The sequence below is a fragment of the Peribacillus sp. FSL E2-0218 genome (assembly GCF_037992945.1).
GTDB lineage: Bacteria > Bacillota > Bacilli > Bacillales > DSM-1321 > Peribacillus > Peribacillus simplex_B.
The window spans coordinates 4,355,536-4,413,206 of record NZ_CP150304.1 but is presented as its reverse complement, the minus strand read 5'-3'; the positions used below and the strand labels follow the sequence as shown (position 1 = coordinate 4,413,206).

Sequence of the window (57,671 nt, the reverse complement as noted above, 5' to 3'; positions counted from 1 at the left end):
GCCACCATATTGACGCGGATCCCTTTCTTTGCCACATTCTGGGCAAGACTGCGTGTGAAGCCGACGATTGCCCCTTTTGTCGCCGTATAATCCATCAATGTAGCGTGTCCTCTGTACGGGTTGATGGAGGTCGTGTTAATGACGGAATTACCTTGCTTCATATGCGGGACGGCATGCTTGCTCATGTAGAATACGGAATATATATTGGTGCGGAACGTCTTGTCCCATTGCTCGTCCGTGATATCCTCAATATTTTCCGTCGGGTATTGCACCGCAGCGTTATTGACAAGGATATCCAGCTTGCCGAATTCGTCGACTGTTTTTTTGATCAATTCCTTGCAGGTCGCTTCCTCCGATACATCTCCTGGCAGCAAGAGGCAGCGAACGCCTTCCGCTTCAATCAGCTGCTTCGTTTCCTCTGCATCACTGTGCTCATCCAAATAATTCACCACGACATGGGCCCCTTCTTTTGCATACGCCATCGCAACCGCACGCCCGATGCCGCTATCGCCGCCAGTAATCAGTGCGACGCGGTCCTTCAGTTTATCGCTTCCTTTGTAATCTTTCGGCTGAATCGGCAGTGGATCCATCTTTGATTCGATGCCGGGCTGCCTTGGCTGTGTTTGTCCGGGCTGTCCATTTTTTTGCTGTTCATATATATTCAAGAAAATCTCCCCTTATATGATTTGATGTATGGATACTTTAGCCGTTAAGAAGGGCAGATAAACATCATGGTTGTGTAAGGGTCCCGTTTAAGGGCATACCAAACCAAGCATGAGAGGGAATGGTGCAATCATGAAAGTTTCGCCAAATCACCCCGAATTTCCGTAACAAAGAAAAATAAAGCTTAATATGATATCACGAAGGAAGGGGCGGAAAAATGGCAGCTATTAACGGAAATCAGTATATTGATCGGATTGACCGGCTAAAAGCGACTGTATGGATCGATGGAGATCTTGTGACGGGAAAGATTTCGGAGCATCCTGCATTTAAGGGTGTCATGAAAAGCCAAGGAAAATTATATGATTTCCAGCTTGAAGACCGAGTCAAACAAAAAATGACTTATCTATCCCCCTTAACGGGAAAACCGGTGGGAATGTCCTACTTACAGCCAAAGACAATCGATGATCTAGTCAACAGGCGCACCATGATTCAAGATTGGGCGAAGCTGAACAATGGGATGATGGGCAGAAGTCCGGATTATATGAATACGGTCATCATGGCATTTGCTTCTTCTGTAGGCTTATTGGCAGGCAAAGCGAATTGTTATCCAGAACATATAACGAATTTCTATGAATATGCACGCGAAAATGATTTATCGATCACTCATACTTTTATTGATCCGCAGGTAAACCGGGCCCACTATCATTTTGAAAATGCGGAGGAGCCGATTGCAGCAAAAATCGTCGAAAGAAATGCTGAGGGAATCGTGATCAACGGTGCGAAGGTATTGGCGACACAGGGCGGGATAACGGATGAAATATTAGTATTGTCAGCAGCAGGATTCGGGGGGAAGGATCAAGGTTTTTCATTCAGCATTCCCAGCAACAGCAAGGGCTTGAAATTCATCTGCAGGGATTCCTTTGTTGGCGGGGAATCTGCATTCGATCATCCTTTGAGTTCGAGATTTGAAGAAATGGATACGATTGTTGTTTTTGACCATGTATTGGTCCCCTGGGATCGGGTATTTTATTTTGATAATCGTGAAATCTCCAATACCTTCATGAATTCCAGTTCATTTTCCGCTTTCACCATGCATCAGGTTGTAGCCAGACGGATCGTTAAAACTGAATTCATTCTAGGCATTGTGCAATCCATCGTCGAGACGATAAATATTGGCGCCTATCAGCATGTCCAAGAAAAAGCGACCGAAATCATCGTTGCCCTGGAGACGATGAAAGCCTTGCTGTTTAAAGCGGAAATGGAAGCGCAAGTAGATGAATGGGGTTACATGAGGCCAGATCAATTAACGCTTCAAATTGCCTGTAATTTGTTTCCCAAAATTTATCCAAGGTTTACGGAAATCATTCAATTGCTAGGTGCAAGCGGGTTAATGACGACCCCAACAGAAAATGCGTTCCGATCCGGGATCAGAAAAGATTTAGATCGATATTTGCAAGGCGCATCCAAAAATGCAGAAGATCGCACTAAGCTTTTTCGTTTGGCATGGGATATGTGCATGAGTTCATTTGGTACAAGAGAAACGTTATACGAACGGTTTTTCTTTGGTGATCCAATCAGGCTTGCAAGCCAATTGTATTCTTCCTATGATTCTACACCCTATGTAAAACGCGTGGAATCCATTTTGTCGTCCACTGACCGCTTAGCCGATGATTGATTCGGCCTTTCGTCATTTGCTTGACACTATCATCCACATCAAGTAGCCCAAAACACGCAATCGCTAAGGTGTTTGATGGACTACTTTTTTTAGTGTCTTTTACACCCCGGCCAATGGCGGCGGGCGAATCTGGCATCGGCAAACCGACTCCATTGTAACGGCATCCCTTTTTCAAAGTTGTCTGAATTTTAATTTTTGGTGTGGGAAAAACCGTTGACAACAAATAGGTCCAAGTATATATTTATTTTAAGTAAAAATTTTACTTAAAATTTTTTATCGATAGTTGAAAGCGCATTCATCAAAACGGGAGGTGTGTTGCTGATAGAAGGGGAACGATGTCTTACGATCATCCATTCCTGATTGTATTCAAGTGGATCGAAATAAACATAAGGGAGTTAACCTAGATGAAAAAGAAAAAGCTAATCGGCGCTGTCCTGGCAACAGCGCTTGCGATAGGATCTTTGGCTGCTTGTTCCAATGAAGATAAAGCTTCGACCTCCGGTGATGAAGGCAACGGTAAAAAGATCACATTTTGGACACCATTTTCTGGTGCGGATGGCCCGAGAATGAAGAATATTGTCGAGAACTATAATAAATCGCAGTCTGAATATGAAGTGAATATGCAAATCGTTCCGCAATCGGATTATTATAAAACGGTCGATGTAGCATTTTCCGGTCAAAAAAATGCTCCTGATCTATTAATCATGCATACCGATCAGTTAACGAACTATGTGGAAAAAAATCTAGTGAAAGATGTTAGCGAGACAGTGGCATCTGCAGGTATCAAACAAGAGGACTATTCCGAAACGGCCTGGGGAGCCGGGACAGTGGACGGAAAGCAATATGCGATCCCGTTGGATATCCATCCCCTGCTTCTGTATTACAACAAGGACTTGTTCAAGGCTGCTGGTTTGGATCCTGAAAAGGCCCCGGTGAATCGGGAGGAGTTCCTCCGTTTTGCGAAAAAGTTAACGGACAAGTCAAAGGGACAATATGGCTATGTCGTGCCGACTCTTTGGCCGAATCAGTTCATTTACCCGACGATCTTCTATCAAAATGGCGGGGAATTTTTAAAGGATGGCAAGCCTGATTACAATAGCCCGGCTGGTGTTGAAGCATTGACCTTCCTGGCGGATCTTATCCACAAGCAGAAGGTGTCCCCGGCCAATGTTCAGCAAGATGGAGAAGTGAACCTTTTCCTTCAAGGCAAAAATGCGATGCAGTTCAATGGACCGTGGATGATGGAGCAGTGGGACAAGGCAGGCATTAATTATGGGGTTGCCGAAGTGCCGCAATTGGGAACGGAAAAACAAGCGGTATATGCAAATGGTCATAATTTTGTCATACCCGCTACTGTTAAAGATAAAGAAAAGTTGGCCGCCATCAATGATTTCCTGAAATTCGCTGCCAAGAACACATTGGAATGGGCAAAATCAGGTCAAGCCCCTGCTTCCAAGGCAATCTATGAGCAAAATGAAGAATTTAAAAGCATGGTTCAACAGCCTAAGGTTGCCGCTTCGTTTGAATACGCCAAGTTTGCCCCAAGAATTGCAAACTGGGGCCAGATCTCAGATCCATTATGGGCTGAAGTGAATCTGGCGTTATTAGGGAAAAAAGATCCAAAACAGGCGTTGGATGATGCAACGAAAAAAGCCGACCAGATCTTGAATAAATGACTTGAAGGGGGCGGCAGGTGAATATCACTTGCTTCCTCCTATTATTATATCGACCGCAGAGATTAATAAGGAGAGAAACCTATGCAGCGAACATCGTGGAAATCGAAAGCCACTTCCAGTTTATTTGTCTTACCGTACTTGATCTTGTTTACTGTTTTTCTCATAGCACCGATTGGATATGGGGTCTGGATCAGTTTGCACGATTGGGATTTGCTGAATCCGGTCAAAGAGTTCGTCGGGCTTAAAAACTACCTGAATATTTTTGACTCTGAATCCTATCTGCACAATTTATTTTTTGAGGGACTGAAAAATACGTTCTTGTTCGTCCTCTTCAGTGTGCCATTACTTGTCGCCGTCGGGCTTGGTTTAGCGCTGCTGCTGAATGCCCTGCCAAAGAAACTGACAGGTCTATTCCGAACTGCTTATTTCATCCCCTACTCTGTATCCGTTTCCATCGTTGCCATCATCTGGCTTTGGATATTTGATACGAACAGTGGCTTAATCAATCAATATCTCCAGAAGGTAGGGCTTTCGGCAATCCCTTGGCTGACGGATATCCCTTGGGCCTGGGTTTCCATCATCATCGCGACGCTTTGGTGGACGATAGGATTCAATATGGTGATCTTCACCAATGCCTTGAATGAGGTATCGGAGGAGTTATATGAAGCCGGTTCATTGGATGGCGCCAACAGATGGCAGACCTTCTTTCACATTACGCTGCCGACCATCAAGCCAACGATGCTATTCGTCACCCTTACCTCGACGATCGCATCCTTCAATATCTATGGCCAGCCTTATTTGATGACCAGGGGCGGTCCAGGCACATCAACGCAGGTCCTCCTGATGAATATTGTCGAGGAGGGCTTCAATCAGCGGCAATTGGGAAATGCCGCAGCGATGTCGATATTGATGGCCCTGATCATGATCATCATCTCACTCGTTCAATTTAGACTGACTAGGGAAAAGAAGGAGGCAATGAAGTAAATGAGAAATAAAGGGTTCAAGATATTTATAGTCACGATAGCGATTGTCGTTTCCATCTTCTTTATCGCTCCTCTTTTTTGGATGCTGGCTACTTCCTTTAAAACGGATCAAGAAGCCTTCACCTCTGGAATTAAATGGATACCGGAAGTATTCACGCTGGAGAATTATACGTATAGCCTTAGCGGCGGCTCGGATACGCCAGTCTTTACGTGGATGTCAAATTCGCTATTTGTCGGAATTGCAGGCACGTTGATCGTGTTAATTGTCGATACCCTTGCTGCATATGGTTTGGCGAGGCTGGACGTGCCTTTCAAAAAGCTATTGTTCGCGATGTTCATTGGCTCATTGACGATTCCATGGGTGATCACGTTTTTACCTTTATATATGGGGTTCAACCAGCTAGGTTTATTGGATACATATGCCGTGCTCATTTTGCCTTATTCCGCCAACGCATTTGGCGTGTTTCTTTTATATCAATCCTTCAAGGCTTTCCCGAAGGAATTGGAGGAGGCAGCCCATCTGGATGGAGCGAACAAATGGCAGGTGTTCACCAAGATTGCCTTACCATCTGCACGCCCCATTATTTGGACATTGGCGATTTTCACCTTCATGTCGATTTACAACGATTTCCTTTGGCCATTGCTGACGACAAGCTCGCCGGAAATGCGAACCATCACGACTGGCATTGCCATCATGCAGCAAGGAAGCTTCGTTTCTTCACCAGGAAGGCTAATGGCGTTAACGGCGATTGCCACCATTCCCGTTATCCTTATCTTCATTTTGGGTCAGCGCTCGTTCATCAAGGGAGTCACCCAAACAGGCATTAAATGAAATGATTGCAGGGGAGCGGGAAATGGGCAGGTATCCCGGAATGATTTACGATTCCCTTTAGGAATAGCCCCTTTCTTTTTTATGGATAATATGAAATTATTAAGATAAGGCACATACAGAAATTATGTAAGAATGGATTGATTAGGATGGCCACGATAAAGGATATAGCTGAAAAAGCTGGCGTTTCCATTGCGACCGTTTCAAGAGTTCTGAATTATGACGATTCCCTTTCCGTTACGGATGAGACAAGGAAAAGGATATTTGAAGCAGCAGAAACGTTATCATATAAACGGCGGGCTATACGAAAGGCAGCACCTTCCAAATTTGCGATTATCCATTGGTATACAGAAAAAGAAGAGCTTGAAGACTTATACTATATGTCGATCCGCTTTGGAATCGAAAGGCGCTGTCAGCAACTGGAGGCCCAGCTCGTAAAATATTTTTATAATGACCTGGAGGAAGTGAAGCTTGAAAATATCCAAGGGATCATTGCAATAGGGAAGTTCAGTAAGGAGCAAGTCCTTGCACTTGCGGAAATTACGGAAAACATCGTCCTCGTTGATCATAGTCTTGAAGATGATTCATTTGATTCCGTCAAAATCGATTTCGAGAAAGCCACTAAAAAGATCATTAACTATCTAATTGAAAAAGGACATACCTCGATCGGCTACATAGGAGGAAAAGAGTCCTATAAAGACAAATCCGGCGATATCAGGGATTTGCGCGAACAAACCTTCAAAATCTATGGAAATGAAAAGCAAGTGCTTGAAGAAAAGTTCATCTATATGGGGACTTTTTCCGTGGAGGACGGATACCGATTAATGAAAGCGGCCATTACCGAGCATGGTGACGAACTGCCTACGGCCTTCTTTGCCGGGAATGACTTGATTGCGATCGGTTGTTTACGTGCATTGCATGAAGAAGGCATACCGGTGCCCGAACGAGTCAATATCATTGGGCTCAATGATATCAGTGTTTCGAAATATGTCTATCCAGCGCTAACGACCCTTAAGGTGCACACGGAATTGATGGGGGAAACGGCAGCCGACTTAGTGATGGAGCAAGTGATGGGTCGCAAAATCGTCAAGCAAGTCTTGATCGGTACGGAATTGATCATCAGGAGCAGCAGCTTCTGAATGAAATGATGCAGAGTGAATCGTGATTCTTCAATTTTTTTGAGGAGTGCACATAGACCGTTACATTCCACTGCAGGTGCTCCCTTTCCGCGGGCGGTCCTTGAGCCTCCTCGGCTTTCAGCCCGCGAGGTCTCACGTAGACGCGCATTTCCCGCAGGAGTGTCGCGCCTTCCGTTTCATTCCACTCTGCGTGAAAACGGAGATGGAAACTTCATTGCCCACCGAACTGATGGTTATAGAACGAACGTTACATTCCACTACAGGCGATCCTTATCCAGAGGCGGTCCTTGAGCCTCCTCGGCTTTCAAGTGGGCACTGAAAAAGTCCGTTTAAAGAGAAAACGAAGCTAATTACCTACTGCATATAGGTTGTTAGCTTCTTTTATTGTCAGTATATAGATGAAAATTTAAAAAGCGTTATTTTTCAGCAGCCTCTTACAGCCTGCGGTGTCTCACGTAGACGCGTATTTACCGCAAGCAGGAGTGTCGCGCCTTGTTTTTCATTCCCCTTTGTAAGAATTTGAAGATAGCATTCCATTGCCCATAGCTCTGGATTATCTGTTCTTAGCCCGTTTCTTTTCACTTCAACCGGAAGTCTTGCATCCATCGTTCCGGGATCACGATGTTTTAACAATTACCTTTAACTCCCATTACTTTTAGCTTGAAACTATGGAATCCTTCCATGGTTTTTTATTTTGGTAAGAAAAAGGATTGATAAAAATTTTACTAAAATTATTGACGTTATTTTACTGATTATATAAAATGGTGTTGTAGGCGCTTTCAATAATCGTAATGACTTTTTTTATAAGGAAATCAATCATCTATAGGGAGAGAATGCCATGACATATCGCCAGGAATATCCAAGACCTCAATTTGTTCGCAAGGATTGGCTGAATTTAAATGGGGCCTGGTCATTTGCTTTTGACGATCAAAAAATTGGTTCCAATCAAAAGTGGTATGCGCAGGATGCCGCGGTTTTTGACAAGGAAATCCAAGTCCCCTTCGCCTATCAAACGAAGCTGAGCGGCATTGAAGATAAAAGCCTTCACGATATCGTTTGGTATAAACGGCATTTCGAACTGTCCGATCTATGGAAGGGAAAACGGATCCACCTTCATTTTGGAGCGGTGGATTATCGATCATGGGTATACGTGAATGGACAGTTTGTGGGATTTCACGAAGGTGGTCACACAAACTTTAAGTATGACATAACGGAGTATTTAACTGGCGGGGAAGAAACGGTCGTTGTAAAGGCAGAGGATCCATCCACGGATGAAACGATCCCGCGCGGCAAGCAGTTTTGGCTCGAAAATTCGGAGTCGATCTGGTACACGAGAACGACAGGCATCTGGCAAACGGTTTGGATCGAGCCGGTCGAGCCAGTGAGTGTGGAGAACCTTAAATGGACGCCGGATATCGATCATGGAAATATCCAAATGGAATTTGAGGTATCGGGAGACTACAGCGGAAAACATGTAGACGTCGAGATCAACTTCCAAGGGGAACGGATCGTCAAGGATAGCCTGTGCATCATGGAACGATATACGAGCCGCAGCTTCAACCTCCATAATCATAAAATTTTCAGAACGAACACGCACCATGACGGCTGGAACTGGACTCCGGAGAATCCAAACCTTTTTGATGTAACGATAAAATTGAAAGATGAGAATGGCAGGTTACTAGATGAGGTTGAAACATATTTCGGGATGAGGAAGGTCCATACGGAAAATGGCATGGTTTATTTGAATAATAAACCCTATTATCAAAAGCTTGTCCTTGATCAAGGGTATTGGGAAGATGGGCTGCTGACGGCCCCCACGGATGGAGATCTGAAAAAAGACATTGAATTGGCTAAGGAAATGGGCTTCAACGGGTGCCGTAAGCATCAAAAGACAGAGGATCCCCGTTTTTTATATTGGGCGGATAAGCTAGGCTATCTTGTTTGGGGAGAGTGTGCGGCATCCGCTTCGTTCAATAACGATTCGGTTGCCCGTTTAACGAGAGAGTGGATTGAGATGGTAGCAAGAGATTATAATCATCCTTCGATCGTCGCTTGGGTGCCCTTGAACGAAAGCTGGGGCGTGCCGCATATCAAGGATAATTCCAATCAGCAGCATCATTCGTTGGCGATGTACCACCTCCTTCACTCCTTGGATGGAACGAGGCTGGTGATATCGAATGACGGCTGGGAACTTACGAAAACGGATATTTGCGCCATCCACAACTACAATCACGGTGCGAAGGATGAAGAGGGCAAATATGAAACGTACAAAGGCGAGTTGGCGACAAAAGAGGCTGTCCTTGCGTCCATGCCAGCGAAACGAAAAATTTATGCCGATGGTTTTTCCCATCAGGGAGAACCGATCCTTTTGACCGAATTCGGCGGTATCGGCTATAAGGTCGGGGAAGAAGCTGGTTGGGGATATACATCGGCCGTAAATGAAGAAGAATTTGTAGGGGACTACCGAAGAATTATGGAAGCGATCTATGCATCCAACGTTCTTCACGGATATTGTTATACCCAACTAACGGATGTAGAGCAAGAAATCAACGGGATCCTGACCTATGATCGAAAACCGAAATGTGACTTGAAAAAGATCAAGGAAATCAATGATATGTGGCATCCGGAAACGATCTCTTAACGAAAAAGGGGCCAGTGGCAGAGGATATGAAGCTTTGCGCTGGCCTTTCATTTTATCAAGGATATATAAAGGAGGGCCCATGGACAAAAACACGTTAATAACTGAGTTTCAGCATGTATTTTCAATCGAGGCAAGTCAGGGGGTGCACACCTTCTTCTCGCCAGGACGGATTAATCTTATAGGGGAGCATACCGATTACAATGGGGGATATGTGCTGCCTTGTGCAATCACATATGGTACCTATGGCGTTGTCAAGCTAAGGGAAGATCGCCGCGTTCGTGTCTACTCAAAAAATTTCGCAAACAAAGGCATCATCGAATTCTCGCTTGATCGATTGGAATTCGATGCAAAAGATAATTGGGCTAATTATCCAAAAGGCATGATTCGTTATATACAGGAAAGAGAGGGAGCACTTCCTGTTGGCTTTGATTTATATGTGTCTGGCAATCTCCCGAATGGAGCCGGTCTTTCTTCATCCGCGTCACTCGAAATGCTGATGGGGGTCATCCTGGATGAGATTTTTGCTCTCGGGGTTGACCGTATCGAGCTTGTCAAGCTTGGACAAAAGGTCGAGAACGAATTCATTGGGGTCAACAGCGGTATCATGGATCAGTTCGCTGTCGGGATGGGGAAGGTGAATTGCGGGATATTCCTGGACTGCCAAACACTTGAATATGAGTATGCCCCGCTGAATATCGAGGGCCATAAAATCATCATCATCAACTCCAACAAAAGAAGGGAACTGGCAGACTCCAAGTATAATCAGCGCCGTTCGGAATGTGAGGAGGCATTGCGGCTTTTGCAAAGTAAGCTGGATATCCAAAGCCTGGGTGATCTTACGGAAGAGGAATTTGAAGACAACCTTTCCTTGATTGAAGACGATATGCTAAAGAGGCGGGCCAAACATGCGGTGTATGAAAACAACCGGACAAAAAAAGCCTTGAAATCGCTGAAGGAAGGGGACTTAAGCACCTTTGGAAACCTCATGGATGAATCTCATCTTTCCATGCGCGATGATTATGAAATCACGGGAATTGAATTGGACACCCTAGTGGAAGCGGCGTGGGAACAAGCGGGAACCGTGGGAGCGAGAATGACCGGCGGCGGTTTTGGCGGATGTGCGATAGCATTGGTCGATGCGAATGAGGTGGATTCCTTTATCAAAGAAGTCGGTGGACGGTATAAGCAAGAAATTGGCTATGAAGCCGATTTTTATGTAGCAAGCATAGGGGACGGAGCCAAACGAATCTGAAGGTCCGCTCTCGTCTCTCGGTCCCCTGAGATTAAAGGCAAAAGATGCATGGAAATGGCATTGAACCGATCCACCAGGATAGGAAAAATAGATTAGCGAAGGAGTGTTTATATGGACATATATACAGCTATTCAAACACTTCTGAATCGGGCCGTTCAGCTCCATTTGATGGTGAAAGAGGATGAAATTTATTCCCGCAATCAAATGTTGGCCATCCTTCATTTGGAGGAATTCCCGCTTGCGGCAGAGGAACGGAAAAATGCAGCGATTCCTGATTTGCTTGAGGAAATGGCGGTTTATGCCAGCGAAAAGGGCATCATTGGTGATCTCGACATCGATAAAGAAATCCTCAGCAGTAAAATCATGAATGTTCTCATCAAAAAACCGTCGGAAGTGAATGGAACCTTTTATGAAAAGTATCAGCAAGACCCGAAAGCGGCGACAGAATATTTTTATCGATTGAGCCAGAACAGCAATTATATACAAATGAAGCATATCCATAAAAACATCAACTACAAATTGGAAAGTCCATTCGGTGAACTCGATATTACGATCAACCTCTCGAAGCCGGAAAAGGATCCAAGGCAAATCGCGTTGGAGAAAGAAAAACGGCAAGCCCTATCCTATCCCCGCTGCCTCCTCTGCGTCGAGAATGAAGGGTATAACGGGAGGATCGGCCATCCGGCACGTTCGAATCATCGGACGATCCGGCTTGAATTGACGGATGAACGCTGGCATTTTCAATTTTCTCCGTACGTTTATTATAATGAACATTGCATTGTTCTTTCGGAAGAGCACCGTGATATGAAAATAACCAAAGGAACATTTTCAAGGCTCTTGGAATTCGTGGAAAAGTTTCCCCACTATTTTATTGGTTCGAATGCAGATCTCCCGATTGTAGGAGGGTCGATATTGAATCATGATCATTACCAAGGCGGGAGATATGAATTTGCCATGGAAAACGCAGTGGAAGAATTCCGCTTCGACGTGGACGGTTTTCCGGAAGTGACAGCCCATACCTTGAAGTGGCCGATGTCAGTCATTCGTCTAAGAAGTGAAAACAAGGAAGAGTTGATGGAAGCGGCGGCGGACATCCTCGAGAAGTGGAGGCTATACTCGGATGAAGAGGCGGAAATAATCGCTTATTCAGGTGAGACGCCGCATAATACGATCACGCCGATTGCACGCTGGAAGGATGGTCATTTCGAGCTGGATCTTGTACTGAGGAACAATCGTACAAATGATGAGCATCCAGATGGAATCTTTCATCCCCACCGTGATGTGCATCATATAAAGAAGGAAAATATCGGCTTAATCGAAGTGATGGGTCTTGCCGTTCTTCCGGCAAGGCTGAAAGAGGAGCTGGAGGAGATCGAAGCCTATTTGTTGGGCGGAACGAAAAAAGTGCAGGGATATCATTCGTCATGGGCTAACGAAATCAAGGCACGCTATGAGGCAAGCATTTGTAAAGAAACCGTTCAAGGCATCCTGCGAAAAGAATTGGGTGTTAAATTCCTCAGGACATTGGAGGACGCCGGCGTATTCAAAAGGGATCTGCAGGGTCAACAGGCATTCCGCCGGTTTTGTCTGAGTCTATAGGATGGAGGAGAAGGGAAATGAAGGTATCTCAAGCTTTTTTAGGGGAACTGGATGGAAAGCGAATCGTGGAACATAAAATCGTCAATGATGCAGGGATGGAAGTAACATGCCTCAATTATGGCTGTACAATCACCAGCATCTTCGTTCCTGACCGACATGGGAAAACGGAAAATGTTGTACTCGGTTTTGACACCGTTGCCGAATATCAGAAGCATTCCCCCTATTTTGGCTCAGTGATCGGACGCCACGCTGGCCGGATTAAAAATGGGCTGCTTACAGTGGATGGAGAGACGTACAGACTTGCCCAAAACAATCTTGGCAACCATCTTCATGGCGGCATCAAAGGGTTTGATAAAGCGGTTTGGGATGTATCCATCACCGAAGAGGCCGACTCAATAAGCCTTCGCTATAGCCGTTTAAGCGACCATCTGGAGGAAGGCTATCCTGGAACGGTTGAACTGGCGGTGATTTATACGGTGACAAACGATCATGAAATCATCCTTACGCTCGAAGGCGAAAGTGATCGACCGACCATTTTGAATCTTACCAATCATACGTACTTTAATTTGAGCGGCAATCTGAAACGGTCAATCGCATTACATCGGCTGACGTTAAAAAGCGATCAATGCCTGGAGCTTGATGATTGCTTGATACCAACAGGTCAGGCCTTGGATGTGGAGGGGACTGTATTCGATTTCCGCAAAGGCCGTGTTATCCAAGACGGAATCACATCACGGCATCCGCAAAACCTCTTGGCTGGAAACGGGTATGATCATCCTTTTCTATTACGAGGGGGCGATTCAGCGGACATCGTTTTGGAAGATGAAGAAAGCGGCCGCAGACTTATCATTGAAACCAATCAGCCCTCGGTCGTTTTATACACCGGCAATTCTTTGGAAGATGATTTTCAAATTCGCGGAAAGCAATCGGGAAAATACCTGGGCCTGTGCTTGGAAACCCAAGGTATCCCGGATGCCATCAATCATCCACAGTTCCCTACTACTCTTGTGGGCGAGGGGGAGCGGTATAAGTCTGTGACCAAGTGGCGTTTTGGCACAACCGAATAAATGACTCCTCATGGAGTGTGGACCCCATGGAGGTTTTCAGACTGCAGGCAAACTCCACAGCATTGGAATTTGTCTGCTTTTTTCCATTCCTTGATGCCACTGTCCTTCTGTCCCATTAAAAATCCTAGCAAAATCAGACCATGAAGATTTGTACAAACAGATCCCGGGAGAAGATAATCCAGTAGTGCTGGAACTGAAGAGCTTAGCCATGCATGACGCATATCATATTGGGCAGATTGTATGCCTAAGTAAAATCCAAGGAGCTTGGGCAAGGAAATGAAGCTTTTAATGGAATAAGAAGGGGGAACATCCCATTCGGACGTTCCCCTTGTCTATACCTGAATGACCACTTTGACCCTTTAAGCTAAATCGCTGCTTAATCGCATAGAACGTTCTTGGAGGCTATCGCAAGACAGGGTATACGCAGCTATTTTCTTCTTGTATTGTTTAACTACATCGATGTGGTCAGGGTAGATGAAGACATGTAACTTTATATCTTTTTTACCTTGTTTCGTATCAAAGATTAATGGAGTTCCCCCGTTTTCCGGATGCAAAAACAATCGTTCGTTGCCCGGGAATATATGTTTTTTCTTTAAGAATTTCGCCTCATTATAATGATTTATAACATGCAGCTTGTCTTCGCCCTCCAAGCGTTTTCCCTGGATCGTCAAACTTGTATGAGCTTGGTTGAGTTCGAAATGAAGTTCGAATTTCTTAAGGATCCAATTCACTGTACTCGTTGGAAGACAGGAAACCAGTAGCTTAATGATACTAAAGAAAATGGTTAAAATTAAAGCGGTCGTTGTCACCTATCATCATCTCCGTAATATTTAATAATATATTATTGAATTGATGATAACATGCTAAAGCAGCTCAGGGCATAATAGCTCTCAAAGTTAATAAATTGTCCACATTTGTTACCGAGTCTTGAAAATAAAAAGTAACGGTCATCCCACCCTTCAGGTTTCCTGGAGTTTTTTTTCATGAGTAAAAAAAGCTGAGACAAAAAAAGGAGAAAGGCGAATGGATATCGTATAACCAAGTAGGACTTTTTGCGTCATTAAAGGGAGTGAAGAAAATGGAAGCGTCAATAGAGAGGATTTTCACCGCTGAAATGGTGGAGTTGGCCGGGCGTTATTTTCAAGTGAACACAGGGAATCCGGTCAAATTGGGCGATGCCGAGAACTATGTATTTGAGGTTTATCGCGACGGGACACCATATATTCTGAGGTTGACCCATCAATCACATCGTGCAAAAGCTCAAGTGCTGGCTGAGCTAAAATGGATGGAGTATCTGCACAATGACGGATGCGCGGTTCCGAAGGTTATTCCTTCAAGGGACCATAACCTGGTTGAAATGGTAAAGGGGCTTGATGGGTCGGAGTTTCATTGCTGCCTGTTTGAAAAGGCCCCTGGTGCAAGAGTGAAGCTAACGGATGTTAATCATGACGGGGATTTATTTTATGTATGGGGGAAAACGATAGGTCAGCTGCATAAAAAAACAAAAGACTACATTCCTGAAAAAGTTTATCAAAGGATGGATTGGCATGAAGAAGAATTATTGGATGCTGCACACTATCAAGCCGATGCTCCGGAACAAGTGTTGCGGCAGCAAGAAGTAATCACCAGCAAACTAAAGGCGCTTCCAGTCCACCGCGATAACTTCGGCTTGATTCATTCCGATATTCACCACGGGAATTTCCATTACCATGAAGGCAGGATTCACATCTTTGACTTTGATGACTGCTCCAATCACTGGTTCGCCAGCGACTTGGCCATCCCTTTATATTATTTGATCGGGAGCTTGGAACGCGAAGGCGTGGAAGACCTGGATGGATATGCCGCCCAATTCATGAGGGCATTCATGAAGGGCTATGAAACGGAAAATAAACTGGCACGTGAAGATTACGAGACAATTCCTTTATTTTTGAAGGTAAGGGATCTTACATTATATAATTTTTTTCATAAAAAATATGATTTGGAAAATTCGGATCGTGAATGGAACAAAACGGTTCGAACGATCGAAAAAAGAATCATCGAAAACCGTCCGATCGTTCACTTCGATTTGGACGTGGCATCACGATGACACGGGGGATCGAGCAGGCATGATATACAAGGCACTAATACCTGAATTATCCGTAACGAATATTAGTGAATCGAAAAAATTTTATCTTGATATTTTGGGATTTCATTTGGAATATGAACGTGTGGAAGATAAATTCGCCTTTCTTTCATTAGGCGAAGCGCAAATGATGATAGAAGAATTGAATGGGAGCTGGAATACAGCTGAATGGATGTATCCGCTTGGTAGAGGAGTTAACTTTCAAATTGAAATCGATGATGTTGAAGGAATGGCGGCTGCTTTAAAAGGGCATGGAATAAAATTATTCAGGGATGTAATGGTCAATCATTACGAAAGCGCTGACGGGGGTGTCACCGTGAAGGAGATCTTAGTGCAAGATCCGGATGGGTATTTACTAAGGTTTTCACAGATGATATCAGCTGGCAGCATATGAAAAATGGGGGAGGGAAGAAGGATGTCCGAGACGCTTTCATATAAAATCAGGACTGCTGAAGGGAAAGATGCAGAAGCGGTTTTGACCATACAGCAAGCCGTTATTTCCGAAGGCGAGTATTTCATTGCCGTATCGGACGAGTTCAATAAAACGGAGCAGCAGCAAAGGGAATGGATACAAGGACTATTGGAAAATGACAGGGAAACGATCATTGTCGCCGAAGTGAAGGGGGAAGTCATCGGCTGGATAGTGTTTCAATCTGAAAAACGAAAAAGGATGTCGCACAAGGGCTCATTTGGCATCATGATCAGCGACAGTTACCGTGGGTTGGGAATCGGAGAAAAGCTGCTTCGTGCATTATTGGATTGGGCAGAAGCGAACCCGCTCATCGAGAAGGTGAGTTTGGGCGTGTTCTCCACCAATCACCGGGCCATTTCCTTATACAAAAGGATGGGGTTCGTTGAAGAAGGCCGTAAAATCCAGGAATATAAGCTGAATGATCATGTATACGTGGATGACATTTTGATGTATAAGTTGGTTTGATGATCGAAAGAAAAAAGGGCAGGTATGGAAACAGTTGCCTCCATGCCTGCCCTTTCCGTTATGTAATGGATTTATATGATGAATCAGCAATCGGTCATTTGATGACCTTGACCTTCACTTGCTTTCTTCCCCATGTTAACGCATCATCTTCCTTTGGAATGAATACATCGATTCTGTTTCCTTTGATGGCGCTGCCCGTGTCTGCCGCGATGGCTTGTCCGTACCCCTCGACTTCAACGATGGAGCCTAACGGAATGACATTGGGGTCGACGGCTATCAGTTTCACATCATCATACTTTTTCAGGTCGACGCCCATTCTGGTGGTACCTGAGCATCCCTGGCAGCTCGCTGTATAAGCTGTGCTTGTGACCGTAAGCTCTTTGGCGGATGAACTCGCTACACTAGCTGTTTCCTTCAATTTACTGAAGGTCCGTGCACCGGCCATTCCATCGGCCGATAATCCCTGTTGTTTTTGAAAATTGATAACGGCTTGCTTCGTGCCTTTGCCATAGATGCCATCAATCGTCGATGTGTAGGCATCCTTTGCTTTCAATAACCTTTGCAGCTCTGCTACTGGTCGTCCCATATCCCCGCTGCGCAACACCTGTATTTTTTGATTCGTTTTCGCTCCCGCTATTCCATCGGCTTTCAATCCCGATTTCACCTGGAACTTCTTAACCGATGCTTTTGTAATCGGCCCATAATACCCTGTTTCTTCATGATAAGGGAAGACCCCTTTGGTCATTAATAATTCTTGGAGCTCTTTTACATCACTATTACTCATTCCGAATGAAAGGGTGCGATTCCCGGCTGCGGCTTCGCTGTCTGTTGGCGTGCAAACGCCTAGAATGAATACGGAAGCCGTCAGGATCGTTAATATTATCTTCTTCATGTTTATCCTCCTCGTTGTTTCCTGCAGTTAAACGATTCGTTAACCCATCCCCTTTTTTAGCGCAGGTAAGGAAAAACACCGCGAAGGCACTAAGGAACTGTTAAAACATGTAACGGCAAAGGAAAGAAATGAGGCGGAGATAGGGCTACGATATCCTTAGTCATCGCGGATTTTGCATTCGAACGATGCAAGAAGGAAAAGATAGCTTAGAATCCTTATCCTTTTTAATGGAACGAAAATGAGAGGTCGGTACAGTTGAATAAGGATAGGCATTCATGTACGTTTAGGGAAGGAGCCTGGGCTTTGTCCTCAAGCAATCCAAGGGGAGGGAATAGGATGATAAAAGCAGTTATTTTCGACTTTGACGGTTTAATTTTAGACACGGAAACGGCTTGGTATGAAGCGTATAAAGAAACGATGGTTTTTTATGAAGCGGACTTGCCTCTCGAACGTTTTGTTACATGCATCGGAACGGATAATACGGAACTGAATGCATTTTTCAAATCCCAGTTAGGTGACAGATACAATAGTGAGGAGATTGAAACGAAAGCGAAAAGCCTGCATGAAGGAAAGATGAAGACACCAAAGGCACGTGAAGGTGTAAAGGAATATTTGGAGGAAGCAAAGAATGCAGGTTATAAAATTGCCCTTGCATCAAGTTCATCGAAAGAGTGGGTCACTCTTTATTTGGAAAAACTCGGTCTGTTACACTATTTCGAGGCCATTATCACGGGTGATGATGTGGATAAGGTTAAACCAGCGCCTGATTTATATATAAAGGCAATTGAAGTGTTGAAGATTGATCCGACGGAAGCCGTCGCCTTTGAAGATTCATTAAATGGACTTCAAGCGGCCCTTAAAGCTGGATTAAAATGTGTGATCGTCCCAAATCCCGTGACGGAGGCTTTAGCGTTTGAACACCATCATTTGCGCCTGCAGTCCATGCGGGAAAAAAGCTTGGCTGATGTCATAAGGCAGATTGAGCAATGATCTGGACCGAGTGCTAACGTATTGCCCATAACCAACGCCGAAGATATAAAGTTTCTTCCTTTCCTGCAGGCGTGACCATACAAGCTGAATTTGCTTCCACAAGTAAACATCTTATCCAGATTGCCTTCAGTTTTGATAATTGTACTTAGACCGTTTTCATTGCACTGCAGGTGCTCCCTTTCCGCGGGCGGTCCTTGAGCCGCCTTGGCTTTTAGCCTGCGGGGTCTCAAGTGGACGCGCATTTCCCGCAGGAGTGTCGCCCCTTCCGTTTCATTCCACTTTGATTGAAAACGAATGTGAAATCTTGATTGCCCACAGTTTTGGAGGATCTGTACCTAGACCGTTTCATTGCACTGCAGGTGCTTAGCTTTTCAGAGGCGGTCGTTCCTCTGCCACGCGCTGCTAAGCATCTACAGCCTTGCCTCTTTATAAGCTTGGTTAACCATTGGTAGGGCGATTTTTTAACCATTTATTTATCATTACGCATTCTCCGATTAAAAAACCTCCTAGAAAACATGTAATAGCTATGAGATTATCGGGGTTTATAAATAAAATTTTAGAGAGAATTGCACCGATAAGAAAACCTGAAAAAATAATAATATAAGATTTATACCTAAATTTCAGGTAGTCAATCATAGAAAAACCCCTCCCTTTTTACTATTATTATAGGTTAATGTTTTACTCACTGAAATAAAAAACCTGATCCTTATAGTTGCAGTGTCATTCTTTTTTCAATATTTTCAAGCGGTACTTTAGCACTTTCTTCTCAGAAATAGGAAAACCCATAAGGAATAGTGCTTGAAGGAACGAGTGATGAGCTACATTTTAATAGTGTCGAGGGTGACAGATGCAGAAGGGAATCTTGTTAGTGAAGTGTTTCGGGAGAAAATGAGGAGTCAGATTTGAAACGTTCTCCGCAATTGCGGTCAACAAAATGTTTCCTTTTGTTTTTGCTTGTCCTTTGCGTTGGCTTCCCTATATTTGACTTTTTATCGAAAAACTGAAACTTAATTCTATTAGTAACGTAAGAAAAGGAGACGGATATTGGGAGATGTTACTGGAAGAATATCAATATAGTAATGATATGCATAATATGGTAATGTTGAGAATGTGTGATTTTGGAAAATACTAAAAAAGGAAGGTACTATATGTCTGATGCAGTTCTTAAGGTTCAATCCTTAACCAAAAAAATTGGCAATGCGACCATTGTAGACAATGTTAGCTTCGAGATAAAAAGCAATGAAATATTCGGTTTACTCGGTCCGAACGGAGCTGGTAAAACGACGATCATCCGGATGATCACAGGTCTTATCAACCGTACCGGCGGCTCCGTCATGATCAATGGCAGCGATCTCGATAAAGACTTCGAGGGCGCGATGAATCAATTGGGGGCCATCGTTGAAAACCCCGAGTTTTATAAGTACATGACAGGCAGGAAGAATATCCTCCATTATGCTCGTATGTCTTCCAATGACATATCGAATGAGCGAATTGAAGAGGTCATCAAGCTAGTGAAATTGGACCATGCCATCGACAAGAAGGTCAAGACCTATTCATTGGGAATGCGTCAGCGCCTTGGTGTGGCACAGGCCATCCTGCATAAACCGTCGTTATTGATCTTCGATGAACCGACGAACGGCTTGGATCCGCAAGGGATTCGCGAGTTTCGCGATTATTTGAAGGTACTGGCAAGTGAGGGCGTCGGGATATTGATATCCTCCCATTTGCTATCGGAAATGCAATTGATGTGTGATAGTTTCGCCGTCATCGAAAAAGGAAAACTGATACATACGAAAGAGCATATGATCGATGAAAAAACGGAAACGATCCATCAAGTTTCCTTTGCTGTCAATGATGGGGCGCTAGCCAATAAGATTCTTCAGGAACAGTTCGCCGAAATTTCGATTCTTACATTCGATGCGAGTACCATTTCGGTGTCCGCGACACGTGAACAAACGGCCCAGATAAACAGGCTATTTAATGGAAATGAACTGGATGTCTATGAAATTGGCATCACGAGAAAATCATTGGAAGATAAATTCTTTGAAATTACCGAGCAGGAAATGAGGGAGTCTGTATGATATCCTTAGTGAAAAATGAATGGATGAAAATCTTTTCTAAAGTATCGACTTATATATTCATCGCTTTTCTTTTGGTGGCAGCTCTCGGAACGGCAATCATCGACTTGAAGCTTAGTCCGGATGAATCCGGCAACGATTGGAAGCAAGAGGTAAAAGCAGATATACAAGAACAGGAACAAGCATTGAAAGCCAAAGATATCAGTGAAGATGAAAAGGCCGCAATCATGGAAGAAATGGACACCAATAAGCAATATTTAGCTGAAAATATCAACCCTGATTTAAGCACGAACTGGACCTATATGGCAGAGTATACAGTATCGCTGACATCATTCGTAACATTATTCGTCGTGATCGTTTGCAGCTCGATGGTTTCCTCTGAATTTTCGGATGGCACCATTAAACAACTGCTCATCAGGCCTTATAAGCGCTGGAAGATCCTTCTTTCCAAATATATCACTTCCCTGTTATTTGCCGCGTTATTGCTTGTGAGCCTAGTGCTTTTCAGTTACCTGATCGGAATCTTATTCTTTGGCAATGGTTCCTATTCAGACAAGATGCTCGACCCGACAGCATTCGGAAGCTTCAGTACAGTGGTGGTCGGCTCCTATTTCTTCGATATGATCGTTTACTGGATACCGGGCTTCCTGGTCATCACGACGATCGCGTTCATGTTAAGCACGTTATTTAAGAACCAAGCGCTTGCAGTAGGGATATCGATCTTCATCTTATTTGCATCTTCGACATTGAATATGATCATTCAGTCTTTCATCGGGAAATACGAATGGTTAAAATTCGTCTTATTCCCTCACCTTGATTTAAGAGGGTACATTTCGGGAACGATGGAAATGTTCGATGGTGCTACACTCGGATTTTCAATGGGTGTACTCGTCATCTATTACCTTATCTTTTTGGCGCTGACATTCTTCTTCTTCCAGAAAAAAGATATTACGAATTAATTGAGGCTACCGGAATCCAATGGGGTTCCGGTTTTTTATTATGGGAACTGTAGTTTCACGGGGATTGTTTTTATAAAAAATAGAATATTTGTAATAATTTGTAATAACAGGACAAAATACCCTTAAAAAATAAAAGTATAAACATTATAATGTTTATATACTACATATCATGTAGGAAAATGATGAAGGAGATGGTGAAAGGATGAAATGTTCGAAAGGTTTAAAGCGCTTTCTTTTCAGTACTTCGTTAGTTCTTGGGTTATCCGTTGTCGGTGCAAATGATTTCGCTTCTGCGCATGGGTATGTCGAATCGCCAAAATCACGGTCGTTGCTTTGCAAAGAGCAGGTGAATAAGAATTGTGGATCAATCATGTATGAACCGCAAAGCTTGGAAGGCCACAAAGGATTTCCGGGTGCGAGCATCCCGGATGGCAAGCTTGCATCGGCAGGCGGCTTGTTTGGCGGCGTCCTTGATGAACAAACAGCGACACGCTGGAGCAAAAATGCCATGCAAAGCGGTCCCCAAACCTTCACCTGGAATTTAACCGCCATGCATTCGACAGCGAAATGGCATTATTATATCACGAAACAAAATTGGGATCCGAATAAACCGCTCACAAGAGATCAATTGGAATTGGTCCCATTCTATGAGAAAAATGATAATGGAGCAAGACCGTCCAATAAAGTGAGCCATCAAGTCGTCGTGCCGCAGCGGACTGGCTATCATGTCATTTATGCCGTATGGGATGTCGCGGATACGGTCAATGCCTTCTATAATGCGATAGATGTTCAGTTTAGCGGGATGAATGTGGGAGGAACGTCGATTTCGACTGCCAATTATCATGCGTCCTTTAAGACCTATTAATTTAACGGGAAAGCAATAGGGAGATATTCGTGTAAGTTATATCTCTTGAAATAATGAATATTCCATTCGAGATAAAGGCTGCTCAGCAGTCTTTTTTCGTTTGCAAGAATAGTATTCTAACAGTATGGGAGGGGGATTCGTACTGGACCCTCAAATCCGGCCTAGCTTAGGGAAATGCGTCCGCCCCGAGTGATAATTCGACCTAGCGCACGGATAATTCGTCCCGGAAATTCATTATGTTGATTATTTGCAAATTCAGGAATAAAGTCCAACGGTCAATTGATCACCGGTTTTGGCCACGAATTTGTCATCATCTATATCCAGGATGATTCGTTCAGAATTGAAATCCGTTTCCGTAATTTTTACGCCACCAACAGCAGTCGTCGTTTCCATATTTCCTGGAATCACGACCAATTTACCATAATCTTGTGGCCGACCGCTTTTGGTAATTGAATTGGCTACTTGGACGAGCATTCCTTCCAAGCTCTCGTAAAAATCAAAGCCATCTTCTCTCGGATTAAAGTCTGTCAATCTATCATCATCTAAGTTTTCCGACGGCGGAGTGACGTCTTTGCCGATGACGATCGGTTTCGGTACCGCTGCTATGCCCATCTTTTCAATGGTCGTATTCGTCAATGAGGCTAAAGGTCTCTATTTATAATGTAAAATCATACATAATTTGGATTAAAGTGAAACTTAAACCAGTACAAATCGTATAGGTAAGGACAAGGATATTTTAGGGAGGCAATTGGGCCGGTGATAATTTTCGGAATTATTTCATTACTGAGGAATTCAGTAACAGGGGGGGCTGGATTGTTCCAAGAAGAGAGAAAGAAGTGGTTCAATTGATAAAAAAAATAAAACATCTATATATTGCACTCATCCTTTTTGTGCTCTCGTTTATATTGAATTTCCCTTTTCCGCACCAAGTTCCATACGGCGCTGCAATTGCATTTAGATTAGGCATACCGATCGAGTCCGAACATGGAATCCAATATGTAGGGGTGCTGGCGGTCATTCTATTGCTGATCAGTCTGTTTTTTCTTGTCCAAGCAGTGGGAATGCATCCTGCCCGTTTTTTCACCCTGGCCGTCATCATAGCCTGGTTTGCACCGCACTTCTTGGCGAATACGTATCAGAAGCATTTTGCCTCGGACATTTACGCCGTTTCCTATGATCGCGGATCCAGTACCTGCCGCTTTGATATGGAAGACAAAACAACGCTTCATGGCGTATGTGAGCTTCCTTTTGAGAATTACAGCAAGAAAGATGTCCAATTCAAGATCCAATTGATAGGCAGATACGACGATGATGATTCGAAATTGGTATCACTCATGAACACCGAAACTCCTTATAAGGTCATTTTAAGGGGAAAAGAACGAAATCGACTGAGAATAGAAATGGATATTGATGTATCAGGGATGAAGGAAAACCAGATAAGCGGGCAACTGGACCAAATCGACATCATCATGAAATCAGGGGAACGGATAAGGTGGCTGTAGGGGGGAAGAGAAGAGCGAGAATGGAAACCTTTAGAGTAATAGGCTCTAATTAATAATTATCACTTTGGACAAAAATAACATCTTGCGAGGAGGTCTTAAAATTAATTGTTCATGATGAGAGTGAACAATAAAATTAAAAATCTATCAGGAAATACAGTTAGGGCAAACAAAGGATTTAAAATTAACTGGAAAGATCAAGATAAGCTTCTTGTCTATTATGAAAAATCTTCGAAAACTTATGAAATGGATTAAAGTGTGAATTGGACTAGTAGAAAAACAGGGAGGATTTATGAAAATAAAGTGTAACTGCCCACAAGATACACATGAGATTATAGTTGAGGCTGATTATGAAACAGATCCACTATGGTGTGAAAATTGTGGTGCTAATTTAGATATTGATGTTTTACCAGTAAGTCAGAATTTAATGAAAGAAGTTGAAAAATGGGCTATCAATTATGGTGAATGGATGGATTGGGAAAACGATAGATTGATGGTAAAGGGAGAATACCTAGAAATGAAACATAATGAAATCGGGCAAAGTTTAACAATGAAAATAAAAGAGGAACTTGAAGGACTTTCAGTAGTTTTTAAACCTTCGGGCACTGCTGAACTCTATAAAAAACTTTAGGGGTGTCAGAGTATTCATGAAAGCAACAGTCCAAGAGTACCATGCAGCAAAGGACATGGCTGGCATATAAATTGTTTTTTTTCTACGGTATTTATGCTTGAGAATAGTATACACATTATGCACAAATAAAAATGAATAGGGTGTTACGAATGCATAAACATAACTCCTTTTATAGAAAAATTTGCAACCATTGTTAAAAAAATAACTTGGTTAGAAACTAAAAAATATTGGAAGTTTGAAGGTGTGTTTGAAGTCCTGTATGAATTCAAACTGCAAGATTGGGTAACTTATTCAGCTTTTCATGCCGTCTTGCAGTCTGTTTCCGACCATTGGTTAGAGCTAGGTACAGGGGAAGAAAAAAGTTTACTAGCCAGTAAAAATGCGGAGGAGTGCCAATTTATCCTCGGGAATATGGAGCTGGTTACGCTTACGCAACTTTCTGATTTACTATAACGGATTTCAAAGAGGCGCACCTAATAGCGGCCTCTTCTTTCCCATGGGCTTTAACGTCCTATCAAACCGTAAAGGATAAGTTTTCCGATCTCCGCCGTTTTTGTTTGATACTCCTCTTTCGTTTCCCAGTTCGCCTGCATGCCCGCGACGGCATCAAGAAACTCCATGACTGTTTCCGTAGAAATGGTGGCATCGATTGCGCCTTCCTGTTTTCCAGATTCAATAAATACTTGCAAGATATCGCTCCGGACCTCACCTGCGCTTTCTTTAAATAAATCCACAAAAACGGCATCGTGCAGCGCTTCCTGTGAGAAGTGTTCTTCGAGGAGCTGGTGAGGCTTCTCGGCACAAATGGAAACCGCCCGCAGCAGTTTTTCTTTGAAGCTAATGTTTTCTAGAAGCAGGTCGTTCACCATCTGTGTTGCTTCCTGCATCAGTATTCGTGCGCACTCCTTGATTACCCCTTCTTTGTTGCCAAAATAGTTGTAGATGGACACGGAGGATACGCCTGAAAGGGAGGCGATTTCATTGATGCTGACGTTGGTGTATCCCTTGTTTCGGAATAGGTCCAGAGCCGCTTTGATGATGGCGTCTTTCTTTTTTTGCGTTCTGATTTCATATTTGTTCATGACATTCCCTCTTATTCGTTAATACAAGTATTATGACATAAAACGGATAGTTTTTAAACATATCTAGTTATATTTAAAAACTTTTGACAAACTGCAAAGATTTCTGTACATTAGTTTTTAAATATAGTTATTTAAATTAAAAAACTTTTAAGGGGGAAAACAAGATGAAAATTTTAATGTTTGGTAGAGGCGTTATGGCGACACAGTACGGATGGGCGCTAGAAAAAGCGAGAAATGAGGTGGATTTCTATGTGCGGCCGGGAAGGGCTGCCCAATACGGTCCGTATGTTGACCTAGATATACTGGATGGCAGAAAAAGCAGGAAGGGGGACCAGGTCCTGGAGAGATGGTTTATAAATATGCGTGAGGAGATCAGTCCCAATCACGACTATGACCTCATTTTTCTCAGCGTTAACCACGAGCAGTTCGAGGAAGCGTCTAAAGTAGTAAGCAAACTCGCGGGAAAGGCCACGATTTTAATTTTCAATAATGTGTGGGATGATCAAGAGACTGTAGCGGCACGGCTGCCCAAAGAGCAAATATTGTGGGGCTTTCCAGGTGGAGGCGGAGGCTTTAGAGGCAAAAATAAATTGGAAGCCGGATTCATGAAGTCGATTTACTTGGAATCCGCTGCTACCGCTGCCTCTGTAAAAAGGCACGAAGATGTCGTCGATATGTTCAAACAGGCCGGCTTCTCCGTATCCTTGCAAAAAGACATGTACGTCTGGTATTTGCAACATTTCATCATGAATGCCGGTATGGCGGCGCAGGCCTTGAAGCTGGGAAGTTATCAAAATATGTATCAGTCGCCAAAACACGTGAAGCCAGCTGTGCTGTTAATGCGCGAGATGCTTCCGCTGATTCGGGCGAAAGGACGCAAGCCTGGTTTGGGCACCGCGCTCATGCTGCACCTGCCTGCAGGATTGATGGGGTATGGCGTATTTAAAGTGATTACCGGTGGCACGCTCGCAGGCGCAATCATGGAACGGATGGAAGATACGGCCTATATCTCCCAAGAATCGTTCGCCCTCTTCCCAAGGGATATCCTGGCCGATGCGAGAAAGCTTAGCATCGAACTTCCGCGGCTCACGGCACTAGAACCCTATTTTCGGATGAAAGACTAATTGTATGGATGCAAAATCCGCGAGTAAAGCGCCGCAACATTGAGAAAAGCCCTAATTCGCGAGTAAAGGTGCAGAATTGGCGAGTAGATCGCCCAAACTTTGAGGAAAGTGCCAATTCGCGAGTAAAGTCGTCAAACTCGCGAGTAAAAGTGCTAAATTCGCGAGAAAAGTCGTCAAATTTGCGAGTAAAGGTGCAAAACTCGCGAGTAAAGGGCCGAAATCAGACGAGTAAAGCGCCGGAACATTGAGAAAAGCACCAACTCGCGAGTAAAGTTGAAAAATTCATGAGTAAAGTCGCAAAATGGATGAGTTTTGCCATTTTCCTTATTCTTTTCACACCCTCATATGGAAGCGTGCAGGATGAAACTTTTTTCTGGTTCATTCGTATATGTTAACATCTGGAAAAGGGGGGGGACATGGACGGCTTTGATGTAAGTGAGGATTGGATGTTCAGCGGGGCTTCAGACTTAATCGGAATCATGTTTGTTATCCTTTTTATCCTTTTTATCTTTCAATTAATCAACGGGCTCAGTCAATGGAAGAAAAACGAGGAATCCCCACGTTTGGCTGTTCCTGCCGTTGTGAAAAGTAAACGGACGAAAGTGACGGGACATGTTCACACAAACGAGCAACATATCTCTTCGCAAAGTAGCTCAACGGCCTATTACATTACTTTTGAATTTGAGGGTGGAGATCGGTTCGAATTCCATCTTTCGGGCAAGGAGTTTGGGATGCTTGCAGAAGGGGATAGCGGTACGTTAACCTTCCAAGGAACAAGGTATCTTGGTTTTGCCAGGAAGGATCATGGAGTCTCATAATCGCTGAGCTCTGTAACTAAAATTCGGGAGAGTGAAATCATGAATGAAAAAGGGTGCTTGAAATGCGGCAGCAAGGATGCGGCCAAGAAGGACGTAGCCATGACTGGAACAGGGTTGTCAAAGATGTTCGATGTCCAGAATAATCAATTCACGGTCGTGTATTGCAAGCAGTGCGGTTATTCGGAGTTTTATAATAAGCAATCATCGGCAGGCAGTAATTTGCTCGATTTATTCTTCGGATGATCACGGTAAGCAGAGAATCTCCTTTTAACCGAAAGGAGATTTTTCATTGTTCATGTTTGTTGGTTTAAGAAAAAAGGCAAGCTGGACCTTTAATACAATTTACGTGAATAGGCAGTCGTTTGGTCGACTCTACCCCGGGATAGCCGTTGTAAATGTGGGCCAATATCATCACTCGTGACGGAATGCCCGAGAAATGATAGCATAAGCTAAAACGAATAGGTTAGGAGAGAGTACATGAATAGAATGGCCGTTCTTCAGCTGTCGGTGGCGATGGCGATCTTTGGTTCCGTCGGTTTCTTTTCGGAACGGACGGGACTTCCAGCATTGGAATTGGTTTTTGTTCGCTGTATCTGTGCTGCGGTATTCCTATGTGCGGCCTGGATGGCTACAGGGCATTTCAAACGGGAGAAATGGGATGTCAGAGAGGGAATGTTGATTAGTTTTTGTGCGGTGGCCAACTTGTTAAACTGGATATTCCTCTTTAAATCATTTGAGCTGATTTCGGTGACCATTGCGATTTCGCTCTATCATTTAGCCCCGATCATTGTGCTGATCATCGGCAGCTTCATCTTCAGGGAGAGGCTGTCTTTATTCTCCATCCTGGCCATATCACTATGTTTCATAGGCACATTACTGATCATGGGAACGGATGGTTTTCAATCGTCATCTCCTGAATGGGAAGGAATCATGTATGGCATCATCGCGGCGTTTTTCTATGCGGCAACGATGCTTTTAGGAAAGTCGATTACAAAGACGAGTGTGTATGCGACCACGTTCCTGCAAATGTTCATCGGCTTTTTACTGCTGCTTCCATTTGTTGATTTCCACGCGTACACAACGCTGCATGCTTCGCAATGGTTTTACACGGTACTGACCGGCATCGTCCATACTGGCGTCGTTTATCTTTTGTTTTTCAATAGCATTCGTCATTTGCCTACAAATGTAGTGTCCTTCATGATTTTTGTGGATCCGGCAGTTGCCATCCTATTGGATATCCTGCTTTCGGGATTTGTGCCGAACATGGTTCAAATCTTTGGCATTTCATTGATTTTTCTTGGGATGATCTATTCACTCATGACGACAAGACCGACTGAAAATGAGGTCATGCAGAAAAGGCCCCACACCATGTGAGGCCTTTTTTCTACTTATTCATTGATTAAAGTGATAGACATCCCAAATATCAACCGTTTCCGCTCCGATGTACCAAGCGGCTACCCCGCCTAGTTGGTTTTGTCTGACAAGGTCAAGACGAAGCGTCATCGATTTTTTATCTTCCATCCATATTTGATGTTTTTCACCTTTGGATGTGTATTCGACGTAATTTTGTGAGGTGTTTTTATCCCATACTTTTTTAAGTTTATGAGCCGAAACGATACGGTTGACCTCAGCCATGTTGCGGTCATGGCTTGTCACTTTACCGGTCGATAAATCGGTTACCCATTCCCGCGTATAAAATGGCACCGCCAGGATGATTTTATGGGCAGGCACGTCCTTCATTAAAAGCCTGGTTCCTTCTTTGATCCAAGGCAAGGAGGAAACCGACCCAGCCACTGGACTTCCGCCCCAATGTTCGTCATACCCCATGATGATGATATAGTCCGCGATTTTGCCAAGTTCCTTCCTATCGAGGCTTTTTGACCAAAACGGATCTTCGTTTTCCCGGGTGACATCCACGGATATCGTGATTCCATGAGGTTTTAGCGCTTTTTTCAATTCGCTTATGAAAAGGACAAAGTCTTTCTTATTTTTGGGATCGATGTTTTCAAAATCGACATTGATTCCATCACTGTTCGTTTTAACTAGTGAATCGCGCAAAGCTGTAACCAGTTTCTGGCGTTTTTTTTCATTGCCCAGTACAGAACCAGTTAAAGCGGGATCGAATTTATTGCCAATCAGCTGCCACACTTTTTTTCCTTGTTTATGAGCGGTTTGGACGTATTTTGTATCGACAGAAGCGGAAACGAAATGACCGGTATCCGTCAGTGTATAGGAACGTGGAGATACTACATTCAAGTTGGGCTGTTTAAGCTGCTGGGTGTAGTTTTCCTGCGATCCATTATGTTTCCAGCCCATGACGATACGCTTTTGCGCCTTTTTAGGAAAGAGAGATTTCTTGATCCAGCCTTTTTTACCGTCAAGCAATTGAACCTGGTAGTAATAATCGGGAAGCTTCAATTTTTGCCCGACGTTAAGTGAAGTCTTCCGCAAATTATTCAATTTTGTCAAATCGCTCACGGCTACCTCGTATTTATTCGAGATTTTCCACAATGTATCACCTGATACAACGGTATGTATCTTATATTTTTGAGGAATCTTCAGCTTTTGGCCAACGATGATATCGGAAGAACCTAATTTGTTTTCTTTTTGTATATCACCGATCGAAACACCATATTGATTGGCTACCTTCCATAATGTGTTTCCGGCTATGACTGTATGCACAATAGGCTTTGCCGAATCCCCGGTGACAGTCGAAATGACGGGAAAACGTTCGCCCTTTTTCAAGGTCTTGCGTATAGTGGAACCGAGTGCAGGAGAGCTGTAAACCTTTGTATTATCCGCTTTAACCGAGCCTACGTACAAGGTATTGCTTGCTGCCTTGCCGCTTTCTGGAAAGAAACAAATACAAAGAAGGCTTAACATAATAAGACATCCAACGTGTTTTTTCACTATTATTCTATTCTCCTTAAATGTTGATCATTTTAACTTCACTAGTTTACTATGGAGAATCACGACAACATAGAGGTACATTGTGGAAGAAATGAGGGAAGTCTTCGATACAGTGACCAATTCGAAGATAAAACGCTGAACTCGTCGATAAAAGCGCCAAACTTGCAGATAAAACGCTGAACTCGTCGATAAAAGCGCCAAACTTGCAGAAAAAATGCTGAATCCGTTGATAAAGGCACCAAACTTGCGGATGAAATGAAGATTTCGTAGATGATAAAGGATAAAAACGAAGTTGGGGTTTCTACCATTTTTCATATTCTAGTGATGCGCAGTTGGGAAATTTTTGTATATGACATATGTCACCTGCTCGTCATGACACCTGGTACTAATAATGTCATGATCATTTCCTTATAATAAGGTTACGACATATAAAGGGAAGTGCAATTGATTAATGACTATACAAAATACGAAAAATTTGAGAAAACAAATTGCTCCTTTTGAACAATCAACGACAAAGGAAAGTATCTGGCAGATCATCAATACGATCGGACCGTTTCTTATTTTATGGTACCTTGCTTATATGAGCCTTTCCGTATCATATTGGTTAACTTTGATCCCAGCCATACTGGCTGCGGGCTTCCTGACACGAATCTTCATCATTTTTCATGATTGTACACATCATTCCTTTTTTAAAAATCGCCGTGCAAATAGAATAGTCGGGACATGTATGGGTGTTTTGACTTTATTCCCTTTTGATCAATGGGGTCATGAGCATTCGGTTCATCACGCTACAAGCGGCAACTTGGATAAGCGGGGGACAGGCGATATCTGGACCCTTACGGTGGATGAATATTTGGCAGCGCCGCTTAAGCTTCGTTTTGCCTATCGTTTTTATCGCAATCCATTGGTCATGTTTGGTTTGGGTCCGATTTATGTATTCCTTCTTAAGAATAGGTTCAACCGTAAAGGTGCTAGAAAGAAGGAAAAAATGAATACGTATTTGACGAATGCATTGATCGCCGTTCTAGTAGTATTGCTTTGCCTGGCCGTAGGCTGGCAGTCGTTCCTTCTGGTACAAGGTACCATCTTCATGATTTCTGGTTCAGTGGGCATTTGGCTGTTTTACGTCCAGCACACATTCGAGGACTCTTATTTTGAAGAAAATGAGGAGTGGGAATATGTATTGGCAGCAGTGGAAGGAAGTTCTTTTTATAAGCTTCCGAAATTGATGCAGTTCCTTACAGGCAATATCGGCTACCATCATGTGCATCATTTGAGTCCAAGGGTTCCTAACTATAAATTGGAAATGGCTCACAATAATACGGAGCCTTTGGAGAACGTCCCGACGATCACGCTTGCGACAAGCTTGCAGTCGCTCCGTTTCCGCTTATGGGATGAAGAAAACAAGAATTTTGTTAGCTTTAAGGACATAAAATATATAACGAAAAAAAGTGTGCCTGTTCAAGTGAAATCTGAACTATGACACCAATGTGATTTCGGACTCCCTTCATAATCCTTGGATTTGGGGGAGTCTTTGTTGGTTATTCGATCAAGGAGGGAACGTAAAGTGATTCGAATCGTGATTGCAGAGTATCAGGAAATGCTTTTAGAAGCGATTAGTTCTCTACTCGATCTTGAAGAAGATATCGAAATCGTCGGCCAGGCCAGCAATGGGGAGGAAGCGATTGCCCTTGTGCACCAATTGCATCCGGATGTCTGCATCATGGATATGGAGATGCCGGTCATGAGCGGACTGGAGGCAGCGGAAGCTTTACAGGCATGTGCATGCAAGGTGATTATTTTAACGACGTTTCGACGGGATGGTCATTTTCAACGAGCGCTCAAGGCGAAGGTAAGTGGTTATTTATTGAAGGATAACCCGAGTGACGAGTTAGCCTGCTCGATCCGCCGTATCATGGATGGCATGAGACTGTACTCCCCAGAGCTCACGGATGTGGCTGCTTGCCATGCTGACGGTCAAGCTGAATCAGGGTCTGCGATTTTGCAGCCTAACGCAATCGGGGCGGTAAGGAATTATTTGTCCACAATCAAGGATAAAATGAAGGCACCGACCGGTTGAGGTGTTGACACGTTTTTTAAAATTGTGTAATATGGATAAAATCATAATATTGAAAATTCGATGATGAAGAGAGTAGTTCATTTGAAATGGCAAGCGAGTCAGGGATGGTGGGAGCCTGATGCAGGACGAATGGATGAAGCGCACTTTGGAGAAATTTCTTGAAACGTTAGTAGGGAATATCGGGGAGTCACCCCGTTAACAATGGAAAGTGGTCACAATTTGTGGCAACTAGAGTGGTACCACGGGAATCCATGCTCTCGTCTCTTATTAAGAGACGGGGGCTTTTTTGTTTAGGAGGGAAAATGACGATGAATCAACCAATTGCTGCCTTACTTTCAACTGCATTAAACCATGAATTGACCGCAAGTGAAATTGAAAAATTAATCGAAAAGCCTAAAATGAGCGAGTTAGGGGATATTGCTTTTCCATGCTTTACGCTTGCTAAGAAGCTGAGAAAGTCCCCACAGTCGATCGCTTCGGAAGTGGCTGGGAAGTTAAGCGATGGAATGATCCAGGAAGTGAATGCAGTGTCGGGGTATGTCAATATCTTCGTCAATCAGCAATGGGTGACGGAAAATGTACTTCAAGCAGTATTACGTGAAAAGGAACAGTATGGTTCGATGAAGCCTGCTAAGGAAAATGTCGTGATCGATTATTCCTCGCCGAATATTGCCAAACCGTTTTCGATGGGGCATTTGCGCTCGACGGTGATCGGAAACGCATTGGCTAACATAGCTGAAAAGAATGGCTACCATGTTGTGCGAATCAATCATTTGGGAGATTGGGGCACGCAATTCGGCAAATTGATTGTGGCTTATAAGCTCTGGGGAGACAAAGCGGCTATCGAAGCGTCCCCGATCCAGGAATTACTGAAGATTTATGTGAAGTTTCATGATGTTGCAGAAACGGAGGATTCGCTGAATGAGCAAGCACGCGCCAGCTTCAAGGCGCTTGAAGAGGGTGATGAAGAGTCGCTTGCCCTCTGGAAATGGTTCAGGGATGCTTCACTTCAGGAGTTCGCTGCGATTTATGAGTTATTGGGCATTCATTTTGATTCCTTTGCGGGCGAAGCCTTTTACAATGACAAAATGGATGCGGTCGTCGGGGAGCTGAAGGAAAAAGGCTTGCTTGCCCAATCGGAGGGAGCATTTGTCGTCGAGTTGGAGGATATGCCTCCTTGTTTGATTACGAAAACGGACGGGGCGACGCTTTATGCCACACGTGATTTAGCCGCAGCACTGTATCGCAAAAAACAGTATGATGCCAAGAAAACCTTTTATGTCGTCGGAAATGAACAATCCTTGCATTTTAAACAGCTCTTCAAGGTGATCGGGAAGATGGGATATGATTGGTCTAGGGACTTACAGCATGTCGCGTTTGGCATGATGCTGAAGGACGGCAAGAAAATGTCGACACGTAAAGGGAAGGTCGTGCTGCTTGCAGATGTGTTGGCTGAGGCGATCGAAACGGCGAAGCGCAATATTGAAGAAAAAAACCAAGCGCTGGAACAGAAGGAGCTGGTTGCGAAGCAGGTTGGTGTCGGAGCGGTGATTTTTAATGATTTAAAGAATCATCGCATGAATGATATCGACTTTTCATTGGAGCAAATGATGAATTTCGAGGGCGAAACCGGTCCGTATGTGCAATACACCCATGCCAGAATTTCATCATTGCTGGAAAAGGGGCAATTTACAGAGCAGGCCATCGAGTTTGAGGCATTGGGCGAATATGCTTGGCCCGTGATCCAGCTGCTTGAGCAGTTCCCGAGCATTGTCCAAAAATCCTTTGAACAAGCCGATCCATCACAAATTGCCAAATTCAGCTTGCAGTTGGCACGCGCATTCAATAAGTATTATGCACATACGAAGGTACTGGTCGATGATGAGTGGAAGCAAATGAAGCTCTCATTCGCCTATTGCGTGGCCGCCGTCTTGAAGGATGCGTTGCGATTGTTGGGAATATCAGCGCCGAATCAAATGTAAGGCATGACCTTGAAAGGAGCCGTTTTGTGTTCGAAATGGCTCCATATTTCCTTCGATGATTTAGTTAAGACGAAAAGTATCTGGCTGGGAATATCCTTCTTTCTCCCAAGTGATAGTCAATGGTTTTAAGGTTGTAACAATGCCTGCCTCATCTCGACCTTGCCGCCAAACTTTTGTTTAACATGTCCAATCCATCCACCGACTGCGTAATCAGGATTTTCTTATCATTCGCTTTCCACATACCATTATCTGCTGTGCCCCAAATTGCAATACTGGAATAATGCAGATACCTACGATCTCAACACCCAAGCAGATGCCTGTCACAAGCAACCATTAAACTTACAATATTAAACATATTGGTAAATATATTTTAATATAGAAAATTGAATAAATTAAAGAAAAAAATGTTTTGTGTTTGAAAAATATGGATTGACATTCATTGCCAATGTGATACTATTTATAAAAATGGAACCGGTTCCAAAAATTCGCGAATGGATGAATGCAATGAATAAACGAGAAAGTTCAAAAGTGACGATTTACGATGTCGCTAGGGAAGCCGGGGTATCGAAGACATCGGTCTCCCGTTACTTAGGCGGCAGGTATGATGAACTATCCGACAAGACCCGCAAGAAAATCGAGCTGGCGATCAGCCAAATGGAGTACCGCCCGAACACCATGGCAAGAGGGCTGAAAAGCAATAAGAGTTATTTGATTGGCATCATCGTCGCGGATATCAACAATCCGTATACGACGGCCATCCTTCGTGGTGCTGAAGACATATGCAGCCAGAATGGCTATAATCTGATGATTTGCAATTCGGATAATAATCCGGAGAAGGAAAGAGGATATTTCGAAATGCTCTTATCCCATCGCATTGATGGGCTCATCCTTCATACGACGGGCGGAAATCACGACATGCTAATTCAGCTGCAGGAGCAGAAGACGCCGATCATCCTGCTGGATCGGAAGGTGCCCGACCTTGAATTGGATACGGTGGGATTGGATAATTTTCAGGCCACTTCACAGGCGGTCCATTTTCTTGCCGATCAAAACTATGAACGAATCGCATTTTTCAGCGAGCCAGCAAGCAAGATCAGTACGAGGTATGAACGGAGGCAGTCGTTTCAGCAAACGTTGCTGAGCAGGAGCCATCCAAGTTCAAATGATGTTTATGAGGTAAATGTCGATGATTTACAGGACGTAGAAGCCAAGCTTCAGCATTTTTTAGAGAAGTCGGAAGGAAAATCAAGAGCGATACTGACGGCAAACAGCGTGGTGTTATTAAAACTGATTTTGCTTTTACAAGAACAGAAATTGTCGGTTCCGAAAGATTTGGCCATGATGGGCTTTGATAATCCAGAGTGGAGCACGATAGTTTATTCGGGCATTTCTACGATTGAACAGCCGACCTATCAAATAGGGGTCGCCGCCATGGAGATGATCCTTCGCCGGATTGATGGGCAAGTGTCCCCAGCGCAGACAATCGCCTATCAAGCCAAATTGAATATAAGGGAAACGACGCCATTCATACAAAAATCATAAGTCTTCCAAGCTTGAAGACTTTATTAACTCACAGAATGGTACCGATACCATTCCGAAGAACAGGAGGATGAATATGAAAGTGTTTGTATGCATGAACTCAATACCGACTGAAAGGCTCCAAACGCTCGGTCATCTTGAAATCATAAAACGTTTAGCAGCCGCTGGAGCTGATGGAATCGAAATAAGAAAAGAGCTTTTAACGCAAGATGATAAGCTGGAAAAATTGGGTGCCTTATGCAAAGAGCTTAACTTGGCCGTTTATTATTCTGCTCCTGAATTCCTGTTCGGACCCGATCACCAACTGAATGAACAAGGATTCAAGCAACGGACATGGGAAGCGCAAGAACTGGGAGCTGATTTGCTAAAGATGCCTCTAGGCTCCTACCATGAGAAGGAAACAAATATGAGTTACGTAAGTGAGGTACTGACGGAAAATCCGCCTAATGATGGATTGGCGATCACCATCGAGAACGATCAAACGCCTGGCGGGGGTAATGTACAGACAATCACTCATTTCCTGAGCCGATGCAAAACATTGGATAGGCCGATTGAAATGACGTTTGATACGGGCAACTGGCTGTATACAGATGAGGAGCCGATGATGGCGGCACGAGAGTTGGCAGGATATGTGGTTTATATCCATTTGAAGCAGGTGAAGCGGGTTCATGATGGGTGGGTGACCGAGCCAGTATCGATGCCGCTGCTGCCTGAGGTAATGGAGCTGTTGGGAAATTTCAAGGGAGCTTGTCCGGTAGCGATTGAATTCCCGGTCACATTGGAAAATGCAGCGACGTATATTTCACTCATGAAAATGGAACGGGAGGTCAGCCATGAACGAGCTTAGTGTACTGACGATGGGAGAGGCAATGGCGATGTTCATTGCCGATGATCCGGGCAGCCTCGATGATTGCATGCGTTACAAGCGCTATGTGGCAGGGGCCGAAACCAATGTAGCGATTGGCCTGTCAAGGTTAGGCATCAAAACGGCATGGATGAGCAAGGTCGGGGATGATTCATTCGGTCGGATGATTTTGAAAACGCTAACAAGCGAAGGCGTGGATGTCTCCCATGTCTTAACCGACCCGCATCATCCAACAGGATTCCAGCTGAAATCGAAAGTGGAGAAGGGCGATCCGGTCGTTGAATACTACAGGAGGAATTCAAGCGCGAGCAAGATTTCCTTGGAGGATTTTCCGCTGGAGCAGCTTCCGAAGATCCAGCACTTGCACTTGACCGGGATACCGCCTGCAATTTCCGCTAGTTTCAGGGAGTTGTCCTGGCAAGTGTTGAATGATTTGAAACAAAAGGGTGTGACCGTATCATTCGATCCGAATCTCCGGCCGACCTTGTGGCCGACAGAACGGGAGATGATCGAGGTCGTCAATAGGTTTGCCAAAAAAGCGGATTGGCTCCTTCCGGGAATGAAGGAAGGCGAAATCCTAACAGGCTATAGCAGGAAGGAGGATATCGCCAGTTATTATCTCGATCAAGGGGTTAAGCTGGTGGTGATCAAGCTGGGCGAAGAGGGTGCCTATTTGGCGACCGAAAAGGAAAGGAAGGATGTAGCGGGATTTGCCGTCACGGAGGTCAAGGATACGGTAGGAGCAGGAGACGGTTTTGCCGTTGGGGTGATAAGCGCTTTATTGGAAGGACGATCGTATGAAGAAGCGGTGGTACGGGGAAATGCGATAGGAGCGAAAGCGGTGATGTCATCCGGAGATCATGAGGGTCTTCCGGATCGGGCAGAGCTGGAACACTTTATGAAAAAAGGAGTGCTTCAATCATGAAAACCTCTCAATTGCAGGTAGCTTCGCGAAAAAGGTGGATGAGATTGATCCCGTTGGTGTTCATCACCTACAGCCTGGCTTATCTTGATCGGGCGAATTATGGGTTTGGCGTAGCGGGCGGGATGGGGGAGGACCTTAACATCACGGCTGGTGTATCATCCTTTTTGGCCGCGCTGTTTTTCCTTGGTTATTTCTTCTTTCAAGTTCCAGGTGCACATTATGCTGAAAAGAAAAGCGCGAAGAAGCTGATTTTCTGGAGCCTGATCCTCTGGGGAGGACTGGCCACCTTGACGGGCTTGGCGACAAGCGTCGGCTGGCTTTATCCGATCCGTTTCTTGCTCGGGGTCGTTGAAAGCGCTGTTATGCCTGCGATGCTCGTGTTCCTCAGCCACTGGTTCTTAAAAGAGGAACGTTCCCGGGCCAATACGTTTTTGATCCTTGGGAACCCCGTTACCGTCTTATGGATGTCAATCCTTTCCGGCTACCTATTGAAGGCATTCGACTGGAGATGGCTGTTCATCATCGAAGGATTGCCGGCAGTGCTTTGGGCATTCATCTGGTATAAGGTGGTCAATGATCGTCCTAAAGATGCCAAGTGGCTTACCGCACAGGAAAAAAACGATATGGAAGCCGTCCTGCAAGCAGAACAGGCCGCTTTAAAACCGGTGAAAAATTATCGGGAGGCGTTCAAGTCAAGGCAGGTCGTCATACTCAGCATCCAATATTTCATGTGGAGCATCGGGGTATATGGCTTCGTCATGTGGCTCCCGTCCATCATTAAGCAGGCATCCAATCTGGATATTGTCGCGACCGGCTGGCTTTCATCGGGACCTTACTTGTTGGCGGTCATCGCGATGCTGGCGCTATCCTACTTTTCGGATAAGACGTTAAATCGGAAAACATTCGTATGGGCAGCGCTGCTCGTCGGGGCCCTTGCATTCTTCGGCTCCTTCATGATCGGAACCACGAATTTCTGGCTTTCCTACGCATTATTGGTCATTGCCGGAGGGGCGATGTATGCCCCGTACGGTCCGTTCTTTGCCATCATTCCTGAAATCCTTCCAAGGAATGTCGCTGGCGGGGCAATGGCTTTGATCAACAGTATGGGTGCGCTGGGCTCATTCGTAGGTGCCTATTTCGTCGGATATTTAAACGGCTTGACTGGCGGGCCAGGGGCATCGTATGTGTTCATGGCCGGATCTTTATTGATCTCCGCCGTACTGACCTTGATGGTCAAAAAGCCAGTGGTTACGGCAGCCAAATCCGTGGAGGTGGTTACGTCTTGATGATACAGCTGGCATTGGACAGGATGAATAGGGAGCAAGCACTGGAATTGGTCCGTACCGTGGAGTCGTCGATAGACTGGATTGAAGTGGGGACTTCCTTGATTAAAGAGTTCGGCATCGGTAGCATCAAAGAAATGAGTGAGAGCTTTCCTGATAAAAAAATCGTTGCAGACATGAAGACGATCGATAATGCGGCGTACGAAATGGATCTTTGCTTTCAGAACGGCGCCGATATAGCAACGGTGATGGGGGTGGCATCGGATGTTACCATCCAAACCTGCCTGGAAAAAGCGCGTGAGTATAAGGGGAAAATCATGATTGATTTATTGAATGTGTCCGATTCCCGGCTTGAACAATTACAGAAATACGATCAGGCGATCTTTTGTGAGCATGTAAGCAAGGATAGCCAGGAGAATGGGGGGCATACCTTGATCGACATGAGAAATCACGCCGGATCGATGAGGGCAGCAGCGGGAGGAATCACACTATCATCGTTGCCGGCCATGATCGCCAACCGGCTCGATGTCATGATCATCGGCTCGGCCATTACAAAAGCGAAGCACCCAGCGGACGCTGCAAGACGATTCAAGGAAGCGATGAATATGGAGAAGGACGTGAAGCAGGTTTGAAAAAGGAAATCGCCATTATTTTAACAGAAGTGAACGGAGTATTTCGCAATATGGATGAAGATGCAACCGACTTGCTTGTAAAGAGTTTACAGCCGAAGCAGAGGATATTCATCATGGGGGAGGGAAGATCGGGCTACATGGCTAAAGCCTTCGCGATGCGTTTGATGCATCTTGGCTTGAACGTATATGTGGTCGGGGAGACGATCACGCCTTCGATCGCGAAAGGCGACCTGTTCATAGCCATCAGTGGGAGCGGCACGACGAAAAGTGTGGTTTCGGCAGCCGTGAAAGGCAGGGAAATAGGCTGCAAGGTGTTCACCATCACGACAAATGACCAATCCGAATTAGCGAACGTTTCGGATGAGGTTTTGGTGGTCCCGGCTGCTACGAAAAACCGCTTGAGTCATGAAACGGAAAGCGTCCAGCCGCTAAGCTCCTTGTTTGATCAATGCGTACATGTTTTGTGTGATGCCATATGCCTGGACTATTCAGTGTCCCAATCCATAAGCCACCACTCGACTTATTCCAAGCATAGTAATATCGAGTGAAAAAACAGGCGGGTCCTCTTGGCAGGGACCTGTCTTTTTGATCGTAAAAAAAAAGCCCTTTATCCCCAGAATCGGAAATAAAGGGCGTGTACCGCGGATGCGGCACGACAGCTCTGGTTTAATAGGCTAAGCTATATAGTGCTTTGATGTGTGATAAGTAGCGGATATTACTCGCTTCCTTCATCAAAGTGGCCGGCAGGCCTTTCAGGGAGGTGTTATTGGCTCCGACGGTTGCCACGGCATCCTTACGGCCAAGGCTCGCAAGCGTACCTGAATTTACAGGTGCGAATACTTCAAGCTTCTTGCCTTCGAAGGCTGCATAGAGGTTATACCCGACAAGCTCACCCATTTGCCATGCGTTTTGTGCAGTTGGCGCGTATGGACGTCCGCCTTCTGGAGGGAAAGCAAGGGCGCTGTCACCGACAACGAATACGTCCTTATGTGACGTCGATTGCAGGTATTCATTAACGGCTGCTTTGCCGCGATCGACTTCAAGACCTGATTCGCCGACGATAGGAAGAGCCGCAACCCCGCCTGTCCAAACAAGCGTATTGGCCGTGATCGTTTGTCCATCCTTCAGTTCGATTTGGTTGCCTTTGACACCCGTTACAGGCAGACCTGTCAAGAACTCGACGCCGCGCGCTTCCAAGGAAGACATGGCCCGGTCGATCAGCGGATCAGGCAGCACAGGAAGGATTTTTGGGCCAGCTTCAACAAGCTTGACTTTCAAATCCTTGAAGTCCACGCCGAATTTCTTGGCGATTTTAGGGAAATGATCGACGATTTCACCAATCAGCTCGACGCCAGTCAAGCCGCCGCCGCCAATTACGATGGTCGCATCGGCTTCATTTTTCGTTTGGGCATATTCACGAATGCGATCTTCGATATGCTTGTAAATTTGGTTGGCATCTTTCACCGATTTCAAGACCATGCTGTTTTCTTCAAGACCTGGAATGCCGAAGAATCCTGTTTGGCTTCCTAGTGCCACGACAAGGGCATCATAGGATAAAGTGGAGCCGTTGGAAAGCTTCACTTCTTTTTTATCAACGGAGAAAGACTCCACCTTTGCAATGGCAAGGTCGATATCTTTTCCTTTGAAAAGTTTTTCCAAAGGAATCGAAACAGCTTGCTCGGAAATCGAACCGCCGGCAAGACGGTGCAATTCAGTGATGATTTGGTGGGTTGGAAATTGGTTCACCACGGTAACCTGCACTTGATCCTTCTTGTAATATTCACGTACGGACAACGCAGATAGTAATCCAGCGTATCCGGCACCTAAGATGACGATTTGTTTTGACATAGTTAATCCCCGTCCTTATTGATTGAAAGTTTTAGACATTATTTTTGGTTTTTACGTTCTGATGAGACTTCCAGGAACGCTTGCGCGAAACGGAAAAGCTTTTGTGCCTCAGGGTCTTTCATCATTCTCAATAGGCCAAAAAGACCGATTACATCATGATTTGCTTCTGCGCGATCCTTCGCTTCGATTGCGGTGGCCGCAAGACCTTTCACGGAATCGACCACAGGTGTCGCGATTTCCGAAATGGCACTGACGGTATCGTTTTTCAGGACATCATCCGTTGCCACCGATTGAGCGAAATCATAAGACTTTGTTAAAATATTCACTAATTCAGTCAGTTTTGGAAGCTGATCGACTAAAGTATTGAGTGACTCCTGAACCTCGGGCTTTAATAACTGATCCAGTACATCTTGACGTGCATTTAATTGTTCAGACTGTGATTGGGTAATCGTTTCTGACATATCCAATTCTCCTTTGCAATAAGCATTTTGTTGATTTGGTTAGAAAAACTTGTAAAATATTACACAAAGTGTTAAAGGTAATCCTTTAAAAATGTAATAAAAGCTATCCTATAGTATATCCCTTTCGCTCGATGAAAACAGCTTATTTTTTTAAAAAAATCTTCATAATATATTTTTTCCTGTAAATTAGAATGGATATATCCTTCTATTTGGGTTGGATCATCTACTTAATGGCCATTTTTCACTTATCGGATAGCGCGCCCGTCACCGCCGCCTTTCCTGCATATTTCCACCTGGAAAAGCCATCCTAAATGGTGGAGGTGAAAAATGTGACTGACTCAAATTCCAAGCATACGGAAGAGAATGATGATAAGAAGCAGAACAAACTGGTTGGCAGTATGGAATATACAAAAGCACAAGTAATGGAAGGCATGAACGGGATTTCTGACGTGTACCTCAAAAACCTTGAGGAAGCCATGGGGGAAAATACGGAGGAATAATCAGGAAGGTCGTAACGTGGATCGTCTGTCGAACCTCATTTATCCGAACAAGGTGCCGGATGATCCGGAACCTTGTTCGGGTAGGACAGCCTTAATGGAAACCCATCAATTCCTTCACATGATGACAGTTTTCTTTGGTGGTGAGCATTTCCAAAAGCGTGAAAGCAACCTCGAATGCCGTGGAAGGATTATAGGAGGTGATGATGTTATCCGTGACGACAATCGGTTCATTGACGACAAGCGCCCCGAATCCCTTGAGCTGCTCCTGTCTGATACTGGTTGGATGATTGTAGGTAGTCGCTTTCCTCCCTTTCAAAATCCCGCTTTTTCCTAATGGGAGTGCGCCAACACAAATCGATGCAATGATTTTCTTTTTATCATGAAAGTCTGTAATGACATCAAGAAACTTTGGATCATAGGCATCATCATAAAAGCCGGCTTCTTCAAATCCCCCCGGAATGGCTAAAGCATCGAAGTCATCAAGGTTCACTTGATCGATGGTCAATTCGGGCTTCACGATGAAGTTCCAGGTGCATGATAATTGCTCATGCAGACCTACGGTAACAAGATCGGTGGAGCCGTCGCCCTCTAATTTATTCCAGCCCAATACATCCGTAAATACACTCGCTTCAACCGCTTCGAATCCGTTCGATAACAGCAGTAATACTTTTTTCATAGCAACAACCCCCATACAAAATAGTTGTATTTATTATATAAAAAGTATATTCCTGATTACATATGATTCATTATGCATTCATTCCTTTTCTCTTTATTTTATAATGGATTTGAAGGATTCCACTTAATAATGAAAAGTGATGGTGATTGACTTGGATCGAACGGATAAAAAAATACTCTCCTTGCTCGAATCGAACGGGCGCATGGCAATGAAGGAGCTGGCCCAGAGGGTTTCTTTAACCGCCCCAGCCACTAAAGAGCGAGTAATTAAAATGGAGGAAAGCGGCGTAATCAAGGGATATAAAACGGAAATAGCCCTTGAAAAGCTTGATAGGGGCTTGACTGCGTTCGTTTTGTTTGAAACGGATCGGTGTAAGGATTTTTATGATTTTAGCTTGAGGCATCCGGATGTACAGGAATGTCACCGGTTAGCCGGTCAATATAGTTATCTGGTTAAAATCAGTACATATTCCATGGAAACACTGGAAGGGTTTGTTGATGAGGCGATTAAATATGGAAAATCGTCGACACATTTGATATTTTCATCGACTATTAAGGATATTTTCCCGCGAGAGTAAATATGACCTGAAGATAATGGGCAGGAAAAAACCCGACCAATAGAGAATGTAGACAGTAACAAAAATCACATTTGAAAGTATCAACAAAAGGGAGTGGAGAATCGTGAGTTTTGTTTATGAGGAAGAAGAAATAATGGAATTCCTTTTACAGAACAAAAATGATTTTGAAGACTATCTTTTATCCGAAGCGGTAAATGTCAGGGAGAAAATCGAGGAAATCTTGATGGTGGGTAATGTTGACCTTTTGAATAATGCCCATAAGCTCATCCGCTACATCGTGGAGCAGAATGAAGCCGATTTGATTATCTTTGCAGAACAAGAAGGGGAAACGTGGGCAACCCACTCCTTGACGCTTTCATTCAAGCTGGAATGGATCCAGGCCATCAGGAGGACGCTTTGGACCTTCTTTTATAAGTACGAGCATACCAAAGATCTCGTAAGCGATTCGTACACCTTCTTTGAGTTGGAAAAGGAAGTGAATGAAAAGGTCGATGTATTTCTAAAATCCTTTTTCGTCAGTTATTCCGATTACAAAGACAAGTTGATCCTGGCGCAGCAAAACCTGGTGAAAAACCTATCCGTCCCGATCATTCCTGTTACCCCCACCACCTGTGTCCTTCCGTTAATCGGTACAATCGATGATTCACGCATCGGGATAATCGAGGAAAAAGTGCTGATGGAAATAAGCAATTTAAGGTTACAGACCTTGATTTTGGACTTATCCGGTATCAGCGAGATGGATGTTGAAATCATGAACCGCCTATTGAATATCCTTGATGGGACGGCCATGATGGGCTGTAAAACCGTCGTGACTGGATTGCGCCCCGGAGTGGTTATCAAGATGGTTCGTGCAGGGGTGGATTTTGAAGATAAAGCAGAGACAAAGTTGACGCTGCAGCAAGCATTGAAGGACCATCTTATAGTGAGCTGAATCGGAAGGTTTCCGGTGAAAACGGAATGAAAAAAGTCCCCATTGGCACTGGACGGGGACTCATGACTTCAGCAAGGAAAAGACATATGTATCATGAGGTATGCCGTATTGATAAATATAGCTCCTTAAAATACCTTCCTGGATGAAGCCGTGCTTTACCAATAATTCGCATGATGGTTGATTTTCCAGGAAAACGACCGCGCCGATGCGAGTCAAAGCTAGATTATTGAACCCGTACGCAATGATTTCCTTAAGCGCTTCCGAGGCAAATCCCATGCGCCAATGGGCTGGATCGATTTCATAGCCGATTTCAGTCCGTCTGTATTGCGGGCTATATGCATGAAAACCGATCGTCCCGATCAATTCGTTCGTATCATTTCGCTCAATCCCCCAACGGATGCACCGGTTTTCAAGGTATCCCTTCGCAAACGCAGCCACGATATCCTTCGCCTCCTGGACATTGAGCAATGAATCTTGACCATAGAAACGAGTGACCTCGTCATTCGATAAAAACCGGAAAAGAGCTTCAGCGTCGCCTTCATGAATCTCCCGTAACCGCAACCTTTGTGTGTTCAGTACCGGAAACATATGACCCCTCCAAAATGTCGTTATGCTAAACATATTCGGTTCCTGCGAAGGGTTTTCCTTTATTATGAAGTCCCTTTTTTAGAGGTATTTTTGATGGTTATCGGACATGCTAACGAGAGTACGTACAAGATTAATCAAAAGGAAGTCGAGGGGGAGCTGCATCATGGGAAAAAAACATCGTAACCGCGTCAATGCACCGAAAAAAAATAACCATATTCCAGAAGAAGGCATCATTGCTGAACAGGAAGCACATGGTAAGGAATATGCGGGGAATAAACGTAAGAACGGACCTGGCAACCATACCGATTGATTGGATCATCTCTTTACCGCTTTTGCCTAACCTCAGGCATGGCGGTATTTTTCTTTCCTCGTACGTTTTTATGAGTATAGGATCATAATAAAAACGCAAAATAAATAAAAACTCTTGAGGATGCTTATGACAAACGTAAATCTTAAATCTGCCCATGCCTATATACTGATGATCATGTCGACGGGCTTCATGTTACATGTATTGATCTTACCGAATATTCTAATGGCAGCCGGGAGGGACGCCTGGGTCAGTGTCCTGTGGAGTATAATCCCTATCGTTCTCATAGGAATCATCCTTTATTATATCTCCCGCTCACTTAAACGAGAATCTTTATTGACATTTTTACATAATCACTATTCACCGCCATTAGTGAAAATTTCAGCTGCCATTTTGGGACTGATCATGTTCTCCGAAGCGTTTGTCACCATGAAATATACATTATTTTGGACTAAAGATAATTATGCATCCGAGGTGCCTAATTACGTGATCGTCGTCTCCTTCACGCTTATGTGTTGTTATGCTTCGTTTAAAGGAGTGAAATCGATCGCCTACCTAGGCCCGCTTCTTTTTCTGTTAGTCTGTTTGTTTGGCATTTTTATAGGAGTCACCAATACGCCAAAGAAAGATTATTCCTTGTTATTTCCAGTATTTGAGCAAGGGATTAAACCTTCATTGAAAGGAATAATCTATCTGTGTGCAGCGTTTGGTGAAAGTCTATATCTGCTACTTCTCCAAGGGGATACAAAGCGTCCTTTTTCGTTTAAGGGGATAATGCTAACAATATTTTTCTTATTGTTACTGACATTAGGTCCCCTGGCTGCAGCCATAGCTGAGTTTGGACCGGAAGAAGCTTCAATGATGAACAATCCAGCCTATGAAGAGTGGAAACTTTTAACGATCGGGAGGTATATTACCCGTGTGGATTACATTTCCATTTTCCAATGGTCGGCCGGTTCTTTGATTCGGGTCAGTTTGTTGGTAATCATAGCTAACGAAATCAACGGGATCGGAAGGAAAAAATGGTTATTACTCATCATATATAGCCTATTGGGGATAGGCGTCCTCATTAATTGGCAATCCGATCAGTTTTTTTCTTTCCTATATAATATCTACTATCCGCTATTGAGCATATTGTTACTTACATTTCTCGTTGTAAGTCTTCTTCTAGTAAAACTAAAAAGTAGGTGAAACTTATCATATGGCAAATGAACCTGCCCCTCATATCTTGCTGACAAAAGAAGGATTGTATCAACATTTCGAAGCACATGCTGACGTTCAAATCAATTGCAAGGCTTTTGACTATGAGGATGTGATGAGCCAAGAGGTATTACTGATTTACGCTAGTGGAATGGTCGATAGCTTATTAATATATGACTTCGTATTACCAGCCGTGAGTGGACTTTTAAAGGAAGGGAAATTGCTTGAACTGGAAAACCTTCATCAGTTACTGGACGTTAGTGAAATCAACCGATCTCCACGTATAAAGGAAGATCTAGCATCGAACCTTTTTTCCGGTCAACTTCTTTTATTTGTTTGTCGAACAGAGAAGATGTTTTCCATTAATGTAGCCAAAATGCCCCAGAGAGCCGTCGATGAATCAAATATGGAAGTTTCGATTAGAGGGCCCCGGGATGGATTTGTAGAAAGCAGCGAAATAAACATGGCACTTATTCGGCAACGCTTGAAAACGACAGCATTAGTGACCCAGAGCATGACGATGGGGACACGAAGCAATACGGATGTGACCCTTCTTTACATGGAGGATGTAATCAATCCGGATGTTTTGAGCAACATTCAATCCAAGCTACGTTCCATACAAGTTGATCTCGTTTCAAGCAGTTATCAAATAGAGGAGCTTCTATATGATCAAAGATTCTCTCTATTTCCTTTGATCGACTATACCGGAAGACCTGATCATGTCGTTCAATCACTTAATCAGGGCCGATTTGCGATTTTAGTGGATGGGAGTCCAAGTTGCTTAATCGCACCGGTCAATCTAACCTATCTCCTGAAATCACCTGAGGATAATCAAGCGAGTTTTTGGTACGTGAGCACTGAGCGGATATTAAGGATCTTAGCCTTGCTTACTACCCTTTTCCTACCGGGCTTCTGGACAGCGCTTACCTCATATCAATTTGATTACCTGCCATTTCCCTTGATGGCAACGGTTTCTATCTCCAGGAATGGATTGCCTATCGCGGGGCCCATAGAATTATTCATCATGCTGGTTTTCTTCGAGCTGTTTAAGGAAGCAGGGGTTCGCTTACCTAAATCCGTTGGGCAAACCGTCGCCGTGTTGGGCGGGTTGATCATCGGGGATGCAGCCATTCGGGCCGGCCTGACTTCTCCATCCACCCTCGTGGTCGGGGCCATTACCGTTATTTCCAGTTATACCTTAGTGAATCAAAGCTTGTCGGGAAATGTATTACTGATCCGGTTTTACATATTATTGCTCTCATCGATACTCGGGATTTTCGGATTTTTTATAGGATTGTTTACTATCTTCATTGCCTTGGCCAGATTGGAAAGCTTCGGACATCCATATTTAAGCTCCTTAAAGGAGCTAAATCGAGGAGATTTACTTAAAACGATCTTGAAAATACCGTACAAATATATTAAAACCCGTTTTCAAGCCTATTCCCCTACTGATTCAGATCGGAAAAAGGAGTAGATATGATGAGGAAAATCATGATAATTGCATTGTGTTTATTCGTAGCACCCTTATCTGGATGTTGGGGGATAAAAGAGATACAAGACCAAGTGTATATTGCAGCACTGGGAATAGATTTCCAAGAAGGGAAATATATCATTTTTTTTCAAGCTTTAAGCTTTGCGAATATAGCCAAGCAAGAGGGAAATGCCCTTTTGCCTGAGGCACCTCCCGTTTTATTGGGAAAGGGAACGGGCGAGACCATCGATGAAGCGTTTGATGATATCCAAAAAGCTTCATTTAGCCCTTTATTTTTTGGACAAATTAGCTCCATTTACATTACCCCCTCGATATTGGAGAAACACCTTGGTGAATTTTTGGATTATGCAGGTCGTACTGAGCTGATCAGGTACAATACCTGGATATTCGGTGTAAAGGAAAATCTCAGGCAAGCAATGACCGTAAACGGATTTTTCAATAAATCGCCTATCTATACGTTAGTTTTCGATCCTAAGGAAGTATTGGCTAATAACTCCTTCATTCCCGTTATTACCTACCAGAATTTGATTCAGAGATATAAGGAGCCATTTGGCACGATTTTGATCCCTACCTTGCATGTAAACGAAAAAACCTGGAAGGAAGGGAAAAAACCGAAGAAAATCGTAGATATAAACGGAGGTTTTTTCCTAACGAATAAACAAATAAAAGGGTGGATGAACAGTGAGGAACTTAAGGGTTTAAATTGGGTTAATCGTGATGTTAAGAAACTTTATCTTTCTTCGGGAGCTAATAAAGTGTCCGTTCAAGTAACGCAACCGAGCTTTCATATCGATGTCGTAAGTGGCTCATTTCCCAGATACCGGATCACGGTGGATGTGCCGATGACCATAGAAGAAAATTACAAACATGTATCTGTGGGAAAAGTGAAAAAAATCCTAGAGCATCAAGTGAAGGAAGAGGTGAAGAATACATTCAAAAAAGGACTGGAGATGAACACGGATCCATATAATTTAGCCGAAAAAGCGTATCGCTTCAGTAACGATGACTGGGATATACACGAGCTTAAAGAACTCTCACTTGAATCAATTGACAAGATTGACGTGAATATCATAGTCGAACATACAAGGAACTATAAAAAGTGATGGATATGTCCCGATAATCTAGGAAATCGGTGAGCATGCCAGGGGAAAGGGCGAAATCGCTATCATCGTTCTTGCCATTGAAGAATGCATCCTATATCTTAAAGAATGAAGAACCTTTGAAGGGAGATAGGTTGATGAAAGCACTTGTTTTTGATAACTTTGGCGGACCGGAAGTTCTTTCCGTTAGGGAAATGGAGGAACCGGAACGTACCAGTTCGGCAGTAATCGTTCGAATGAAAGCAATCGGCTTGAATTTTGCCGATGTATATAGAAGGAAAGGGAATTACCATTTGGTGGGTGAACCTCCCTTTATTTTAGGTTATGAAGGCGCGGGTGTCATCGAATATGTCGGGGAGGATGTTCATCATCTTCAGGTTGGCGATCGCGTCGGCTTTGCTGATGTTCCCCATGCGAATGCAGAGCTGGTTTCCGTTACAGCCGACAAACTGCTGCCGCTGCCTGATGGCATTTCCTTCGAAACGGCAGCTTCTGTTCTACTGCAAGGATTGACAGCCCAATATTTAACCGATGACAGCCATCCGGTTAAACAGGGGGAAACCGTTTTGGTTCATGCGGCTGCAGGCGGGGTCGGCCAATTATTGACGCAGATGATCAGGATGAAGGGCGGGCAGGTCATTGGATTGACATCATCCGATGAAAAAGCGGCTGTCGCCAAACAAGCGGGTGCCGCCCATGTATTCCTGTACGAATCGGACTGGGTGAACTCCATTAAGGACGTAACGGATAACATCGGCGTGGATGTCGTGTACGAGTCCGTCGGGCAGACCTTGATGAATAGTTTCGAGGCGACGAAGACCGGAGGAACGGTCGTTTTCTTTGGAATGGCAGGCGGTGATCCCGAGAAAATCGACCCGAGAATGCTGATGGACACCTCCAAAGCCTTAATAGGAGGAGACCTTTGGAACGTGTTGACTACCCATGAAGAGAGGAAAAGAAGAACGGCACAGTTGTTTGAATGGATCATGTCCGGGAAAATCCTTGTTGACCAACCGACTCTTTTTTCATTGGAAAAAGGCGCTGATGCACATAGACTGCTGGAAAGCCGGAAAAGTACGGGGAAAATATTATTGATCCCATAAAGGGAAGAAGGCCATCCATTTTAATGGTGGCCTCAGACTGTAGACAAACTCGATGAAAATCGAGTTTGTCTATTTTTATGGCCTGTACAATTTAGACGTTGATTTCCACTCCAGGCACTCGCTTTCCGCGGGCGGTCGGGGAGCCTCCTCGGCTTTGCCTGCGGGGTCTCCCCTAGACGCGCTTTTCCCGCAGGAGTCTCGAACACCCGCTCCAATCAACTTTGTCTTACCTTTTAGATAGAACACTTTTGACTGGAGTCATTTTTGTTTTAAAATTGAAGGATTAAAACTTGAGGTGATGAGGATGCTTTCTAAACATGATTCTATTCAGCGAGATCAACTTGAAATGATTACTTTAGATCAACTGGTGCCACCGAACCATTTGGTTCGTAAAATGGAGGCTGCCATTGACTTCACTTTCATTTATGACTTGGTGAAAGATATGTACTCAGAGGTAGGACGCCCAAGTATTGATCCAGTTATTTTAGTTAAACTGACTTTCATTCAATATACCTTCGGTATTCGTTCCATGCGTAAAACGATTGAAGAAGTTGAAACCAATATGGCTTACCGTTGGTTCTTAGGCTATGGTTTCCATGATAAAGTACCTCATTTCTCTACGTTCGGAAAAAATTATGAGCGACGCTTTAAAGATACAGACCTGTTTGAACAGATTTTCTGTCGCATTTTAATGACAGCTGCTAATAAAAAGTTAATAAGTGTAGAACACGTTTTCGTGGATTCCACACATGTGAAAGCCAGTGCGAATAAACGGAAATTTGAAAAGAAAATCGTTCGTAAAGAAACACGAGCGTATCAAGGACGTCTTCAAGAAGAAATCAATCAAGATCGTGAAAACCATGGAAAGAAGCCTTTTCCACCAGATAAATTTGATAAGGAAGAAACCAAAGCAATTAAAGAAAGTACTACGGATCCTGAGAGTGGCTACTATGTGAAAGATGAACGAACAAAACAGTTTGCCTATTCATTCCATGCGGCCGCAGACGGCAACGGTTTTGTATTGGGAACGATTGTAACACCTGGTAATACACATGACAGTCATATTTTGGAGCCACTTGTTGAGCAAGTGATTGAGAAAGTTGGAAAACCAGAAGCAGTTGCCGCAGATGCAGCTTATAAAACACCAGCGATTACAAGCTACCTATTTAACAAAGAAATCACACCTGCTTTACCCTATACACGTCCTCGTACAAAAGAAGGATTCTTTCGCAAACATGACTATGTTTACGATGAACACTTTGATTGTTACCTTTGCCCTTCGGGAGAAACTTTAAAGTACTCAACAACAAATAAAGAGGGCTATCGCGAGTACAAATCGCCCAAACAAATTTGTGCAACATGCTCATTTTTATCACGGTGTACGGAAAGCAAAGACCATCAAAAAGTAGTGACACGGCATATCTGGCAAGCATATGTGGAAGAAGCAGATCATCTGCGTCATCATCAAGAGGTAAAACCTATATATGCGAAACGCAAAGAAACGATTGAGCGTGTATTCGCAGATGCAAAAGAAAAGCATGGTATGCGTTGGACTACTTTAAGGGGACTTAAAAAATTGTCGATGCAGGCGATGCTTACTTTCGCTGCCATGAATGTAAAGAAGATGGCCACTTGGACATGGCAAGGTCCTAAAACGGCTTAACATAGTGGCTCGAAGAGCCCAAATCTCGTAACCTTTTGTCTACAAACTGAGGCCATCCATTTTAATGGTGGCCTTTTTGCTTTCCTTCATCTCCTTATTCATACTGATGATAAAGCCCTTTTTAAGTACCTTTGTATAGCCCCGTTCTTTAGACCCTTGGATAAACCGATCATCAAAACCGTTGCCATCACACGTTTTGAAGCATGCCTTCATGGACAGCCATGGACCTGAGCTTACAATCCACAAGCCGTCCAGGCAAAGAACGGATCGATTGACTCAACCCACAGTGAACCATCCCCATTCCACAAGCGCACCGCTGCCATTCACGGAATGCATCCGCAATTCACATACCGCAAAGCAGGCAAAAAAAAGAGACGAAAGTATCATCTCTTTTGATAAATTAGGATATATCGACGAATCTGGCCGTAATATCGACGAAAATCAGGATATATCGACGAAAAAAAGAATATATCGACGAAAATCGCTATTATATCTGCGAATCTCGTTAATAGTTCGGTATGGAAGCAGGAGCCAGACGCTCTTTTTGTATCGTGAAAAAAGCTTGGAGCGAGTTCTTTTTATGTGCGAGTGCCGCATTTCGGGCTGCCGGGGCAATGGCATGACTGCCGTACTTGCGAATTTTTGCCATTAGCTTGTCCAATTCGCCAAACGTATCGTTTCTAATGCTTGTCATATATTCCGAAGCGGTCTGCCCATCATCGTTCGGCACTTTCCGTTTTCCCTCGGATTCGGGCACTTTCTTTACACGGGAAATCAGCCATTTCTCGCACCAGTCGTTCAACACGCGGCGGATGAAATCTGCTTGGTGGTGCTTTTGAAGAATCGGTTCGATATGTGCTGCCACTTCCCAATCCTTCACGTTGCGGCCGAGAGCTTTTTCGGAGATGTCCCTATGAAAATGTTCGCGATCAAGCAAGCTCTTGATTGACGCTGCCTGGTGGGCATACTTGGCCATTTGTTCCAAGGTTTCGTTGTAAATGACCTTACTTAAATAGGCAGATGCTTGTTTTGGTGCCAGAAGTAAATGCTTATTGGCAGGAAGGGCATAGGCGAATTTCTTTAAAGAATGCGAATAGACGAATCGGGCTAGCTTTTGCAGCTCCTGTTGGATGTCGGTGGAAATACTCGATGATGTCGCTTCCTGCAGAAAGGAGCGGTAAATATACTTGCCGACCCGTTCCAGCTCCATGCATACAGAATCACTGATATGCCCAAGAAAGCCAGAGTTGAAAATCGTTTTTCGCAGCAAAGTCCGTTCCGCCCGATTTTCCATATACTGCTCCAATATGCCTTCGTTGAATGTGAATACAAGAACTTCTTTCTTTGAAAAAGTCCGGCTTGCAAACGTAATCGTCACCATATAACCCAGAGCATCATGGACTGCATCAATGGCATTCACTAAACGTTTCCTTGTGAAGAGTGAGCGGCCATCAGGAACGATTTCGCTATAATCGAACATCACCTCTTCCGACTTCGAAACGGACATCCGGAAAGCGGCCATCAACAGCAGCCGTTTCCCAAGAATGCTTAAGCCTTTGAAAGCATCGCTATAAAAGAAACGGTACTTCTTGCAATAACGATCAGTCTTCTTATTAAACCCAAGGATACTCGCAGGTCCCAGATTGAACTTATATAGAAGTTCCCCATCTTGATGGACGGGCACGAAAACCTTTGGAAGAGATCCTTGAGGGGCGGTGAATTCCCTGATGATCTGCCTTAAGTACTTTTCTGTTGTTCCGACACCGCGTGCCATCCTATGGAGCGGACTCTGAATCACCCCATCCCAATCACTATGAAGCAAGGCGTACAAGCACGTATCGAATTCAGTGGAAGATGCATTTCTTAATAGGTGGTGGTAGGTTTCTTCATAAATCATCCGGTTTCGCCCCTTTCTTATCCACCTTTTATATAAACCTTCCCTAACGAAAAGTAGCAGCATCCAGGGAAAATAAAAATGCAAGATTCCAAAATATTATAAAACTAGTAAATAAGTTGAGGGAAAGTGATAATATGGGTAAAAAGGAACATACATGACAAGGAGAGATTTTTAAAACCATGATACTTTCACTTATCGTCTTCATACTAAAAGGGATGCTCCTGAAATTGCCCTTTGCTCTATTGGGGCTTTCGTTGATTCCGCAAAGGTGGATGCAGGCAACCGCAAAAAAAGAAAAGGGCTTTTTCATCGAACAAGCGATGAGATGGCTGCTTTCTGCATTCCTATTATTTTTCATATTCGATATTATATTATTGGACCTTACGGCAGCCGCATGCTTTTCGGCCTTTGCCTTCATTCTTGGTCTCATCCTCATCATTGATTCGGGAATGTACATATACACTGTCAAGGAGGTTTCAACATCCCGCAGTAATCGAAGGAGAAACGAAGGAAATAAACCAGCCAAGACTCCTTGGAATGTTCATTTAAACAGCTTGATCGGGGGCATCTTGATCATGGCTTGGGTCATCATGCTGTTTTACCCGCTCACTGTAGCTGAAGACCTCCACGGTTTGGCGAAGGTCGATAAAAAGGGTGAGCTCGAAGAAGTGCAGGATATAAAAACGATGCCGCTCGTCACAGTGAAAATGGCAGATGCAAAAGGTGATGCCGCGATTAACAAAATAGAAAATGCCTCATATTTCACGGAAGGCGATTATAGACTGACCAATATAAATGGTGACTTGACGTATACCTCGCCGATCGAAATGGACGGGTTTTTTAAAGCAGGGAAAGCGGATTACACGCCAGGGTTTAACCTGGTTTCTGCGGTTTCGACGGATAAAGGGGCAAGCACGATAAAAGGAAAAATGCTCTATGCTCCCTCACAGTACCTTGAACATGATCTGGAAAGGACGATCCGGGGGGCACATCCGGATAAAATCATCTATGATTCCTATTTGGAGCCGGACGAAGCTGGCAAGCCCTTCTTTGTAGCCTCTGTCGGGCATCATTTGAAATACCGCAGCGGCTCCGTCGTGGACGGAGTGGTATTGGTCGATCCGAAAACCGGCGGCACGAAATACTATCCGTTAGGAAAAGAACCGAAATGGGTAGATCGGACATACACCTTGGAAACGGCGTTGGAATATTGGACGTACTGGGGAAAATATGTTCACGGCTGGAAGAACCAATCTTTAATTGGCGCAAAGAAGGATGTCTTGATCCCCAATGAAGATAATATGCAGGTTACGTTCAATGAAAAGGGCGAATTGATTTATGTCGTTGACTTTACCAGGGCCAAATCAAAAGGGAATTCAAAAACCCTCGTAGGCTATGGTGTTTTCAACGCCAAGACCGGCGAGATGACCTACTACAAGGGAGTCACCTCGGTTCTGACTGGAAAGGAAGCGAAATCCAACGCCAATGCCAGTGAGTTTTTGTCCAAATATCCAGGCTGGAAAGCCACCAATGGCGTTTTCTATACGATATACGGTGCACCAACATATGTCATTCCGGTAACGAAGGGCAGTAAGTTCCAAGGCGTGGCCATCGTTTATGCCAATAGCGATAATCCCCAAGTGGTCTTCGGGAAAACGAAGGACGAAGCTTTCCGGAACTATAAAAAACTGATCGCCTCTTTAGGCAAGGTCAGTGGCGTCACCCCGCAAAAAGGATTCGAAATGAAAGAAATCAAGGGTAAGGTAGCCAGGATCAACGATGCTAATCTTGCAAACGGCTACGTCTACTATCTGCTTGTGGAGGGAAATGGGAAAAGATTCTCGGTCGACCCCAGCATCAACGCACTCTCCGATATCGTCTTGACGAAAGCGGGAGACCGGGTTGTCCTGAAAGTGCTCGACATGGACGAAGATATCGTACCAGTCGATCAATTCACGAACCTCGACCTGCCAAAGAAATAAACGGCAGCCTAAGGATTAAGTTCGGTATAACACCGGACTTGATCCTTTTCATATAAAGCCCTTAATGAGCGGAAGGCTTTTTTCGTGAAATAACATGAGGAGTGAGGGTATGGAAAGAAATAAACAAGGTCGATATGTGAATATGATTTTGGGGACTATCGGTCCTATGCTCATTGCTTTAGCTGCATTAAGATATCTTGCTAAAGGTGATTCTAGCGGGTATATCATCATCTTTTTTGGCTTCATTTTAACGATTGGCTATATCAGCTACTTAGAGAAAAAAGCGGGAATCAGTAAAAAATGGACAGCGATTAGAGTGATTGTAACTTTAGTTGTACTTTTATTGTTTACATATCCCTTATATTTTTAACTAATCAAGTAGCGGGTTTTAACGTTAAAGAAAGGCAGAATTTCAAGGGAGGATTATATGTCGAACAAATTGAAAGAAGTCTTCGGATTGTTCTTTGAAAATAGGGAAAGTGAAAGTACGAAACCATTTGTCCAGATCAGGTATGTAATGGCGACAGCGATAGGCTTGGTTTTGATTTTGTCATTCACGACTGATTTTAATATACATTTCATATGGTTGTTATTAGGAATTGGATCAATCATAGATGCCATCGAAAGTTATTGTAACAAGGAAAATAAGAAGAAGGTGTTTATGGCTATTGGGTTTGCGTTTTTATTTTTCATCGTATTTTTGACATAGCGTTATGATCTCACTTCATGGATAAGCTCGATATATTGTGAATCTCCATATCCAATTGATGGAAACCGTTCGAATAACCGATTAACTAATTCGGATGTCGGTAAGTGTTTGTTTTTGGAAATGTACGTCACCACGGCATTATTTGCTTTGAGCATATCCAAATATAGGTCGATTGCCTGGTCCATGATCGGCGTGAGTTTTTTTGCTGGTTTTTCATGATTCACCAATACTTCTTGATAGACAGATTGATAGGTTCCTAAAGTGAGTTCAGCTTGGCTTACTTTAAACTCATCCTCCCTGAAGCTGTTTAACAATACTTTGCCGGCATATCCTGACTGTTCAAAATAGGAAAGGAGGGTGAGGAGGTTCATTTGGCAAAACATGTCTTCACCAAACCATAAAACGATAAAGGTGTACTCGTTATGAAAGAGGCCGTTTAATGGCTCGATAACCTTTCCCATATAATTTTTCACCGACTCATGATGCCCTGCTGCCCGTGTTTTTATGAACGATTGATCGAAAACCTGCGGAGTCGTCGCGTTAACACACATCGCTTCATTGAATGGAACGTAATCAGAATTCCCCATTAAATTACTTTCCTTGAAATCTTCATACATAGCCTGACCATTCAAAATGTGGAGTACGTCTTTATTAAACAACTCACTCTTCGCATGTTTCAATTGTTCAACCTCGATTTTTCTGGCAATAGTCATGCCGCCCCACTCCTCGTCTTTATTGATAGATTTGACAAATGATTGAACAATCATCTATAGATGGCCTTTCACCCAATCAATCATATATTGTCTATGCTCATCTCACTCCTTAATAGAAGTATAATAGATTTCCGTTTCATACGTTTGATTTTTCTTCTTTACTTGAATTTCCGAGCTATCTCCCAAG

56 protein-coding genes, 1 pseudogene and 1 other annotated feature (1 of these 58 running past the window's edge) are annotated in these 57,671 nt (G+C 43.9%); of the genes and pseudogenes, 44 read left to right on the top strand and 13 right to left on the bottom strand.

All coding sequences use genetic code 11. From position 1 onward, the window contains the following. Nucleotides 1-665 carry the 5' portion of an SDR family oxidoreductase gene (locus MHI53_RS21265; RefSeq protein ID WP_061142742.1) on the bottom strand. It extends 202 nt beyond the left edge of the window, so only the first 665 of its 867 coding nucleotides appear in the window; the start codon lies at nucleotides 663-665; the stop codon falls past the left edge of the window. 215 nt (nucleotides 666-880) lie between these two features. Between MHI53_RS21265 and hpaB the strand changes: the two genes are divergently transcribed. The 5 genes from hpaB (at nucleotide 881) to MHI53_RS21240 (ending at nucleotide 6,965) form a co-directional block, all read left to right on the top strand. After that, entirely contained in the window at nucleotides 881-2,338 is a 1,458-nt protein-coding gene (gene hpaB, locus MHI53_RS21260; RefSeq protein WP_340372220.1) for a 4-hydroxyphenylacetate 3-monooxygenase, oxygenase component, read from the top strand. A gap of 404 nt (nucleotides 2,339-2,742) precedes the next feature. Next, a complete protein-coding gene (locus MHI53_RS21255) occupies nucleotides 2,743-4,014 on the top strand; it encodes an ABC transporter substrate-binding protein (RefSeq protein WP_340372219.1) in 1,272 nt (423 codons plus the stop codon). Nucleotides 4,015-4,095: 81 nt separating this feature from the next. After that, a complete protein-coding gene (locus tag MHI53_RS21250) occupies nucleotides 4,096-4,998 on the top strand; it encodes a sugar ABC transporter permease (RefSeq protein ID WP_061142745.1) in 903 nt (300 codons plus the stop codon). After that, complete coding sequence (locus tag MHI53_RS21245) at nucleotides 4,999-5,829, top strand: carbohydrate ABC transporter permease (RefSeq protein ID WP_061142746.1); 831 nt, start codon at nucleotides 4,999-5,001, stop codon at nucleotides 5,827-5,829. A gap of 146 nt (nucleotides 5,830-5,975) precedes the next feature. After that, complete coding sequence (locus MHI53_RS21240; RefSeq protein WP_061142747.1) at nucleotides 5,976-6,965, top strand: LacI family DNA-binding transcriptional regulator; 990 nt, start codon at nucleotides 5,976-5,978, stop codon at nucleotides 6,963-6,965. Nucleotides 6,966-7,388: 423 nt separating this feature from the next. On the opposite strand, the gene MHI53_RS21235 is transcribed toward MHI53_RS21240, so the two are convergent. Further along, nucleotides 7,389-7,598 (bottom strand): hypothetical protein, encoded by a 210-nt coding sequence (locus MHI53_RS21235; RefSeq protein WP_061142748.1) that lies wholly within the window; start codon nucleotides 7,596-7,598, stop codon nucleotides 7,389-7,391. Nucleotides 7,599-7,803: 205 nt separating this feature from the next. Here MHI53_RS21235 and MHI53_RS21230 point away from each other — a divergent pair, with 205 nt between their 5' ends. From MHI53_RS21230 to MHI53_RS21215, 4 genes are all read left to right on the top strand, one after another. Then, entirely contained in the window at nucleotides 7,804-9,606 is a 1,803-nt protein-coding gene (locus tag MHI53_RS21230; RefSeq protein WP_340372218.1) for a sugar-binding domain-containing protein, read from the top strand. 79 nt (nucleotides 9,607-9,685) lie between these two features. Beyond that, a complete protein-coding gene (locus MHI53_RS21225; protein ID WP_340372217.1) occupies nucleotides 9,686-10,858 on the top strand; it encodes a galactokinase in 1,173 nt (390 codons plus the stop codon). Nucleotides 10,859-10,969: 111 nt separating this feature from the next. Further along, complete coding sequence (gene galT, locus MHI53_RS21220; protein WP_061142751.1) at nucleotides 10,970-12,457, top strand: UDP-glucose--hexose-1-phosphate uridylyltransferase; 1,488 nt, start codon at nucleotides 10,970-10,972, stop codon at nucleotides 12,455-12,457. A gap of 17 nt (nucleotides 12,458-12,474) precedes the next feature. Further along, on the top strand, nucleotides 12,475-13,524 hold the full coding sequence (locus MHI53_RS21215; RefSeq protein ID WP_340372216.1) for an aldose epimerase family protein: 1,050 nt from the start codon (nucleotides 12,475-12,477) through the stop codon (nucleotides 13,522-13,524). Nucleotides 13,525-13,883: 359 nt separating this feature from the next. On the opposite strand, the gene MHI53_RS21210 is transcribed toward MHI53_RS21215, so the two are convergent. Then, nucleotides 13,884-14,333 (bottom strand): YfmQ family protein, encoded by a 450-nt coding sequence (locus tag MHI53_RS21210; RefSeq protein WP_340372215.1) that lies wholly within the window; start codon nucleotides 14,331-14,333, stop codon nucleotides 13,884-13,886. A 269-nt stretch (nucleotides 14,334-14,602) separates the two neighbouring features. Between MHI53_RS21210 and MHI53_RS21205 the strand changes: the two genes are divergently transcribed. From MHI53_RS21205 to MHI53_RS21195, 3 genes are read left to right on the top strand one after another with little or no spacing between them, the layout of a single operon-like run. Beyond that, the gene (locus MHI53_RS21205; RefSeq protein ID WP_061142754.1) at nucleotides 14,603-15,610 is read left to right on the top strand and encodes a phosphotransferase; all 1,008 of its coding nucleotides are present in this window, start codon (nucleotides 14,603-14,605) and stop codon (nucleotides 15,608-15,610) included. Nucleotides 15,611-15,629: 19 nt separating this feature from the next. Continuing rightward, nucleotides 15,630-16,040 (top strand): VOC family protein, encoded by a 411-nt coding sequence (locus tag MHI53_RS21200; protein WP_340372214.1) that lies wholly within the window; start codon nucleotides 15,630-15,632, stop codon nucleotides 16,038-16,040. A 21-nt stretch (nucleotides 16,041-16,061) separates the two neighbouring features. Next, complete coding sequence (locus MHI53_RS21195) at nucleotides 16,062-16,583, top strand: GNAT family N-acetyltransferase (RefSeq protein WP_340372213.1); 522 nt, start codon at nucleotides 16,062-16,064, stop codon at nucleotides 16,581-16,583. 94 nt (nucleotides 16,584-16,677) lie between these two features. On the opposite strand, the gene MHI53_RS21190 is transcribed toward MHI53_RS21195, so the two are convergent. Beyond that, nucleotides 16,678-17,475: a peptidoglycan-binding protein gene (locus tag MHI53_RS21190; RefSeq protein WP_340372212.1), complete on the bottom strand. Its 798-nt coding sequence runs from the start codon at nucleotides 17,473-17,475 to the stop codon at nucleotides 16,678-16,680. Between the two features lie 336 nt (nucleotides 17,476-17,811). Here MHI53_RS21190 and MHI53_RS21185 point away from each other — a divergent pair, with 336 nt between their 5' ends. The 4 genes from MHI53_RS21185 to MHI53_RS21170 all read left to right on the top strand — a co-directional run bounded on the left by MHI53_RS21185 (nucleotide 17,812) and on the right by MHI53_RS21170 (nucleotide 22,367). Further along, complete coding sequence (locus MHI53_RS21185) at nucleotides 17,812-18,465, top strand: HAD family hydrolase (protein WP_061142757.1); 654 nt, start codon at nucleotides 17,812-17,814, stop codon at nucleotides 18,463-18,465. Nucleotides 18,466-19,613: 1,148 nt separating this feature from the next. After that, nucleotides 19,614-20,546, top strand: a complete 933-nt coding sequence (locus MHI53_RS21180; protein WP_100531162.1) for an ATP-binding cassette domain-containing protein — start codon at nucleotides 19,614-19,616, stop codon at nucleotides 20,544-20,546. Beyond that, nucleotides 20,543-21,502, top strand: a complete 960-nt coding sequence (locus MHI53_RS21175) for a DUF2705 family protein (RefSeq protein ID WP_061142760.1) — start codon at nucleotides 20,543-20,545, stop codon at nucleotides 21,500-21,502. The genes MHI53_RS21180 and MHI53_RS21175 overlap by 4 nt, the downstream gene beginning before the upstream one ends. Nucleotides 21,503-21,704: 202 nt before the next feature. Then, a complete protein-coding gene (locus MHI53_RS21170) occupies nucleotides 21,705-22,367 on the top strand; it encodes a lytic polysaccharide monooxygenase (RefSeq protein ID WP_340372211.1) in 663 nt (220 codons plus the stop codon). A 255-nt stretch (nucleotides 22,368-22,622) separates the two neighbouring features. Here the strand turns inward: MHI53_RS21170 and MHI53_RS21165 are convergent, their stop codons facing one another. After that, complete coding sequence (locus MHI53_RS21165) at nucleotides 22,623-23,003, bottom strand: hypothetical protein (protein WP_061142762.1); 381 nt, start codon at nucleotides 23,001-23,003, stop codon at nucleotides 22,623-22,625. Nucleotides 23,004-23,212: 209 nt separating this feature from the next. On the opposite strand from MHI53_RS21165, the gene MHI53_RS21160 reads away from it, so the two are divergent. The 3 genes from MHI53_RS21160 (at nucleotide 23,213) to MHI53_RS21150 (ending at nucleotide 24,950) form a co-directional block, all read left to right on the top strand. Continuing rightward, nucleotides 23,213-23,869 carry a hypothetical protein gene (locus tag MHI53_RS21160; RefSeq protein ID WP_185113092.1) on the top strand — a complete coding sequence of 219 codons (657 nt, stop codon included), beginning with the start codon at nucleotides 23,213-23,215 and terminating at the stop codon, nucleotides 23,867-23,869. 289 nt (nucleotides 23,870-24,158) lie between these two features. Then, complete coding sequence (locus MHI53_RS21155) at nucleotides 24,159-24,497, top strand: hypothetical protein (RefSeq protein ID WP_061142764.1); 339 nt, start codon at nucleotides 24,159-24,161, stop codon at nucleotides 24,495-24,497. A gap of 243 nt (nucleotides 24,498-24,740) precedes the next feature. Next, nucleotides 24,741-24,950, top strand: a complete 210-nt coding sequence (locus MHI53_RS21150) for a hypothetical protein (protein ID WP_061142765.1) — start codon at nucleotides 24,741-24,743, stop codon at nucleotides 24,948-24,950. Nucleotides 24,951-25,000: 50 nt separating this feature from the next. On the opposite strand, the gene MHI53_RS21145 is transcribed toward MHI53_RS21150, so the two are convergent. Beyond that, nucleotides 25,001-25,579: a TetR/AcrR family transcriptional regulator gene (locus MHI53_RS21145; RefSeq protein WP_061142766.1), complete on the bottom strand. Its 579-nt coding sequence runs from the start codon at nucleotides 25,577-25,579 to the stop codon at nucleotides 25,001-25,003. Between the two features lie 164 nt (nucleotides 25,580-25,743). On the opposite strand from MHI53_RS21145, the gene MHI53_RS21140 reads away from it, so the two are divergent. The 4 genes from MHI53_RS21140 (at nucleotide 25,744) to MHI53_RS21125 (ending at nucleotide 28,895) form a co-directional block, all read left to right on the top strand. Next, on the top strand, nucleotides 25,744-26,703 hold the full coding sequence (locus MHI53_RS21140) for a 2-dehydropantoate 2-reductase N-terminal domain-containing protein (RefSeq protein WP_340372210.1): 960 nt from the start codon (nucleotides 25,744-25,746) through the stop codon (nucleotides 26,701-26,703). 416 nt (nucleotides 26,704-27,119) lie between these two features. Continuing rightward, nucleotides 27,120-27,521 (top strand): DUF2500 domain-containing protein, encoded by a 402-nt coding sequence (locus MHI53_RS21135; protein ID WP_340372209.1) that lies wholly within the window; start codon nucleotides 27,120-27,122, stop codon nucleotides 27,519-27,521. 39 nt (nucleotides 27,522-27,560) lie between these two features. Beyond that, complete coding sequence (locus tag MHI53_RS21130; protein ID WP_061142768.1) at nucleotides 27,561-27,764, top strand: zinc ribbon domain-containing protein; 204 nt, start codon at nucleotides 27,561-27,563, stop codon at nucleotides 27,762-27,764. 234 nt (nucleotides 27,765-27,998) lie between these two features. Continuing rightward, nucleotides 27,999-28,895 carry a DMT family transporter gene (locus MHI53_RS21125; protein ID WP_061142769.1) on the top strand — a complete coding sequence of 299 codons (897 nt, stop codon included), beginning with the start codon at nucleotides 27,999-28,001 and terminating at the stop codon, nucleotides 28,893-28,895. 18 nt (nucleotides 28,896-28,913) lie between these two features. On the opposite strand, the gene MHI53_RS21120 is transcribed toward MHI53_RS21125, so the two are convergent. Beyond that, a complete protein-coding gene (locus tag MHI53_RS21120; protein ID WP_340372208.1) occupies nucleotides 28,914-30,404 on the bottom strand; it encodes a LysM peptidoglycan-binding domain-containing protein in 1,491 nt (496 codons plus the stop codon). Nucleotides 30,405-30,882: 478 nt separating this feature from the next. Here MHI53_RS21120 and MHI53_RS21115 point away from each other — a divergent pair, with 478 nt between their 5' ends. From MHI53_RS21115 to hxlB, 9 genes are all read left to right on the top strand, one after another. Further along, nucleotides 30,883-31,914, top strand: coding sequence for a fatty acid desaturase (locus MHI53_RS21115; protein WP_061142771.1), 1,032 nt, complete (start codon nucleotides 30,883-30,885; stop codon nucleotides 31,912-31,914). A gap of 84 nt (nucleotides 31,915-31,998) precedes the next feature. Then, the gene (locus MHI53_RS21110; RefSeq protein ID WP_061142772.1) at nucleotides 31,999-32,511 is read left to right on the top strand and encodes a response regulator transcription factor; all 513 of its coding nucleotides are present in this window, start codon (nucleotides 31,999-32,001) and stop codon (nucleotides 32,509-32,511) included. A gap of 51 nt (nucleotides 32,512-32,562) precedes the next feature. Next, nucleotides 32,563-32,779, top strand: a binding site (T-box leader). Between the two features lie 40 nt (nucleotides 32,780-32,819). After that, nucleotides 32,820-34,493: an arginine--tRNA ligase gene (gene argS / locus MHI53_RS21105; RefSeq protein ID WP_340372207.1), complete on the top strand. Its 1,674-nt coding sequence runs from the start codon at nucleotides 32,820-32,822 to the stop codon at nucleotides 34,491-34,493. Nucleotides 34,494-34,997: 504 nt separating this feature from the next. Then, complete coding sequence (locus tag MHI53_RS21100) at nucleotides 34,998-36,035, top strand: LacI family DNA-binding transcriptional regulator (RefSeq protein WP_061142804.1); 1,038 nt, start codon at nucleotides 34,998-35,000, stop codon at nucleotides 36,033-36,035. A gap of 73 nt (nucleotides 36,036-36,108) precedes the next feature. Further along, nucleotides 36,109-36,879: a sugar phosphate isomerase/epimerase gene (locus tag MHI53_RS21095; protein WP_340372206.1), complete on the top strand. Its 771-nt coding sequence runs from the start codon at nucleotides 36,109-36,111 to the stop codon at nucleotides 36,877-36,879. Further along, nucleotides 36,866-37,822: a sugar kinase gene (locus MHI53_RS21090; RefSeq protein ID WP_340372205.1), complete on the top strand. Its 957-nt coding sequence runs from the start codon at nucleotides 36,866-36,868 to the stop codon at nucleotides 37,820-37,822. Before MHI53_RS21095 ends, MHI53_RS21090 begins: the two co-directional genes overlap by 14 nt. After that, nucleotides 37,819-39,108: an MFS transporter gene (locus tag MHI53_RS21085; protein WP_340372204.1), complete on the top strand. Its 1,290-nt coding sequence runs from the start codon at nucleotides 37,819-37,821 to the stop codon at nucleotides 39,106-39,108. The genes MHI53_RS21090 and MHI53_RS21085 overlap by 4 nt, the downstream gene beginning before the upstream one ends. Continuing rightward, nucleotides 39,108-39,737 carry a 3-hexulose-6-phosphate synthase gene (gene hxlA, locus MHI53_RS21080; protein ID WP_340373715.1) on the top strand — a complete coding sequence of 210 codons (630 nt, stop codon included), beginning with the start codon at nucleotides 39,108-39,110 and terminating at the stop codon, nucleotides 39,735-39,737. Before MHI53_RS21085 ends, hxlA begins: the two co-directional genes overlap by 1 nt. Next, entirely contained in the window at nucleotides 39,734-40,285 is a 552-nt protein-coding gene (gene hxlB, locus MHI53_RS21075; RefSeq protein WP_340372203.1) for a 6-phospho-3-hexuloisomerase, read from the top strand. Before hxlA ends, hxlB begins: the two co-directional genes overlap by 4 nt. A gap of 118 nt (nucleotides 40,286-40,403) precedes the next feature. On the opposite strand, the gene MHI53_RS21070 is transcribed toward hxlB, so the two are convergent. Both MHI53_RS21070 and MHI53_RS21065 read right to left on the bottom strand, forming a co-directional pair. Further along, nucleotides 40,404-41,585, bottom strand: a complete 1,182-nt coding sequence (locus MHI53_RS21070) for an NAD(P)/FAD-dependent oxidoreductase (protein ID WP_340372202.1) — start codon at nucleotides 41,583-41,585, stop codon at nucleotides 40,404-40,406. A 38-nt stretch (nucleotides 41,586-41,623) separates the two neighbouring features. Further along, a complete protein-coding gene (locus MHI53_RS21065) occupies nucleotides 41,624-42,046 on the bottom strand; it encodes a DUF1641 domain-containing protein (protein WP_061142793.1) in 423 nt (140 codons plus the stop codon). Between the two features lie 329 nt (nucleotides 42,047-42,375). Here MHI53_RS21065 and MHI53_RS21060 point away from each other — a divergent pair, with 329 nt between their 5' ends. Then, complete coding sequence (locus MHI53_RS21060; RefSeq protein ID WP_340372201.1) at nucleotides 42,376-42,546, top strand: hypothetical protein; 171 nt, start codon at nucleotides 42,376-42,378, stop codon at nucleotides 42,544-42,546. Nucleotides 42,547-42,637: 91 nt separating this feature from the next. Here MHI53_RS21060 and MHI53_RS21055 read toward each other — a convergent pair whose 3' ends face one another. Next, on the bottom strand, nucleotides 42,638-43,222 hold the full coding sequence (locus MHI53_RS21055) for a DJ-1/PfpI family protein (protein WP_340372200.1): 585 nt from the start codon (nucleotides 43,220-43,222) through the stop codon (nucleotides 42,638-42,640). Between the two features lie 151 nt (nucleotides 43,223-43,373). Between MHI53_RS21055 and MHI53_RS21050 the strand changes: the two genes are divergently transcribed. Beyond that, nucleotides 43,374-43,799 carry an Lrp/AsnC family transcriptional regulator gene (locus MHI53_RS21050; protein ID WP_340372199.1) on the top strand — a complete coding sequence of 142 codons (426 nt, stop codon included), beginning with the start codon at nucleotides 43,374-43,376 and terminating at the stop codon, nucleotides 43,797-43,799. Between the two features lie 103 nt (nucleotides 43,800-43,902). Next, nucleotides 43,903-44,730, top strand: a complete 828-nt coding sequence (locus tag MHI53_RS21045) for an STAS domain-containing protein (RefSeq protein ID WP_340372198.1) — start codon at nucleotides 43,903-43,905, stop codon at nucleotides 44,728-44,730. A gap of 60 nt (nucleotides 44,731-44,790) precedes the next feature. Here MHI53_RS21045 and MHI53_RS21040 read toward each other — a convergent pair whose 3' ends face one another. Further along, nucleotides 44,791-45,318: a GNAT family protein gene (locus MHI53_RS21040; RefSeq protein WP_061142795.1), complete on the bottom strand. Its 528-nt coding sequence runs from the start codon at nucleotides 45,316-45,318 to the stop codon at nucleotides 44,791-44,793. Between the two features lie 163 nt (nucleotides 45,319-45,481). Between MHI53_RS21040 and MHI53_RS21035 the strand changes: the two genes are divergently transcribed. The 6 genes from MHI53_RS21035 (at nucleotide 45,482) to MHI53_RS21010 (ending at nucleotide 52,183) form a co-directional block, all read left to right on the top strand. Next, nucleotides 45,482-45,628 (top strand): hypothetical protein, encoded by a 147-nt coding sequence (locus MHI53_RS21035; protein ID WP_185113095.1) that lies wholly within the window; start codon nucleotides 45,482-45,484, stop codon nucleotides 45,626-45,628. A 126-nt stretch (nucleotides 45,629-45,754) separates the two neighbouring features. Next, nucleotides 45,755-46,816: a GerAB/ArcD/ProY family transporter gene (locus MHI53_RS21030; RefSeq protein ID WP_061142796.1), complete on the top strand. Its 1,062-nt coding sequence runs from the start codon at nucleotides 45,755-45,757 to the stop codon at nucleotides 46,814-46,816. Nucleotides 46,817-46,826: 10 nt separating this feature from the next. Beyond that, on the top strand, nucleotides 46,827-48,299 hold the full coding sequence (locus MHI53_RS21025) for a spore germination protein (protein WP_061142797.1): 1,473 nt from the start codon (nucleotides 46,827-46,829) through the stop codon (nucleotides 48,297-48,299). A 5-nt stretch (nucleotides 48,300-48,304) separates the two neighbouring features. Continuing rightward, nucleotides 48,305-49,420, top strand: a complete 1,116-nt coding sequence (locus MHI53_RS21020; protein WP_061142798.1) for a Ger(x)C family spore germination protein — start codon at nucleotides 48,305-48,307, stop codon at nucleotides 49,418-49,420. Nucleotides 49,421-49,554: 134 nt separating this feature from the next. After that, nucleotides 49,555-50,520 carry a quinone oxidoreductase gene (locus MHI53_RS21015; protein ID WP_340372197.1) on the top strand — a complete coding sequence of 322 codons (966 nt, stop codon included), beginning with the start codon at nucleotides 49,555-49,557 and terminating at the stop codon, nucleotides 50,518-50,520. 304 nt (nucleotides 50,521-50,824) lie between these two features. Further along, nucleotides 50,825-52,183 (top strand): IS1182 family transposase, encoded by a 1,359-nt coding sequence (locus MHI53_RS21010; protein ID WP_340371447.1) that lies wholly within the window; start codon nucleotides 50,825-50,827, stop codon nucleotides 52,181-52,183. 505 nt (nucleotides 52,184-52,688) lie between these two features. Here the strand turns inward: MHI53_RS21010 and MHI53_RS21005 are convergent. Further along, nucleotides 52,689-54,080, bottom strand: coding sequence for a hypothetical protein (locus MHI53_RS21005; protein WP_340372196.1), 1,392 nt, complete (start codon nucleotides 54,078-54,080; stop codon nucleotides 52,689-52,691). 179 nt (nucleotides 54,081-54,259) lie between these two features. Between MHI53_RS21005 and MHI53_RS21000 the strand changes: the two genes are divergently transcribed. The 3 genes from MHI53_RS21000 (at nucleotide 54,260) to MHI53_RS20990 (ending at nucleotide 56,771) form a co-directional block, all read left to right on the top strand. Continuing rightward, a complete protein-coding gene (locus tag MHI53_RS21000) occupies nucleotides 54,260-56,062 on the top strand; it encodes a hypothetical protein (RefSeq protein WP_340372195.1) in 1,803 nt (600 codons plus the stop codon). Nucleotides 56,063-56,171: 109 nt separating this feature from the next. Further along, the gene (locus MHI53_RS20995; protein ID WP_061141022.1) at nucleotides 56,172-56,432 is read left to right on the top strand and encodes a hypothetical protein; all 261 of its coding nucleotides are present in this window, start codon (nucleotides 56,172-56,174) and stop codon (nucleotides 56,430-56,432) included. 57 nt (nucleotides 56,433-56,489) lie between these two features. Continuing rightward, on the top strand, nucleotides 56,490-56,771 hold the full coding sequence (locus tag MHI53_RS20990; protein WP_061141021.1) for a hypothetical protein: 282 nt from the start codon (nucleotides 56,490-56,492) through the stop codon (nucleotides 56,769-56,771). Between the two features lie 2 nt (nucleotides 56,772-56,773). On the opposite strand, the pseudogene MHI53_RS20985 reads toward MHI53_RS20990, so the two are convergent. Next, nucleotides 56,774-57,535 (bottom strand): annotated as a pseudogene (locus MHI53_RS20985) (AraC family transcriptional regulator); the annotation flags it as partial. Between the last annotated feature and the right edge of the window lie 136 nt (nucleotides 57,536-57,671).

Bases quoted from the DNA above. Each gene is read 5' to 3' on its own strand.
- hpaB (WP_340372220.1), top strand. From the start codon at position 881: ATGGCAGCTATTAACGGAAATCAGTATATTGATCGGATTGACCGGCTA.
- MHI53_RS21255 (WP_340372219.1), top strand. From the start codon at position 2,743: ATGAAAAAGAAAAAGCTAATCGGCGCTGTCCTGGCAACAGCGCTTGCG.
- MHI53_RS21250 (WP_061142745.1), top strand. From the start codon at position 4,096: ATGCAGCGAACATCGTGGAAATCGAAAGCCACTTCCAGTTTATTTGTC.
- MHI53_RS21245 (WP_061142746.1), top strand. From the start codon at position 4,999: ATGAGAAATAAAGGGTTCAAGATATTTATAGTCACGATAGCGATTGTC.
- MHI53_RS21240 (WP_061142747.1), top strand. From the start codon at position 5,976: ATGGCCACGATAAAGGATATAGCTGAAAAAGCTGGCGTTTCCATTGCG.
- MHI53_RS21230 (WP_340372218.1), top strand. From the start codon at position 7,804: ATGACATATCGCCAGGAATATCCAAGACCTCAATTTGTTCGCAAGGAT.
- MHI53_RS21225 (WP_340372217.1), top strand. From the start codon at position 9,686: ATGGACAAAAACACGTTAATAACTGAGTTTCAGCATGTATTTTCAATC.
- galT (WP_061142751.1), top strand. From the start codon at position 10,970: ATGGACATATATACAGCTATTCAAACACTTCTGAATCGGGCCGTTCAG.
- MHI53_RS21215 (WP_340372216.1), top strand. From the start codon at position 12,475: ATGAAGGTATCTCAAGCTTTTTTAGGGGAACTGGATGGAAAGCGAATC.
- MHI53_RS21205 (WP_061142754.1), top strand. From the start codon at position 14,603: ATGGAAGCGTCAATAGAGAGGATTTTCACCGCTGAAATGGTGGAGTTG.
- MHI53_RS21200 (WP_340372214.1), top strand. From the start codon at position 15,630: ATGATATACAAGGCACTAATACCTGAATTATCCGTAACGAATATTAGT.
- MHI53_RS21195 (WP_340372213.1), top strand. From the start codon at position 16,062: ATGTCCGAGACGCTTTCATATAAAATCAGGACTGCTGAAGGGAAAGAT.
- MHI53_RS21190 (WP_340372212.1), bottom strand. From the start codon at position 17,475: ATGAAGAAGATAATATTAACGATCCTGACGGCTTCCGTATTCATTCTA.
- MHI53_RS21185 (WP_061142757.1), top strand. From the start codon at position 17,812: ATGATAAAAGCAGTTATTTTCGACTTTGACGGTTTAATTTTAGACACG.
- MHI53_RS21180 (WP_100531162.1), top strand. From the start codon at position 19,614: ATGTCTGATGCAGTTCTTAAGGTTCAATCCTTAACCAAAAAAATTGGC.
- MHI53_RS21175 (WP_061142760.1), top strand. From the start codon at position 20,543: ATGATATCCTTAGTGAAAAATGAATGGATGAAAATCTTTTCTAAAGTA.
- MHI53_RS21170 (WP_340372211.1), top strand. From the start codon at position 21,705: ATGAAATGTTCGAAAGGTTTAAAGCGCTTTCTTTTCAGTACTTCGTTA.
- MHI53_RS21155 (WP_061142764.1), top strand. From the start codon at position 24,159: ATGAAAATAAAGTGTAACTGCCCACAAGATACACATGAGATTATAGTT.
- MHI53_RS21145 (WP_061142766.1), bottom strand. From the start codon at position 25,579: ATGAACAAATATGAAATCAGAACGCAAAAAAAGAAAGACGCCATCATC.
- MHI53_RS21140 (WP_340372210.1), top strand. From the start codon at position 25,744: ATGAAAATTTTAATGTTTGGTAGAGGCGTTATGGCGACACAGTACGGA.
- MHI53_RS21135 (WP_340372209.1), top strand. From the start codon at position 27,120: ATGGACGGCTTTGATGTAAGTGAGGATTGGATGTTCAGCGGGGCTTCA.
- MHI53_RS21130 (WP_061142768.1), top strand. From the start codon at position 27,561: ATGAATGAAAAAGGGTGCTTGAAATGCGGCAGCAAGGATGCGGCCAAG.
- MHI53_RS21125 (WP_061142769.1), top strand. From the start codon at position 27,999: ATGAATAGAATGGCCGTTCTTCAGCTGTCGGTGGCGATGGCGATCTTT.
- MHI53_RS21120 (WP_340372208.1), bottom strand. From the start codon at position 30,404: ATGTTAAGCCTTCTTTGTATTTGTTTCTTTCCAGAAAGCGGCAAGGCA.
- MHI53_RS21115 (WP_061142771.1), top strand. From the start codon at position 30,883: ATGACTATACAAAATACGAAAAATTTGAGAAAACAAATTGCTCCTTTT.
- argS (WP_340372207.1), top strand. From the start codon at position 32,820: ATGAATCAACCAATTGCTGCCTTACTTTCAACTGCATTAAACCATGAA.
- MHI53_RS21100 (WP_061142804.1), top strand. From the start codon at position 34,998: ATGAATAAACGAGAAAGTTCAAAAGTGACGATTTACGATGTCGCTAGG.
- MHI53_RS21095 (WP_340372206.1), top strand. From the start codon at position 36,109: ATGAAAGTGTTTGTATGCATGAACTCAATACCGACTGAAAGGCTCCAA.
- MHI53_RS21090 (WP_340372205.1), top strand. From the start codon at position 36,866: ATGAACGAGCTTAGTGTACTGACGATGGGAGAGGCAATGGCGATGTTC.
- MHI53_RS21085 (WP_340372204.1), top strand. From the start codon at position 37,819: ATGAAAACCTCTCAATTGCAGGTAGCTTCGCGAAAAAGGTGGATGAGA.
- hxlA (WP_340373715.1), top strand. From the start codon at position 39,108: ATGATACAGCTGGCATTGGACAGGATGAATAGGGAGCAAGCACTGGAA.
- MHI53_RS21070 (WP_340372202.1), bottom strand. From the start codon at position 41,585: ATGTCAAAACAAATCGTCATCTTAGGTGCCGGATACGCTGGATTACTA.
- MHI53_RS21065 (WP_061142793.1), bottom strand. From the start codon at position 42,046: ATGTCAGAAACGATTACCCAATCACAGTCTGAACAATTAAATGCACGT.
- MHI53_RS21055 (WP_340372200.1), bottom strand. From the start codon at position 43,222: ATGAAAAAAGTATTACTGCTGTTATCGAACGGATTCGAAGCGGTTGAA.
- MHI53_RS21040 (WP_061142795.1), bottom strand. From the start codon at position 45,318: ATGTTTCCGGTACTGAACACACAAAGGTTGCGGTTACGGGAGATTCAT.
- MHI53_RS21035 (WP_185113095.1), top strand. From the start codon at position 45,482: ATGGGAAAAAAACATCGTAACCGCGTCAATGCACCGAAAAAAAATAAC.
- MHI53_RS21030 (WP_061142796.1), top strand. From the start codon at position 45,755: ATGACAAACGTAAATCTTAAATCTGCCCATGCCTATATACTGATGATC.
- MHI53_RS21025 (WP_061142797.1), top strand. From the start codon at position 46,827: ATGGCAAATGAACCTGCCCCTCATATCTTGCTGACAAAAGAAGGATTG.
- MHI53_RS21020 (WP_061142798.1), top strand. From the start codon at position 48,305: ATGAGGAAAATCATGATAATTGCATTGTGTTTATTCGTAGCACCCTTA.
- MHI53_RS21015 (WP_340372197.1), top strand. From the start codon at position 49,555: ATGAAAGCACTTGTTTTTGATAACTTTGGCGGACCGGAAGTTCTTTCC.
- MHI53_RS21010 (WP_340371447.1), top strand. From the start codon at position 50,825: ATGCTTTCTAAACATGATTCTATTCAGCGAGATCAACTTGAAATGATT.
- MHI53_RS21005 (WP_340372196.1), bottom strand. From the start codon at position 54,080: ATGATTTATGAAGAAACCTACCACCACCTATTAAGAAATGCATCTTCC.
- MHI53_RS21000 (WP_340372195.1), top strand. From the start codon at position 54,260: ATGATACTTTCACTTATCGTCTTCATACTAAAAGGGATGCTCCTGAAA.
- MHI53_RS20995 (WP_061141022.1), top strand. From the start codon at position 56,172: ATGGAAAGAAATAAACAAGGTCGATATGTGAATATGATTTTGGGGACT.
- MHI53_RS20990 (WP_061141021.1), top strand. From the start codon at position 56,490: ATGTCGAACAAATTGAAAGAAGTCTTCGGATTGTTCTTTGAAAATAGG.